Annotated in this window: 50 protein-coding genes, 1 tRNA gene, 1 pseudogene and 1 riboswitch (1 of these 53 running past the window's edge); of the genes and pseudogenes, 33 read left to right on the top strand and 19 right to left on the bottom strand. The window is 75.4% G+C overall.

Annotated features, from left to right (window positions below; genetic code table 11):
• Positions 1–1232 (top strand): serine hydrolase domain-containing protein (locus tag EPD83_RS03895; RefSeq protein ID WP_165566231.1); only part of this gene is annotated, 1232 nt, incomplete at its 5' end.
• Between the two features lie 10 nt (positions 1233–1242).
• Here EPD83_RS03895 and EPD83_RS03900 read toward each other — a convergent pair.
• The gene (locus EPD83_RS03900; protein ID WP_205859400.1) at positions 1243–1917 is read right to left on the bottom strand and encodes a maleylpyruvate isomerase N-terminal domain-containing protein; all 675 of its coding nucleotides are present in this window, start codon (positions 1915–1917) and stop codon (positions 1243–1245) included.
• Between the two features lie 34 nt (positions 1918–1951).
• Positions 1952–2758, bottom strand: a complete 807-nt coding sequence (locus EPD83_RS03905; protein ID WP_128367290.1) for a DinB family protein — start codon at positions 2756–2758, stop codon at positions 1952–1954.
• An 80-nt stretch (positions 2759–2838) separates the two neighbouring features.
• Here EPD83_RS03905 and EPD83_RS03910 point away from each other — a divergent pair, with 80 nt between their 5' ends.
• Positions 2839–4320, top strand: coding sequence for an RsmB/NOP family class I SAM-dependent RNA methyltransferase (locus tag EPD83_RS03910; protein ID WP_165566232.1), 1482 nt, complete (start codon positions 2839–2841; stop codon positions 4318–4320).
• A 6-nt stretch (positions 4321–4326) separates the two neighbouring features.
• Here EPD83_RS03910 and EPD83_RS03915 read toward each other — a convergent pair whose 3' ends face one another.
• Together EPD83_RS03915 and EPD83_RS03920 are read right to left on the bottom strand one after the other, a co-directional pair.
• Complete coding sequence (locus tag EPD83_RS03915) at positions 4327–5475, bottom strand: ligand-binding sensor domain-containing protein (RefSeq protein WP_165566233.1); 1149 nt, start codon at positions 5473–5475, stop codon at positions 4327–4329.
• Positions 5476–5590: 115 nt separating this feature from the next.
• Positions 5591–6016 (bottom strand): NUDIX hydrolase, encoded by a 426-nt coding sequence (locus EPD83_RS03920; RefSeq protein WP_205859401.1) that lies wholly within the window; start codon positions 6014–6016, stop codon positions 5591–5593.
• A gap of 45 nt (positions 6017–6061) precedes the next feature.
• On the opposite strand from EPD83_RS03920, the gene rpe reads away from it, so the two are divergent.
• The 6 genes from rpe (at position 6062) to EPD83_RS03950 (ending at position 10379) form a co-directional block, all read left to right on the top strand.
• Positions 6062–6718, top strand: coding sequence for a ribulose-phosphate 3-epimerase (rpe, locus tag EPD83_RS03925; protein ID WP_128367565.1), 657 nt, complete (start codon positions 6062–6064; stop codon positions 6716–6718).
• A gap of 2 nt (positions 6719–6720) precedes the next feature.
• Positions 6721–7332: a pentapeptide repeat-containing protein gene (locus EPD83_RS03930; RefSeq protein WP_128367566.1), complete on the top strand. Its 612-nt coding sequence runs from the start codon at positions 6721–6723 to the stop codon at positions 7330–7332.
• A 139-nt stretch (positions 7333–7471) separates the two neighbouring features.
• Positions 7472–7602: riboswitch (FMN riboswitch) on the top strand.
• Between the two features lie 98 nt (positions 7603–7700).
• Positions 7701–8459 carry a nicotinamide riboside transporter PnuC gene (pnuC, locus tag EPD83_RS03935; protein ID WP_165566234.1) on the top strand — a complete coding sequence of 253 codons (759 nt, stop codon included), beginning with the start codon at positions 7701–7703 and terminating at the stop codon, positions 8457–8459.
• 350 nt (positions 8460–8809) lie between these two features.
• Entirely contained in the window at positions 8810–9073 is a 264-nt protein-coding gene (locus EPD83_RS03940; RefSeq protein ID WP_165566235.1) for a phosphoribosyl-ATP diphosphatase, read from the top strand.
• Positions 9074–9093: 20 nt separating this feature from the next.
• Positions 9094–9939 (top strand): ATP phosphoribosyltransferase, encoded by an 846-nt coding sequence (gene hisG / locus EPD83_RS03945; RefSeq protein ID WP_128366911.1) that lies wholly within the window; start codon positions 9094–9096, stop codon positions 9937–9939.
• Positions 9936–10379 carry a PH domain-containing protein gene (locus tag EPD83_RS03950; RefSeq protein ID WP_235950329.1) on the top strand — a complete coding sequence of 148 codons (444 nt, stop codon included), beginning with the start codon at positions 9936–9938 and terminating at the stop codon, positions 10377–10379. Before hisG ends, EPD83_RS03950 begins: the two co-directional genes overlap by 4 nt.
• A 31-nt stretch (positions 10380–10410) precedes the next feature.
• Here EPD83_RS03950 and EPD83_RS03955 read toward each other — a convergent pair whose 3' ends face one another.
• The 4 genes from EPD83_RS03955 to EPD83_RS03970 are packed head-to-tail and all read right to left on the bottom strand — an operon-like array spanning position 10411 to position 15019.
• Entirely contained in the window at positions 10411–11637 is a 1227-nt protein-coding gene (locus tag EPD83_RS03955) for an MFS transporter (RefSeq protein ID WP_235950330.1), read from the bottom strand.
• A gap of 44 nt (positions 11638–11681) precedes the next feature.
• Positions 11682–12788, bottom strand: a complete 1107-nt coding sequence (locus tag EPD83_RS03960; RefSeq protein ID WP_128366912.1) for an FUSC family protein — start codon at positions 12786–12788, stop codon at positions 11682–11684.
• Positions 12785–13360 (bottom strand): nucleoside/nucleotide kinase family protein, encoded by a 576-nt coding sequence (locus tag EPD83_RS03965; protein ID WP_128366913.1) that lies wholly within the window; start codon positions 13358–13360, stop codon positions 12785–12787. Before EPD83_RS03965 ends, EPD83_RS03960 begins: the two co-directional genes overlap by 4 nt.
• 51 nt (positions 13361–13411) lie before the next feature.
• Entirely contained in the window at positions 13412–15019 is a 1608-nt protein-coding gene (locus tag EPD83_RS03970) for an HNH endonuclease signature motif containing protein (RefSeq protein WP_165566236.1), read from the bottom strand.
• A 453-nt stretch (positions 15020–15472) separates the two neighbouring features.
• Here EPD83_RS03970 and hisF point away from each other — a divergent pair, with 453 nt between their 5' ends.
• From hisF to EPD83_RS04045, 15 genes are all read left to right on the top strand, one after another.
• Positions 15473–16246 carry an imidazole glycerol phosphate synthase subunit HisF gene (gene hisF / locus EPD83_RS03975; RefSeq protein WP_128368082.1) on the top strand — a complete coding sequence of 258 codons (774 nt, stop codon included), beginning with the start codon at positions 15473–15475 and terminating at the stop codon, positions 16244–16246.
• A 55-nt stretch (positions 16247–16301) separates the two neighbouring features.
• On the top strand, positions 16302–16523 hold the full coding sequence (locus tag EPD83_RS03980) for a hypothetical protein (RefSeq protein WP_128366369.1): 222 nt from the start codon (positions 16302–16304) through the stop codon (positions 16521–16523).
• 61 nt (positions 16524–16584) lie between these two features.
• Positions 16585–16968 carry a phosphoribosyl-AMP cyclohydrolase gene (gene hisI, locus EPD83_RS03985; RefSeq protein WP_128366370.1) on the top strand — a complete coding sequence of 128 codons (384 nt, stop codon included), beginning with the start codon at positions 16585–16587 and terminating at the stop codon, positions 16966–16968.
• A 31-nt stretch (positions 16969–16999) separates the two neighbouring features.
• Positions 17000–17632 carry a Trp biosynthesis-associated membrane protein gene (locus EPD83_RS03990; RefSeq protein ID WP_164896295.1) on the top strand — a complete coding sequence of 211 codons (633 nt, stop codon included), beginning with the start codon at positions 17000–17002 and terminating at the stop codon, positions 17630–17632.
• A gap of 58 nt (positions 17633–17690) precedes the next feature.
• The gene (locus EPD83_RS03995) at positions 17691–17918 is read left to right on the top strand and encodes an HGxxPAAW family protein (RefSeq protein ID WP_128366372.1); all 228 of its coding nucleotides are present in this window, start codon (positions 17691–17693) and stop codon (positions 17916–17918) included.
• A 10-nt stretch (positions 17919–17928) separates the two neighbouring features.
• Entirely contained in the window at positions 17929–18732 is an 804-nt protein-coding gene (gene trpC, locus EPD83_RS04000) for an indole-3-glycerol phosphate synthase TrpC (protein ID WP_128366373.1), read from the top strand.
• Positions 18733–18838: 106 nt separating this feature from the next.
• Positions 18839–19348, top strand: a complete 510-nt coding sequence (locus EPD83_RS04005; RefSeq protein WP_128366374.1) for a DoxX family protein — start codon at positions 18839–18841, stop codon at positions 19346–19348.
• Positions 19349–19366: 18 nt separating this feature from the next.
• Positions 19367–20143, top strand: a complete 777-nt coding sequence (locus EPD83_RS04010; protein ID WP_128366375.1) for a DsbA family protein — start codon at positions 19367–19369, stop codon at positions 20141–20143.
• Positions 20144–20192: 49 nt separating this feature from the next.
• A complete protein-coding gene (gene lgt, locus EPD83_RS04015) occupies positions 20193–21161 on the top strand; it encodes a prolipoprotein diacylglyceryl transferase (RefSeq protein ID WP_128366377.1) in 969 nt (322 codons plus the stop codon).
• 124 nt (positions 21162–21285) lie between these two features.
• Positions 21286–25827: a glutamate synthase large subunit gene (gene gltB, locus EPD83_RS04020; protein WP_165566237.1), complete on the top strand. Its 4542-nt coding sequence runs from the start codon at positions 21286–21288 to the stop codon at positions 25825–25827.
• Complete coding sequence (locus EPD83_RS04025; protein WP_128367945.1) at positions 25820–27280, top strand: glutamate synthase subunit beta; 1461 nt, start codon at positions 25820–25822, stop codon at positions 27278–27280. The genes gltB and EPD83_RS04025 overlap by 8 nt, the downstream gene beginning before the upstream one ends.
• Positions 27281–27520: 240 nt before the next feature.
• Positions 27521–28984 (top strand): pyruvate kinase, encoded by a 1464-nt coding sequence (pyk, locus tag EPD83_RS04030; protein WP_165566238.1) that lies wholly within the window; start codon positions 27521–27523, stop codon positions 28982–28984.
• A gap of 38 nt (positions 28985–29022) precedes the next feature.
• A tRNA-Leu gene (locus EPD83_RS04035) sits at positions 29023–29105 on the top strand.
• A 1-nt stretch (position 29106) separates the two neighbouring features.
• Entirely contained in the window at positions 29107–29700 is a 594-nt protein-coding gene (locus EPD83_RS04040; RefSeq protein WP_165566239.1) for an ANTAR domain-containing response regulator, read from the top strand.
• 134 nt (positions 29701–29834) lie between these two features.
• Positions 29835–30398, top strand: coding sequence for a GNAT family N-acetyltransferase (locus tag EPD83_RS04045; RefSeq protein ID WP_164896899.1), 564 nt, complete (start codon positions 29835–29837; stop codon positions 30396–30398).
• A 12-nt stretch (positions 30399–30410) separates the two neighbouring features.
• Here EPD83_RS04045 and EPD83_RS04050 read toward each other — a convergent pair whose 3' ends face one another.
• The 3 genes from EPD83_RS04050 to EPD83_RS04060 form a co-directional block, all read right to left on the bottom strand.
• Complete coding sequence (locus tag EPD83_RS04050) at positions 30411–31712, bottom strand: DUF1501 domain-containing protein (RefSeq protein WP_128366900.1); 1302 nt, start codon at positions 31710–31712, stop codon at positions 30411–30413.
• A 7-nt stretch (positions 31713–31719) separates the two neighbouring features.
• A complete protein-coding gene (locus tag EPD83_RS04055; RefSeq protein ID WP_235950337.1) occupies positions 31720–33414 on the bottom strand; it encodes a DUF1800 domain-containing protein in 1695 nt (564 codons plus the stop codon).
• Between the two features lie 158 nt (positions 33415–33572).
• Positions 33573–34004, bottom strand: a complete 432-nt coding sequence (locus tag EPD83_RS04060; RefSeq protein WP_128366901.1) for a hotdog fold thioesterase — start codon at positions 34002–34004, stop codon at positions 33573–33575.
• Between EPD83_RS04060 and polA the strand changes: the two genes are divergently transcribed.
• Complete coding sequence (gene polA / locus EPD83_RS04065) at positions 34003–36708, top strand: DNA polymerase I (RefSeq protein WP_205859403.1); 2706 nt, start codon at positions 34003–34005, stop codon at positions 36706–36708. The genes EPD83_RS04060 and polA overlap by 2 nt on opposite strands.
• A 9-nt stretch (positions 36709–36717) precedes the next feature.
• Here the strand turns inward: polA and EPD83_RS04070 are convergent, their stop codons facing one another.
• From EPD83_RS04070 to EPD83_RS04085, 4 genes are read right to left on the bottom strand one after another with little or no spacing between them, the layout of a single operon-like run.
• Positions 36718–37950 (bottom strand): oligosaccharide flippase family protein, encoded by a 1233-nt coding sequence (locus EPD83_RS04070; RefSeq protein WP_165566241.1) that lies wholly within the window; start codon positions 37948–37950, stop codon positions 36718–36720.
• Positions 37947–38705: a decaprenylphospho-beta-D-erythro-pentofuranosid-2-ulose 2-reductase gene (locus tag EPD83_RS04075; RefSeq protein ID WP_128368471.1), complete on the bottom strand. Its 759-nt coding sequence runs from the start codon at positions 38703–38705 to the stop codon at positions 37947–37949. The genes EPD83_RS04070 and EPD83_RS04075 overlap by 4 nt, the downstream gene beginning before the upstream one ends.
• The gene (locus EPD83_RS04080; RefSeq protein ID WP_165566242.1) at positions 38702–40024 is read right to left on the bottom strand and encodes an FAD-binding oxidoreductase; all 1323 of its coding nucleotides are present in this window, start codon (positions 40022–40024) and stop codon (positions 38702–38704) included. The genes EPD83_RS04075 and EPD83_RS04080 overlap by 4 nt, the downstream gene beginning before the upstream one ends.
• The gene (locus tag EPD83_RS04085) at positions 40021–40875 is read right to left on the bottom strand and encodes a decaprenyl-phosphate phosphoribosyltransferase (RefSeq protein ID WP_164896455.1); all 855 of its coding nucleotides are present in this window, start codon (positions 40873–40875) and stop codon (positions 40021–40023) included. Before EPD83_RS04085 ends, EPD83_RS04080 begins: the two co-directional genes overlap by 4 nt.
• A gap of 37 nt (positions 40876–40912) precedes the next feature.
• Here EPD83_RS04085 and EPD83_RS04090 point away from each other — a divergent pair, with 37 nt between their 5' ends.
• Positions 40913–42610 carry a hypothetical protein gene (locus EPD83_RS04090; protein WP_128366977.1) on the top strand — a complete coding sequence of 566 codons (1698 nt, stop codon included), beginning with the start codon at positions 40913–40915 and terminating at the stop codon, positions 42608–42610.
• Between the two features lie 40 nt (positions 42611–42650).
• The gene (locus tag EPD83_RS20845) at positions 42651–42785 is read left to right on the top strand and encodes a hypothetical protein (protein ID WP_268951190.1); all 135 of its coding nucleotides are present in this window, start codon (positions 42651–42653) and stop codon (positions 42783–42785) included.
• Here the strand turns inward: EPD83_RS20845 and EPD83_RS04095 are convergent.
• Positions 42767–43972, bottom strand: a complete 1206-nt coding sequence (locus EPD83_RS04095; protein ID WP_128366976.1) for a glycosyltransferase family 4 protein — start codon at positions 43970–43972, stop codon at positions 42767–42769. The two genes, EPD83_RS20845 and EPD83_RS04095, sit on opposite strands and share 19 nt — an antisense overlap.
• A gap of 107 nt (positions 43973–44079) precedes the next feature.
• Here EPD83_RS04095 and EPD83_RS04100 point away from each other — a divergent pair, with 107 nt between their 5' ends.
• From EPD83_RS04100 to EPD83_RS20540, 3 genes are read left to right on the top strand one after another with little or no spacing between them, the layout of a single operon-like run.
• A complete protein-coding gene (locus EPD83_RS04100; RefSeq protein ID WP_128366975.1) occupies positions 44080–44835 on the top strand; it encodes a class I SAM-dependent methyltransferase in 756 nt (251 codons plus the stop codon).
• Entirely contained in the window at positions 44832–46694 is a 1863-nt protein-coding gene (locus EPD83_RS04105; protein WP_165566243.1) for a hypothetical protein, read from the top strand. The genes EPD83_RS04100 and EPD83_RS04105 overlap by 4 nt, the downstream gene beginning before the upstream one ends.
• A gap of 4 nt (positions 46695–46698) precedes the next feature.
• Entirely contained in the window at positions 46699–47907 is a 1209-nt protein-coding gene (locus EPD83_RS20540; protein WP_235950332.1) for an acyltransferase family protein, read from the top strand.
• A gap of 787 nt (positions 47908–48694) precedes the next feature.
• Here the strand turns inward: EPD83_RS20540 and EPD83_RS21120 are convergent.
• Both EPD83_RS21120 and EPD83_RS04115 read right to left on the bottom strand, forming a co-directional pair.
• Positions 48695–51832 (bottom strand): annotated as a pseudogene (locus EPD83_RS21120) (alpha-(1->3)-arabinofuranosyltransferase domain-containing protein); the annotation flags it as partial.
• The gene (locus tag EPD83_RS04115; protein WP_235950333.1) at positions 51829–52578 is read right to left on the bottom strand and encodes a class I SAM-dependent methyltransferase; all 750 of its coding nucleotides are present in this window, start codon (positions 52576–52578) and stop codon (positions 51829–51831) included. The gene EPD83_RS04115 and the pseudogene EPD83_RS21120, both read right to left, overlap by 4 nt.
• A 142-nt stretch (positions 52579–52720) precedes the next feature.
• Between EPD83_RS04115 and EPD83_RS04120 the strand changes: the two genes are divergently transcribed.
• Positions 52721–53647, top strand: a complete 927-nt coding sequence (locus EPD83_RS04120) for a DUF3068 domain-containing protein (protein ID WP_165566245.1) — start codon at positions 52721–52723, stop codon at positions 53645–53647.
• Between the two features lie 3 nt (positions 53648–53650).
• On the opposite strand, the gene EPD83_RS04125 is transcribed toward EPD83_RS04120, so the two are convergent.
• Positions 53651–54466, bottom strand: coding sequence for a class I SAM-dependent methyltransferase (locus EPD83_RS04125; RefSeq protein WP_165566250.1), 816 nt, complete (start codon positions 54464–54466; stop codon positions 53651–53653).
• Positions 54467–54698: 232 nt separating this feature from the next.
• Between EPD83_RS04125 and rpsA the strand changes: the two genes are divergently transcribed.
• The 3 genes from rpsA to EPD83_RS04140 form a co-directional block, all read left to right on the top strand.
• The gene (rpsA, locus tag EPD83_RS04130) at positions 54699–56183 is read left to right on the top strand and encodes a 30S ribosomal protein S1 (RefSeq protein WP_165566246.1); all 1485 of its coding nucleotides are present in this window, start codon (positions 54699–54701) and stop codon (positions 56181–56183) included.
• Between the two features lie 146 nt (positions 56184–56329).
• The gene (locus tag EPD83_RS04135) at positions 56330–56797 is read left to right on the top strand and encodes a hypothetical protein (RefSeq protein WP_128367356.1); all 468 of its coding nucleotides are present in this window, start codon (positions 56330–56332) and stop codon (positions 56795–56797) included.
• A gap of 266 nt (positions 56798–57063) precedes the next feature.
• Positions 57064–57671, top strand: the 5' portion of a protein-coding gene (locus tag EPD83_RS04140; protein ID WP_235950334.1) for a carbohydrate ABC transporter permease. Its footprint extends 358 nt past the window's final position; the window shows 608 of its 966 coding nt (coding positions 1–608); its start codon is at positions 57064–57066; its stop codon lies beyond the right edge, outside the window.

Consider the following 57671-nt stretch of genomic DNA (forward strand, 5'->3'; position numbering starts at 1 on the left):
TGCTCTGGGAGGCCGGCGTCGGGACGGCCGAGGTCGGCACCGACCGCCCGCCGACCGCCGACGACCAGTTCCTCGTCGCGTCGAACACCAAGACGTTCGTCGCGACGATGGTCCTGCAGCTGCGCGACGAGGGGCGGCTGGACCTCCAGGACCGCATCGCCGACCACCTGCCGGGGCTCGCCCACGACCTCACCGTGCGCGACGGGCTCTCGCACGTCAGCGGTCTCCAGCGCGAGCCGGTGGGCGAGGTCTGGGTCACCCTCGAGCACCCCGACGCCGACGCGCTGCTGGCCGGCGCCGGGGACGCCGAGCGGGTGCTGCGCCCGGGGGAGCAGTGGCACTACTCCAACCTCGTCTTCGCCCTGCTCGGCCAGGTCGTGGCCCGGCTCGACGGCCGGCCGTGGGAGCAGTCGCTGCGCGCCCGGCTGCTGGACCCGCTCGGCCTCACCCGCACGACGGTGGGCTTCGACGGCGGGCCGCAGGCGCACGGCTACTACGTCCCGCCGTGGCACGACGTCCCCGTGCCCGAGCCGGTCCTGGACCTGCGGGCCACCGGCCCGGCCGGCGCCCTCGCCTCGACCGCCACCGACCTCGCCCGCTGGTCCGGCTTCGTCGCCGGGCCGGATCCCGACGTCCTCGACCCCGCGACGATGGCCGAGATGGCCCGGCCCCGGGCGGTCGTCGACGCCGAGGGGTGGCAGCGGACGATGGGCCTGGGCTTCTTCCTCGTCCGCTCGCCCGGCGGCCGCGTCCTCGTCGGCCACACCGGCGGCATGCCCGGGCACGTCACCGGCGTGTTCACCGACCGCGAGTCCGGGGTCGGCGCCGTCGTGCTCATGAACGCCTCGACCCCGCCGGACCCCGCCGCCTTCGCCGCGGAGCTCGTCGACCTCGTCCTCGACCGCGACCCGCCCGAGGACGAGCCGTGGCGGCCGGGCACCGAGGTGCCGGAGGCCCTCGCCCCCCTGCTCGGCCGCTGGTACGCCGAGGGCTCGCCGTGGGACCTCGTCGTCCGCCGCGGCGAGCTGGAGGCGCGCTCGCCGGCCTGGCCGGAGCACCGGCCGTCGTGGACGTTCGAGCGGCTCGACGACGACACCCTGCGCACGACGTCGGGCGGGGAGCGCGGCGAGCTGCTGCGGGTGGTGCGCGGCGACGACGGCGGGGTCGACGGGCTGCGCTGGGCGACCTACCGGATGACCCGGGCGCCGCTGGGCTTCGGCGAGCGGGGCTGAGCCCCGGGCCTCACTCGCCCGCGAGCGGGCGCTCCGGCAGCGGGCCGAGGGCCGCGAACGCGTCGAGGTAGGGGGCGACGTCGCCCCGCACGGTCCAGGCGCGCAGCTGGTCGGCGGTGCGCCGCGAGGTGAGGGCGCGGAAGAGGTCGAACCCGTCCGCCCGCACGACCGTCACCGCCTCGGCGGGGTCGCCGGAGGTCACGTGGGTCCAGGATCCGCCGTCGAGCAGCAGCGGCGGCAGGTCGCCCGCGGCGTCGGCGACCCGGCCGGCCATCCGCTCGCGGACCGCCGCCAGCCCGGCGGTGTCGCGGGCCCCGGGGACGCCGAGCGCGCCGCGCAGGTCCTGCTCGTGGATGACGACGTCGCCGAGCGGCCGGGGTCCGTTCTCGCGCATCCAGCCGACGAGGTCCGGCGCCAGGGCCCGCCACTCGGCGACGAGGTCGGCGGTGGACCTGTCCCGGCGGGCCTCGACCTGGGCCCGGGTCCAGCGCTCGTTGTGGTCGTCCGGCTCGTCGCCGGCGAGGACGTCGGCCCCCAGGCCGACCATGTGCGACAGCAGGTCGCGCGCGGACCAGTCCGGCGTGGCCGGGACGGGCCGGTCCATCGCGGCGTCGTCGGCGGCGAGGACGAGGTCGCAGACGCGCTCGTGCGCCTGCTGCCACTCCGCGAGGGGGTCGGTGCTCATGGCGTTCATCCCAGCACACCGCGCCGGGCGACCGTCACTCCCGCGCGGTGAGGGCGTCGAGGTCGCGCTCGGCGAACCGGCGGTGCGACCACTCCTCGTCGAGGACGACGAGCAGCGGGTGGCGCACCGGCATCGTCCTGCCGGCGGGCGGCCACCCGGGACCGTCCGGGACGACGACCTCGCGGTCGAGGTCGTCGTCGGTAAGCCCGTCCACGACCTCGCGCACCAGGGCCATCCGGTCCTGACGCAGCGCGAGGACGGTGTCGAGGTCCGGACGGGCGGTGCGGTCGCGGGGAACGCCGGGCGTGTCCGGCATGCCGTCCCAGGGGAGGGAGAGGGGGTGCCAGGGCGAGGGGTCCTGCCGCAGCACCCGCCCGACCCAGCTCTCCGTGGCGAAGACGAGGTGGCGCAGCGTCTCGACGAAGGTGTACTCGTCGTCGACGGACTCGTGCAGCCGGTCCGGCTCCAGGCCGCGGGCCCGCTCCACGGTGCCCGCCCACAGCCGCTCGACGACATCCCACGCGTGCCGGAAGCCGTCCGCGTCGGTCGGTCTCATCGCGGGGTAGTCGGGGAAGCGGCGGGCGAGCTCGGCCTCGACGAGCGGCATGACCTCGACCCCGTTGACGACGAGGTCCTCGACGTCGCCGTCGATCTCCATCCGCTGCACTTGCACCCCCCGCAGCCGGACGTCGCGCAGCAGCGCCTCGCGCACCGTGGTGCGCTCGAGGACGACGTCCTCGGCGGCGAAGTCCTCGGCGAGGACGTCGCGCACCCGGCCGCCGTGCAGCCGATGCTCCTCCAGCCGGGTGTCGTCGCGGTGGGTCATCCCGTCCTCGCTCATGGCCGGGGAGCGTAGCGAGGGTTGCGGACGGTCGGCGTCCGCAACCGGGCCGCCACCGGCCGCCGGATAGCCTCCCTGTCGTGCCCGACCGACCCCCCGGCGGCCGCCGCGGCCCGCGGCAGCGCTCCCGGACCGCCCCCGCCCAGCGCACCCGCCGCGCCGAGCCCACCCGCTTCGCCGCCTACACCCTGCTGCGGGCGGTGGACGAGGGCGCCTACGCCAACCTCGAGATGCCGCAGGTGCTCCGCCGGCACCGGCTGGAGGGGCGTGACGCGGCCTTCGCCACCGAGCTCGCGTTCGGGACCGTCCGCCGGCAGGGCCTCTACGACGCCGTGGTCGCCGTCGCGGCCGACCGGCCGACGGACCGCATCGACGGCGCGGTGCTGGACGTGCTGCGGCTCGGGTGCCACCAGCTGCTCGGGATGCGCGTCCCCGCGCACGCGGCCGCCGACCAGACCGTCGGCCTGGCCCGCAGCGTCGTCGGCGCCGGGGCCGCGGGGCTCGTCAACGCCGTGCTGCGGCGGGTGGGGGAGCGCGACCTCGAGGAGTGGACCGCGCTCGTGACGCCCGAGGGCGGCGGCACGCCCGCGCTCGCCGTGCGCCACTCCCACCCGGAGTGGGTCGTCACGGCGCTGCGGGCGGCGCTGCTCGGCCACGGCCGGGCCACCCCGGAGACGGTGGACGCCGAGCTCGAGGCGCTGCTCGTCGCCGACAACGAGCCCCCGCGGGTGCACCTCGTCGCCCGTCCGGGCCTCGCCACCGTCGAGGAGCTCGTCGCGGCCGCCGACGCCGAGCCGAGCCCGACGAGCCCGGTCGGGGCCGTGCTGCGCGGGGGCGACCCCGGGGGCATCGCGGCCCTCCGGGACGGTCGGGCGGCCGTGCAGGACGAGGGGTCCCAGCTGCTGGCCCTGGCGCTGGCCGCGGCCGAGGTCCCGGGCGGGCTGCCGGACCGCTGGCTCGACCTGTGCGCCGGGCCCGGCGGCAAGGCCGGGGTGCTCGGCGGGCTCGCCGTGCAGCAGGGCGCCGACCTCGTCGCCGTCGAGGTCAGCGAGCACCGCGCCGACCTCGTCCGCCGCGGTCTCGCCACGCTCGTGGCCCACGCCGCCGACGCCGGGCGCTCGGTGGAGATCCGCACCGCCGACGGCCGCGAGGTGGGCGCCGAGGAGCCCGCGTCCTACGCCCGCGTGCTCGTCGACGCCCCGTGCACCGGGCTCGGGGCCCTGCGCCGCCGCCCGGAGGCCCGGTGGCGCCGTCGGCCCTCGGACCTCGCGACGCTCGGGCCGCTGCAGCGGGCCCTGCTCACCTCCGCGCTCGACGCCGTGGCGCCGGGCGGGGTCGTGGCCTACGCGACGTGCAGCCCGCACGTCGCCGAGACCCGCTTCGTCGTCTCCGACGTCCTCAAGCGGCGCCGCGACGTCGAGCAGGTCGACGTCCGGCCGCTGCTGCGCGACGCCGCCGGCGAGCCGCTGGCCGACCTCGGCGACGGCCCGGCCGTCCAGCTGTGGCCGCACGTGCACGGCACCGACGCGATGTTCCTCGCGCTGCTGCGGCGCACCGGCTGACGGGCGTCAGCGCGGCAGGTCGGCCGCGAACACGGCGAGGAAGCGGTGCACCTGCCCGGCGACCCGGGTGAAGTTGCCGCCGATGACGACGCCCCGGTCGGTGACGGCGATCGTCCGCACGCCCCAGTCGCTGTTCGTGCTCGGGGCGAAGCCGCGCTCGACGGCGCCCGTGCCCGCGTCCAGGGCCCGCACCCGGGAGTCGGGGTCGTCCGTCGCGCCACCGGCGAAGCCCATCCACAGCGTGCCGTCGTGGTACCGGACGGTGTGCACGTCGCCGGTGACCTCGTGGCGGAAGACGAGCCGGCCGGTCGCCGTCGACCACGCGAGCGCGGAGTCGTAGCCGCCGCCGACGCCGGCGTAGAGCAGGGAGCCGTCCGGGCTGATGTCCAGGGCCCGCACGGTGGCGTCGACCGGGCCGGAGAACCGCAGCGGCTTCACCGTGCCGGTGGCGCCGCTGACCAGAGCGGCCCGGGCCCGGACCTCGCCGTTCACCCCACGGAAGTTGCCGGCGATGTAGACGTCGTTGCCCGTGCCGTTCGGCGGCGCGACGACCGCCCGGACGTTGACGTCGACCGTCGGGGTAAACCCGCCGGGGACCGCGCCGGACGTCGCGTTGACCTTCGCCAGGTGGGCCTGCGCGCGGGTGCCGACCGTCGTGAACAGGCCGCCGACGTAGAGCAGCCCGTGGTCGAGCTCGAGCGCGCGGACGGTGTCGTCGACGCCGACGTCGAAGCGGCGGTCCAGGGCGCCGGTCGTGGCGTCGAGGCGCGCCAGGCGGCCGCGGGGTACGCCGTCGACCGCGGTGAACTCACCGCCGGCCCAGATGCTTCTGCCGTCGGTCTCCAGCGCCCAGACGGTGCCGTCGGCGCGGGGGCTCCACGCGACCGGCTCTCCGGTGGAGACGCGGAAGGCGGCCAGGCCGGAGCGGGGCAGCAGGGCGCCGGTGGGGGAGACGGCGTGCGCGGACCGGCCGCCGAGGTAGACGGTGTCGCCGACGGCGGTCGAGGCGTAGACCGGGCCGTCGACCATCCAGGTCCGCTCGGGACGCGGGTCGGTGTGGACGGCGGCCCCGGCCGGGGGCAGGGCGGGGACGGAGAGGGCGCAGACGGCGGCGGCGACGAGGGCGCGCCGCACGGAGCGGTGGATGCGGGGCATGACCGCAGCGTGGAGGTCGTCGTGGCCCGCGAGCGGCGGCGTCAATTCGTCACGGTCCGAAAGGCGACGCCGACGAGCCGTTCGGACCGCCCGCCCCGCCGACGGGAGGCGGGGCTCAGCCGGCGTCGGTGCCGAGCGCGGGCAGGACGTGCTCGCGCAGCAGCGGGGCGAGGTCGTCCGGCCAGGGGCGCTCGCGCGCGTCGAGCCAGCGCTGCTCCTCGATCTCGGACTCCGGCGGGGCGCCGAGCGGCACCGGCGGGTGGGTGAAGACGACCGACTCCACGAGCCGGCCCTCCTCGTTGGCGGCGGCCGCCGTGAACCGGCCGACCCGCGTCAGCCGCGCCTCGTCGAGGACGGCCCCGACCTCCTCGGCCGCCTCCCGGACGGCGGTGCGCTCGGGCGACTCGCCGGGCTCGTGCTTGCCGCCGACGAGCATGAAGCGCGCGGTGCCCCGCTTGCGGACGGTGAGGACGCGCCCCGCGCCGTCCCGCAGGACGACGGCGCTCACCCGGATGGGCTCGTCGGCGGGGGTGGCGGTCACGGCCTCGACCCTAGCCAGCCGCGCCGCCTCGCTAGGGTGACCGGCGTGCAGATCTCGCCCTCGATCCTCGCCGCCGACTTCGCCAACCTCCAGTCCGAGCTCGAGGCGATCGCGACCGCCGACTGGGCCCACGTCGACGTCATGGACTACCACTTCGTCCCCAACCTCACCCTCGGACTCCCGGTCGTCGAGGCCCTCGCCGCGGTGACGCCGGTGCCCCTCGACTGCCACCTCATGATCGAGGACCCCGACCGCTGGGCCGCGTCGTACGCCGAGGCCGGCGCGCGGTCGGTGACCTTCCACGTCGAGGCCGCGACCGACCCCGTGGGCACCGCCCGGGCGATCCGGGCGGCCGGCGCCCGGGCCGCCGTCGCCCTCAAGCCGGGCACGGAGTTCGCGCCCTACGAGCACCTGCTGGCCGAGGTCGACATGGTGCTCGTCATGACCGTCGAGCCCGGGTTCGGCGGGCAGTCCTTCATGGCCGACCAGATGGCCAAGGTGGCGCAGGTCCGCGAGGCCGTCCGGCGGCACGGCGGTGAGATCTGGGTGCAGGTCGACGGCGGGGTCGCCGCCGACACCATCGAGCAGTGCGCGCAGGCCGGCGCCGACGTCTTCGTCGCCGGCTCCGCGGTCTACGGCGCCGAGTCGGCCGCCGACGCCGTCGGGCACCTGCGCGACCTTGCCCGCCGGCACGCGCACTGACGATGGCCTCGCTCGCGGACCGGCTCGCCGGCAGCGGCGGCTACGCGGCCGACCTCGACCTCACCGAGGGCCTGGAGCCCGGCGAGGTGCTCGCCGGCGTCGAGCTCGAGGGCTGCCGGCTCGACCAGTGCGTCCTGGAGAAGGCGGTGCTGCGCGACTGCCGCTTCGTCGACTGCCTCTTCACCGGGTGCAACCTCACGATGGCCGACCTCACCGGGTCACAGCTCACCGACTGCCGGTTCGTCGACTGCAAGGCGCTGGCCGTCGCCTGGGGCCGGGCCGACGAGGCGCCGCTGGCCACGCGGCCGTGGGACTTCGAGCGCTGCCGCCTCGACCTCGGCTCCTTCCGCGACGCCGTCGCCGTCTCGGCCCGCTTCGTCGACTGCTCGCTGCGCGAGGTCGACCTCGGCGGCGCCGACCTGCGCCGCGCCGTCCTCACGGGCTGTGACCTCGACGGCGCGACCTTCGCCGCCACCGACCTGCGCGAGGCCTCGCTCGTCGGGTCCTCCGGCTACCTACTCGACCCGCACGAGAACCGGGTCCGCGGGCTGCGGGTCGACACCCACGGCGCCAGCGGGGTGCTGCGCGCCCTGGGCCTCGTCGTCGAGGACTGACCGGCGCGCCGCGCGGCGGATCCTCCGGCGGCTCCGTCCAGTCGCCCGTTCGATCGCGCCTCCGGGGGCCGGCGGGGTCGTGGCGGCGCCCACACCGCGGGGACGGTGACGGGGCAGACGTCCGCGTTGCATAATGAGCCCACGTGCTCCGGGGTCGGTGAAACTCCGAGCCGGCGGTGACAGTCCGCGACCCGACCGCAGCCAGCGGCCGGTTGACGAGGTGGAATCCCTCGACCGACGGTGAAAGTCCGGATGGTAGGAAGCACGTACGGCCGGTGGGCCGCGCCTTCGGGCGCCGTCGCACCGGTGCGGTGCAGTCCCCGGAGTTCGTCCGAGAAGCACTACGAACCGAAGGACGAACACCTCACATGACCTCCCTCGTCGCGGCCACCGGCGCATCGCCGAACGTCTTCCAGGCCCTCATCGACGCGAGCATCCCGATCGGGCAGTACCAGCTGCACTACCTCGAGGTCCTCGGCGTCCTCATCGGCATCGTGTCCGCCTTCTACGGCATGCGCCGCAAGGTGTGGGCCTGGCCGGTCGGCATCCTCGCCAACATCATCCTGTTCTTCGTCTACATCGGCGCCACCCTCGGCGCCGACCAGCGCATCCCCCTGTTCGGCCAGGCCGGCCGGCAGGTCTTCTTCATCATCGTCAGCATCTACGGCTGGGTCACCTGGGCCGCGCTGCGCAAGCGCAGCGGTGCCAACGCCCCGGCGGTGCACCCGCGGTGGATGACGATGACCGAGCGGGTCGCCATCGGCGTCGCGTGGGTCGTCGGCACGGTCGCGGCGCACGCCGTCTTCCAGGCCATCCTCGACGCCAACCCCAACCCGTACTGGACCCCGCAGTGGTGGTTCGCCTGGTGCGACGCCTGGATCTTCGTCGGCTCCATCGTCGCCACCTACGCGATGGCCCGCGGCTGGAACGAGTTCTGGCTGGCCTGGATCGGCGTCGACCTGGTCGGTGTCCCGCTGGGCTTCGCCACCGGGTACGTCCCGACCTCGGTGATGTACATCTTCTACGGCATCTTCGTCATCTACGGCTTCTCGCAGTGGGTCAAGGTGACCCGCGAGGAGTCCGCGGAGCGGGCCGGCGAGCCCGCCCAGACGGCCCCCGTCGGCTGACGTCCGGGCGCCCGCCCGCGCCGGAGGTGCCGGCCGCGCGACGGGCGGACGACACGCTCGCCCGGCCGGGCCACGCCCAAGGCTGGACACGCCGGCCCCGCGCCGAGCGTGTCGTCGGCCCGCGCCGTCCCGCCCGCTCCCGAACCACGGGCGGGACGGCGCGCGCCCGGGCGGGTCGCGCCGGAGGTGCCGGCGGCGCGACGGGCGGACGACACGCTCGCCCGGCCGGTCCACCCACCGGGCGGGACACGCCGGCCCCACGCCGAGCGTGTCGTCGGCCCGCGGGCGTCGGGTCCGGATGCCGGTGCCCCGGCGGGAGCGCCGGGGCCCGCGCCGTACTCTTGTCGCTCGTGAAGACGTTCGACGCGCTGTTCGCCGAGCTCGAGGCCAAGGCCAGGACCCGACCGAAGGGCTCCGGCACCGTCGCCGCCCTCGACGCCGGGGTCCACGCCATCGGCAAGAAGGTCGTCGAGGAGGCCGCCGAGGTGTGGATGGCCGCGGAGCACGAGGGTCGCGAGCGCACCGCCGAGGAGATCAGCCAGCTGCTGTACCACCTCCAGGTGCTCATGCTCGCGAGCGACCTCACCCTCGACGACGTCTACTCCCACCTCTGAGACCCCAGGACCCTCCCGCCATGCTGCGCATCGCCGTCCCCAACAAGGGGTCGCTGTCCGAGCCCGCCGCCGCCATGCTCCGCGAGGCCGGCTACCGCACCCGCCGCGACGCCAAGGAGCTCGTCGTCCGCGACGAGGCCGGCGACGTCGAGCTCTTCTACCTGCGGCCGCGTGACATCGCCGTGTACGTCGGCTCCGGCACCGTCGACTGCGGCATCACCGGCCGCGACCTGCTGCTGGACTCCGGCTCGGCCGCCATCGAGGTGATGACGCTGGGCTTCGGCGCGTCCACCTTCCGGTACGCCGCCCGCGCGGGCACGGCCACGCGGCTCGAGGACGTCGCCGGCCGCCGGGTCGCCACGAGCTACCAGGGCCTCGTCGAGAAGGCCCTTGCCGACCACGGCGTCCAGGCCGAGGTCGTCCGGCTCGACGGCGCCGTCGAGACCGCCATCACCCTCGGGGTCGCCGACGTCATCGCCGACGTCGTCGAGACCGGCGCCACCCTGCGCAGCCAGGGCCTCGAGGTGTTCGGCGACCCCATCCTGCGCAGCGAGGCCGTGCTCGTCCGGGACGAGACCGCCGCCGACCAGGCCGGCATCGAGGTCCTGCGCCGCCGGCTCCTCGGCGTCGTCACCGCGCGGCACTACGTGATGCTCGACTACGACGTCCCGGCCTCGCTCGTCGACGACGCGTGCGCGCTGACCCCCGGCCTGGAGAGCCCCACCGTGTCGTCGCTGCAGAACCGGGACTGGTGCGCGGTGCGGGCCATGGTGCCGCGGGTGGTGACGAACACCGTGATGGACGAGCTGTACGAGCTCGGGGCGCGGGCCATCCTCGTCACCGACATCACCGCCTGCCGCCTGTGACCCCCGACCCGGCGGCCGACGCGCCGTTCCGGCCCCGCCGTGGGCGGGTCGTGCCGCAGGTCGTCGCCGTGACGTTCGTCGCCGTGTTCACCGCGGTCGCCGTCGGCATGGGGGTGCTCGGCGGCTGGTCGCCGTCGGACCAGGTGGTGCTCGTCGTCTTCGCGCTCGTCGTCGGCGGCTTCGTATGGCGCTACTCGCAGATCCGCGCCGTCCCCGGGCCGGACGGGCTCACCGTGCGCAACCTCGTCGTCACCCGCACCGTCGGCTGGGACGAGGTCGAGGCGGTCCGCTTCGTCGACGGCGACCCGTGGCCGACGCTCATGCTCGAGGACGGCGACGACGTCGCGGTGATGGCGGTGCAGCGGGTCGACGGGCCGCACGGGCGGGCCGAGGCCGAGCGCCTGGTGCGGCTCGTCGAGGGCCGCCGGACGGCGTCCTGACCGACGCGGCTCAAGCGCGGACCGGCGCGGCTCAGGCGCGGACCGTCGCGGGTCGCGGCTCCTCGCCGACGCGCGGCGCGTCCGCCCGCAGCCGCAGCGCCGAGAGCGTCTGGGGGACGGCGACGACGAGCAGCAGGGTCCAGACGGCGGTGGCCGAGCCGGTGAGGTCGCGCAGCGCCCCGGTGGCGGCCGGGCCGACGGACGCCAGGGTGTAGCTGACGAGGAAGGCCATGGCCGTGAGCCGGGCGCTGTCGCGGGAGGTCACCGCGAAGCGGACGAGCAGCCCCAGGCCCAGGGCGAAGCACGCGCCCTGGCCCGCGCCGAGCAGCAGCGCCCAGAGCCACGGGGCCAGGTCGGGGGCGATCGCCACACCCAGCTCGCCGAGCGCGCTGAGCCCCGTCGCGGTGAGCAGCAGCACCCGCGGGTCGCGGACGCGGTCCAGCAGGGTCGGGGCGAGCAGCCCGGACAGCAGCTGGACGGCGGTGAAGACCGCCATGAGCACGCCGGCCGCCCCGGCGCTCCAGCCGCGCGCCTCGTAGGTCGGGGCCAGCCAGGCCAGCGAGGAGTAGAACTGCCAGGACTGTCCGGCGAGGAAGCCCGCGAGCGCCCAGGCGGTGGTGCTGCGCCACGGCAGGGCGTGCGACCCGTCGGGCACGTCGGCGGCCGGACGGTCACGGCGTTCGGCGCGCACCACCGGGAGCCAGGCCAGGAGTCCGGCGAGGGCCAGCAGGCCCCAGAACAGCAGCGACGACGGCCAGCCGCCGAGCAGCCGTGCCAGCGGCACCGCGGTCGCCGAGGCCACGCCGGCGAGCCCCATCATCGCGACCATGGTCAGCCCGGTGCCGAACCCCGACCGGTGTGCGGGGAAGACCGACTTGACGACGCCGGGCAGCAGCGTGCCGGCCACGGCGATGCCGGCGCCTGCGACGAGCGTGCCGAGGTAGAGGGTCGGCACGGTGCCGGGGCCGAGCCCGCGCAGCACCACCCCGGCGGTCACGAGCGCGGCGCCGACGCCGACCGCCGTGCGCGGACCGAGCCGCCGCGACACCTGGTTGGCCGCCGGCGCGAGCAGGCCCATGCACAGCACGGGCAGGGTGGTGAGGACGCCCATCGCCGTGTTCGAGAGACCGAGGTCGGCGCGCACCGTCTCGGCGAGGGGCGGCAGGCTCGTCATGAGGGTGCGCAGGTTGGCGGCGACGAGGACCAGCCCGCCGAGGACGACCCACCGCGGCAGGGCGGCGGACGACGGCGTGCTCACCGCCGCATCGTGCCACCCGGGAGGGCTCGTGACGGGCGCGGGGATCAGGGCAGGTGGGACTCGGGGAACAGCCGCAGCGCCTCGTCGTCGTCCATGCCGGCGACGACGAGCAGGTCGACGACCATCGAGCGCACCTGGCCGCGGATCATCTCCGCCGACAGCCCGGTGGCGGCCTCGCTGCGGGCGGAGAGCCCGGCGACCCGTTCGAGGACGCGGCGGCCGGCCTCGGGGCGGGTGTGCTCGTCGAGGACCCGGGCGAGGTCGTCGGCGGCGCGGGCGAGCTCGGCGACGAGGTCGACGTAGCGGTCGGGCACGGGCTCGCCGCCGCGGACGGCGACGTCGGCACGGCGCGCGAGGACGCGCAGGTTGCGGACGCAGCGGTCCAGCGGGAGGACGAGCGCGGACGCCGCGACCGCGAGCGGGCGCTGGGAGCGCAGCAGCGGGGACTGGCGGACGACGGCGACGCCCTCGGCGGCGGCGGTGCGCAGGTCGGCGAGCAGCGGCTCCAGGGCGCGGGCCTGCTCCAGGGCGGCGGCGGTGCGGAGCGGGTCGCGCGTGCGCAGGGCGTCGGCGACGTCGGCGAGGACCTCGGCCACGGCCCGCACGGTACGCGCGGCCTCGGCCCGCGGGCGCCGCACCGGGGTCGTCGGCGCCACGGCACCGATGACGAGGGCGACGACTCCGCCGACGACGGCGTCGAGCCAGCGCGAGACCCCCTCCCCGGTGGAGGCGACGAAGGCGACGATGAAGACGGACTGGACGCCGGCCTGGATGACGACGAGCTGGCCGGAGGACACGACGACGGCGGTGGCCATGGCGGCGACGACGACGAACGCCATCTGCCAGCCGCCGCTGCCCAGGAGGATGACGATGACGTCGCCGACGAGCACGCCGATGGCGACGCCGAGGGTCACCTCGACGATGCGCCGCAGCCGCTGGCCGTAGGTCAGCCCGAGGCAGAGGATCGCCGTCACCGGTGCGAAGAACGGCTGGGTGTGGCCGAGGCCGTGGCGGGCGACCGTCCAGGCGAGGAGGACGGCGACGCCGATCTGGGCCAGGAAGACGGTGCGGTCCCGCAGCCGGCGCAGCCCCCGCTCCAGGCCCGCGCGCAGGTCGCTCGCGGCGCCGCGGACCCGCGCGCCGGCGCTCATCGTCCCTCCGTCGAGACGACGACGTCGGCGTGCTCCCGCGTCCGGTCGGCCGCGAACAGCGCCCGCTCCTGCTCGGCCCACCGCTCCCAGTGCGGTCGGAAGGTCTCGCCGTCGCGGGCGATGCCGCGGCGCATCCGTTCCGCCCGCGGGGCCTCGACCCAGACCCGGACGGCGGCGAAGGTCCCGGCCGGCCCGACGCTGGACGCGCAGCCCTCGACGACGAGCAGGGGACCGGCGGCGACGGTCCGTTCCTCGCCCCACGTGCCGGCGTCCCAGTCCCAGACCCGGTAGCGCGCGTCGTCGCCCCGGGAGAGGGGGGTCAGCACCTGGTCGACGAGCAGGGGCACGGCGGCGGCCAGGCCGTCCCAGCCGGGGAAGATCTCGTCCATGTGGACGACGGGCGCGTCCAGGGCGTCGACGAGGCCCTTTGCCAGGGTGGTCTTGCCCGAGCCGCTCGGCCCGTCGACGGCGACGACGGCCGTCGCGCCGCACCGGGGCGACGCCGACCTCAGGGCCGTGAGCACGGCCTCGACGTGGGCCGGGTCCGCGGGCTCGGTCACCTGGAACCACACGGGGAGGACTCTAGGGCGTGCCGACGTCACGACCGGTCGGTCACCGCCCGGTCAGAACGGGGGGAGGTCCGGGGGAGGGGGGCGCTGGGCCCGCGTCCGGCAGCCGCCGTCGTACCGGAGCGGGCGCGCGACCGGCTGCACCTGGACGCCGTGGCGGCGCAGGTCGGCCAGGACCGCCGTCCGGCACCCGGGCAGGTGCTCGAGGGCGTGCTCGAGCCGGGAGTGCGGGCCGTCCGGGAGGACGAGGCGCGGGTTGCCGGGCGGGGGTGGTGGCGGTTCGTCGTCGCGGTGCGGCAGCACGGTGAGCGCTCCGAGGTCGACGGGCAGCGTGCTGCGCACCAGCCCGGTGGGGTCGGTCCAGGTCGCGGTGCCGTCGGGGTCGAGGCGTACCCGCCAGCCGGGTCGCTGCTTCACGCGGTGGTGGCGGCGGCAGAGGCACACGAGGTTGGCGGCGGAGGTGGGACCGGCGGGCCAGGGCCGGGCGTGGTCGAGGTCGCAGAACCGGGCCGCGACGTGGCATCCGGGGAAGCGGCACCGACCGTCGCGGGCGCGGACCAGGGCGGCGAGCCGTCTCCCGGGCCGGTAGGCGTCGGTGGCGAGCTCGTCGTCGGGGTCGAGCAGCGCGCCGGTGCCGGGGTGGACGACGGCCGGGGTGGGGTCCGTCGAACGGTTGCCCGTCCGGCTCGCCTCCGCCGCGGCGGTCAGCCAGGACCGCGCCACGAGGGACGGCTCGCCGGGACGCAGCCCGTGCACCTCGACGAGGTCGTCGGGGTGGGCCGGCGTCCGGAAGGGCGGCGAGGACGGGACGCCCGGCTCGGACAGCGGGGTGACGGTGATGACCTGAATGTCGACGCGGGCGTTCCTGGTGACAAGGTCGGTGAGGGCCTTGGCGCGGGCCCGGCCGAGGTCGTCGCGCACGCCGTCGGCCACGTACTGCCGGGCGAGGTCGTCGACGAGCGACCAGGCGGCGGCCGCGTCCTCCGAGGGGAAGGTGCCGTGCCAGGTGTCGACGCCGGGCTCGCCCACCCACCGCTCGAGGCGGCACCCGGCGCGGGTGCGGACGGCTCGCTGTCGCACGAGGTCCGGCGAGATGGCGCCGAGCAGGCGGCGGACCCGTCGTCGCAGCCGGGACGCGTCCTCGCGCGGGAACCGGTCGGCGAGCCCCGCGACGACGGTGGCGGCGACCTCGGCCGGGACCTCCTCGAGCTCGTACGCCACGACCCCGGCGCGGTACCCGTCGAGCCGGCCGGCGGCCATGGCGTCGTGCAGTCCGCCGAGGCCGGTGGCGGTGGCGGTCCCCGGGGGGCCGTCGGCGGCGAGCCGTGCCGCCGCGCGGACGCGACGCTCCGCGGTCACCGCGGTGAGGCAGAGGACGCCGGAGACGATCGCGGGGGCGTCGAGGGCGACGTGCCCCGGCGCGCGATGGGTCTCGACGACCTCGCCGGTCTCGAGGACCTCGGGCTCGACGGCGGCCAGCCGGACCATCGCCGCGTCCTGGGCGGCGGAGGCGGTGTCGACGAGGGACTGGAGCTCTCGGAGGGCGTCTGCCCACTCGTCCCGGGACCCGGACGACTCGCCCAGCCGCCCCACGGAATGGAGCCGTTCACGGGCCGCACGGGCAGCGACGACGACGTCCTGCGGACCAGCCGTTCGGTGCATCGGACCCCCCTCCCCTCGTCCTCGAATTCTACTCCCCGGCATCCGATCAGACAAGCCCTAGAACACCTGAGAAGCATTGTGCATCAACGATATACACGCAAAATCGAGAGCCATCGACAAGTGGTGACGAGACCCGCCGACGGACGGTGCGCCGACCCCGAGACCTGCGGCCAGCGAGAGCCCGTACCCGGTTGCCCGTCCCCGAACGACTCACAGAGGTGCGCCGGCCACGTGACCCGACCCCCAGCGGGAGCCCGTCCCAGGCTGCCTTTCAGAACCACCGGCGAAGGGGCGCCGGGCACGAGACCCGCGCGCCGAACACATCCGTCCAGGCTGCCTCACCGGAACGACCCACAGAGGTCCGCCGACCCCGAAACGCGGCCACGAGACCCACCCTTGACGCCCCTAGTCCCACCCCGCACCCACCCCGACGACCCCCACTACGCTGGCCGCGTGTCGCTCGCCGTCCGTGTCATCCCGTGCCTCGACGTCGACGCCGGGCGGGTCGTCAAGGGCGTGAACTTCCAGGGGCTCCGGGACGCCGGCGACCCCGTCGAGCTCGCCCGCCGCTACGGCGAGCAGGGCGCCGACGAGCTCACCTTCCTCGACGTCACCGCGAGCAGCGGCGACCGGGCCACGATGTACGACGTCGTCGCCCGCACCGCCGAGGAGGTGTTCATCCCCCTCACCGTGGGCGGCGGGGTGCGCACGGTCGCCGACGTCGACCGCCTCCTGCGGGCGGGCGCGGACAAGGTCGGCGTCAACACCGCCGCCATCGCCCGGCCCGAGCTCATCGCCGAGACCGCCGACCGGTTCGGCGCCCAGGTGCTCGTCCTCTCCGCGGACGTGCGCCGGCGCCGCGGCGACGACGGCCGCCTCGCCGGCGGGTTCGAGGTGACGACCCACGGCGGCCGCACCGGCACCGGCACCGACGCCGTCGAGTGGTGCGCCCGCGCCGAGGCCCTCGGCGCCGGCGAGATCCTCCTCAACTCGATGGACGCCGACGGCACCAAGGACGGCTTCGACCTCGAGCTCATCCGGCTCGTCCGGGCCGCGGTGCGGGTCCCGGTGGTCGCCAGCGGGGGAGCGGGCGCGGCCGACCACTTCGCCCCGGCCGTGCGGGCGGGCGCCGACGCGGTCCTCGCAGCGAGCGTCTTCCACTTCGGTGACCTGACGATCTCGCAGGTGAAGGACGCGCTGCGGGCCGAAGACCTACCCGTCCGCTGACCCCGCGGCCGGCGCTCGCTGTCCACCGGACCGGCGAGGGCGCATACTCGAGGTGATGACACCGCGCCAGAGGTCCGAGCCGACGTACTCCGCCGGCAGTCCGTTCCGGGCCCGCCCGGCCCCCGTCGTCGAGCAGTTCGCGGTCGACGACCGGGTCACCCACGACCGCTTCGGACTCGGGCGGGTGGTCTCCGGGAACGAGGCGGCGGTCGTCGTCGAGTTCGGGGATCAGCGGGTGCGGCTCGTCAGCCCGTTCGCCAAGCTCCACAAGCTCTGACCGGCCGCATCGGGCGCCGGCGGACGCCCGCCCGGCCGGCCCTCCGGTCCGACCCGGCAGAATGACGCGGGTGCAGACCTCCGCCGACCCCGTCCTGGACCCCGCCGTCGCCGCGCGCCTCACCCGCGACGCCGCCGGCCTCGTCGCCGCGGTCGTCCAGCAGCACGACACCGGCGAGGTGCTCATGCTCGGGTGGATGGACGACGAGGCGGTGCGCCGCACGCTCTCCGAGGGCCGGGTGACCTTCTGGTCGCGCAGCCGTCGGGAGTACTGGCGCAAGGGCGACACCTCCGGACACGTCCAGTACGTGCGCTCGGTGGCGCTGGACTGCGACGGCGACGCCCTGCTCGTCCGGGTCGACCAGGTCGGCGCCGCCTGCCACACCGGTGACCGCACGTGCTTCGAGGCCGGCGACCTCGGCGCCGTCGTCGGGGGACCGGAGTGACCCCGGCGTCCGGTCCGGCCCCCGCCCGGTCGTGACCGACCCCCGCCGCACGAGCCGCACCACCCGCCTGACCCGCAAGGCCCCGGTGGCGCTCCTCGCGCTCGCCGGCGCCGGCACGGTCCTCCTCGCCGGCCTGCGGCCCTGGGTGTCCGGAACCGTCGGCGACGCCGTCCTCGGCGGCAGCCGGGTCACGGCCGGCGGCTCCGAGGTCGCTCCCGGGCTGTCCGCCGTCGCGCTCGCCGTGGCGGCCGCCGCCGTGGCCGTCGTCGCCACCGGGCGGGTGGGCCGGCTCGTCGGCCTCGTCCTGTGGGCCGGGTGCGTCGCCGGAGCAGGCGTCCTCGTCGTCCGGGTCCTCGCCGACCCCTCCGCCGTCCTCGGGCCGGTGGCCGCGAGCCGCGTCGGCCGCACCGGCACGGTGCCGGCGACCGCCGGCCCCACCGCCTGGCCCTGGGTGGCCCTGGCCGGGGTGGTGCTCGCCGCCGTCGCGCTCGTCCTCGCCGTCGTCGGCCGGCGCTCCTGGCCGGCCCCGGCCCGCCGCTACGAGGCGCCGGGCGCCGCGGACGGGCACACCGCGGGCTCGCGCGGCGAGCGGGTCGGCACCGCGTGGGACGACCTCTCGGCCGGGCGCGACCCGACCGACGTGGGCGAGGACGGGCGGACCTGACAGAATCTGCGCTCGGAAGGCGCGGCCGTGGGTCGCGGCACGACATCCAGGAGGAGCCATGGACGAGCACGAGGACCACGGCCACAGCGTCGCGGCGTGGACGGCGGTCATCGTCATCATCGTCGCGTCGGCGATCATGTCGCTGGCCGTCATCTTCCCCAACGTCTGGCTCTTCGTCGGCGGCGCCGTGCTCGCCGTCGTCGGGGGCGTCGCGGGCAAGGTCCTGTCGATGGCGGGCTACGGCACCGCCGGTCGCGACACCGACCACGAGCCCTCGATCCGCTGACCGCCCACCGGTGAGCACCGTCCTGGAGGAGATCGTCGCGGGCGTCCGCGAGGACCTCGCCGACCGCGAGCGCTCCGTCCCCCTGGACGCGCTGCGCCGGGTCGTCGCGGACTCGACCCCGCCGGCCCTGGACGCCGAGGCGGTGCTGCGCCGACCCGGGCTCTCGCTCGTCGCCGAGGTGAAGCGGTCGAGCCCGAGCAAGGGCGCCCTCTCCGACATCCCCGACCCCGCCGCCCTGGCGCTCGCCTACGCCGACGGGGGCGCGAGCGCCATCTCCGTCCTCACCGAGCGGCGCCGCTTCGGCGGCAGCCTCGCCGACCTCGACCAGGTCCGCGCGGCGGTCGACGTGCCGGTGCTGCGCAAGGACTTCGTCGTCACCGAGTACCAGGTCTGGGAGGCCCGGGCCCACGGCGCCGACATCGTCCTGCTCATCGTCGCCGCCCTGGAGGACCCCCTCCTGCGCGACCTGCTCGCCACGGTGCGCGGCCTCGGGATGACCGCCCTGGTCGAGGTGCACGACGAGGACGAGACCCAGCGCGCCCTGGACGCCGGCGCCTCCGTCGTCGGCGTCAACGCCCGCGACCTCAAGACCCTCCAGGTCCACCCCGACACGTTCTCGCGGCTGCGCCCGCTCGTGCCGTCCGGGGTCGTCACGGTCGCCGAGTCCGGGATCACCGGCCCGCAGGACGCCGCGTCCTACGCGGCCCAGGGGGCGGACGTCGTCCTCGTCGGCGAGGCCCTCGTGCGCACCGGCGACCCGCGGGGCGCCGCGGCCGCCATCGTCGCGGCCGGGGCGGCCCCGGGGGTCTCGTGACGTCCGGGCCCCCGAGGCCCGACGCCGCCGGGGAACCCCGCGCCGGGGCCCGGTCGTTCTCCGTCCTGGCCCCCGCACCGCTCTCCACCCCCGAAAGGTCGCCGCGATGACCGCAGACGTCGACGAGGTCGGCACGGAGGCCCCCGACCGGCGGCGCGAGCGCGTCCTCGACGTCGTCGGCCTCCTGGCCCGGCTGTTCCTCGGCGTCGTCCTCGTCGTCGCGGGCGCCGCGAAGGTCGGTCACCCGCTCACCTCGCAGCGGGCCGTGCAGGCCTACGAGCTGCTGCCGAACGGCGTCGCCGGCTGGGTGGGCCTGGCCCTGCCCTTCCTCGAGATCGTGCTCGGCGCCATGCTCGTGCTCGGCTTGTTCACCCGCCCGGTGGCGGTCGTCTCCACGCTGCTCATGGTCGCGTTCGTCATCGGCATCTCGCAGGCCTGGGCCCGGGGCCTCACCATCGACTGCGGCTGCTTCGGCGGCGGCGGCCAGATCGGCGCCAACGAGACGAAGTACCCTCAGGAGATCGCCCGCGACGCGTCGTTCGCCGCCGCGGGCGCCTGGCTGTGGTGGCGCCCACGGACGCTCGCCGCGCTGGACCGCTACCTCTTCGGACACTGAAAGGCACCACCTCCGACCATGGCCAAGAAGACGACGAAGGGCACGGGCCCCGCCAACGCCCGCCAGGCGAAGATCCAGGCGGCGCAGAAGAGCGGCGGTGGGGGCGCCAACAAGATCGTCGTCGCCACGGTGGTCCTCGTCGTCGCGATCGTCGCCGTCGTCGCCGGGGTCGTGTGGTCGGAGAACCAGCGCCAGTCCGCCATCGGCACGAGCACCGCGACGCCGGCCGGCGCGACGATGGGGGAGGGCTACCGGTCCTTCGCCGACGTCACCCTCAAGCCGGGCGCCCCCACCGTCGACCTGTACGAGGACTTCCAGTGCCCCGTCTGCGGGCAGTTCGAGGCCGCGGTGGGCCCGACCGTCGACGAGCTGGCGAAGGAGGGGAAGATCAAGCTCGTCTACCACGTGCTGAACTTCCTCGACGACAAGACCGGGGCCAAGAACTCCACCCCCGCCGGCAACGGCGCGTTCTGCGCCGCCGCGGACGGCAAGTTCCAGGCGTTCCACGACGCCGTGTACGGCGCGCAGGCCGACGAGGGCACCGACGTCACCGACACCGAGCTCGACGCCTGGGCCCAGCAGGCCGGCATCACGGGGGACGCCCTCACGACATGGAAGTCCTGTGTCGCCGACGGCACGTACACGAAGTACATCGCCTCGGTGAACGACGCCGCCTTCAAGATCTCCGGCTTCTCCGGCACGCCCACCGTGATGATCGACGGGAAGATGCAGGACCTCGGCACCGTCGCCACCCCCCAGGGCTTCACCAAGGCCGTCGAGGACGCGACGACGTGACCTCCTGGTCGCCGTCCCGCTCGCTCGCGACCCGGGCCGGGTGGCCGACGTGACGACGTACCTGCCGAGCCCCACCGTCGCCGCCTTCGACCTCGGGTCGCTGACCATCCGGGCCTACGCCCTGTGCATCCTCGTCGGCATCGTCCTCGCCGTCTGGATGGCCGGTCGCCGGCTCGAGGACCGGGGCTACGACAGCGCCGTCTCGCTGGACGTCGCCGCCTACGCCGTCATCGCCGGCATCGTCGGCGGCCGGCTCTACCACGTCATCACGACGCCCGGCCCGTACTTCGGCGAGGGCGGCCACCTCGTCGACGCCCTGAAGATCTGGAACGGCGGCCTCGGCATCTGGGGCGCCATCTCGCTCGGCGCGCTCGGGGCGTGGATCGGCTGCCGGCGCTCGGGCGTCCCGTTCCTCGCGTTCGGCGACGCCGCCGCGCCGGGGATCGTCTTCGCCCAGGCGGTCGGCCGCTGGGGCAACTGGTTCAACAACGAGCTCCACGGCGGGCCGACGACGCAGCCGTGGGGCCTGGAGATCCACGAGTGGGACCAGGCCGCGGGCCGGGCGGTCACCGACGCCTCGGGGCAGCCGGTGCTCCTCGGCGTCTTCCAGCCGACCTTCCTCTACGAGTCGCTGTTCCTCCTCGTCCTCGGGGTCGCGCTCCTCGTCCTGGACCACCGCCGGCGGCTCTGGGCGGGGGCGGTGCTCGGGCTGTACGTCGCGGGCTACCCGATGGGCCGGATCGTCGTCGAGAAGCTGCGCACCGACGAGGCCGAGCTCGTCCTCGGCCAGCGGCTCAACGTCTGGACCTCGGTCCTGGTCTTCCTCCTCGGCCTGTGGATCCTCTGGTACACCCGACGGCGCGCACGCCGCCGGGAGGCCGCGGGGGAGCCGCCCGAGGACCGTGGGCCGGACTCGCCCGAGGGGCGTGCCGCCGCCCGGCAGGCGGAGCGGGCGGACGACGCCGAGGCCCCCGCGCCGGACGGCGCGGACGACCGTACGTCCCAGAATCTGGGATAGTCCGGCTCGCATCGCAAGACGTCGGTGGCCCGGACTACGATGCCGGGACGTGGCCATCGTCGCCCGCGTCTGACCCTGCCGTGCCGGCCCCCGCGCCGACGACTCCCGAGGACGGTGATCCGACGTGTCCGTCGCCAGCTTCTCCGCCCAGCCCGCCGACGTCGGCCTCTACCGTCGTGCGCACGAGCACGACGCGTGCGGTGTGGCCATGGTCGCGACGATGCGCGGGTCCGCCGGCCACGACATCGTCGTCCACGCGCTCGACGCCCTGCGCAACCTCGACCACCGCGGTGCCACCGGCGCCGACCCGCTCGTCGGTGACGGCGCCGGCATCCTCACCCAGGTCCCCGACGCCTTCTTCCGGGCCGTGCTCGACGTCGACCTCCCGCCTGCCGGGCAGTACGCCGCCGGCATGGCCTACCTGCCCGTCGACGAGGCCGAGCGGGACGCTGCCCAGGCCAAGGTCGAGGCCATCGCCGAGTCCGAGGGCCTCACCGTCCTCGCCTGGCGCGACGTGCCCGTCGTCCCCGACCTCGTCGGCGAGGCCGCCCGCTCGACGATGCCCTGCTTCCGGCAGGTGTTCGTCGGCTGCGACTCCGGCCTCGCCGGCATCGAGCTGGACCGGGTCGCGTTCGCCCTGCGCAAGCGCGCCGAGCGCGAGGCCGACGTCTACTTCCCGTCGCTGTCGGCGCGCACGGTCGTCTACAAGGGCATGCTCACCACCGGCCAGCTGGAGCCGTTCTTCCCCGACCTGTCCGACGAGCGCTTCGCCACCGAGCTCGCGCTCGTGCACTCCCGCTTCTCGACCAACACCTTCCCGAGCTGGCCGCTGGCCCACCCCTACCGGCTCATCGCCCACAACGGCGAGATCAACACGATGAAGGGCAACCGGAACTGGATGCACGCCCGCGAGAGCCAGCTGGCCTCCGACGTGCTCACCGGCGACCTCTCCCGCCTGTCCCCGATCTGCACGCCCGAGGCCTCCGACTCCGCGTCGTTCGACGAGGTCCTCGAGCTCATCCACCTCGGCGGTCGCTCGCTGCCCCACGCGGTGCTCATGATGATCCCGGAGGCCTGGGAGAACCACGCCTCGATGGACCCGGCCCGCCGGGCGTTCTACGAGTTCCACTCGACGTTCATGGAGCCCTGGGACGGGCCCGCCGCGGTGTGCTTCACCGACGGCACCCTCGTCGGCGCGGTCCTGGACCGCAACGGCCTGCGCCCGGGGCGGTACTGGGTGACCGACGACGGGCTCGTCGTCCTCGCCTCCGAGTCCGGCGTCCTCGACCTCGAGCCCGAGAACGTCGTCCGGCGCGGTCGTTTGCAGCCGGGCCGGATGTTCCTCGTCGACACCGCCGCCGGGCGGATCGTCAGCGACGAGGAGGTCAAGTCCGGACTCGCCGGCGAGCACCCCTACGAGGAGTGGCTGCACGCGGGCCTCATCTCGCTCAAGGACCTGCCCGAGCGCGAGCACATCATCCACACCGCCGCCTCGGTGGCCCGGCGCCAGCGCACCTTCGGCTACACCGAGGAGGAGCTCAAGGTCATCCTCGCGCCGATGGCCCGCACCGGCGCCGAGGCGCTGGGGTCGATGGGCACCGACACGCCCATCGCCGTGCTCTCGGACCGGCCCCGGCTCGTCTTCGACTACTTCACCCAGCTCTTCGCCCAGGTGACGAACCCGCCGCTGGACGCCATCCGCGAGGAGCTCGTCACCTCGCTGGGATCGGCCATGGGCCCGGAGGGGAACCTCCTGGACGCCAACCCGGCGCACGCCCGCCAGGTCGTCCTGCCCTTCCCGGTCATCGACAACGACGAGCTCGCGAAGATCGTCCACATCAACGCCGACGGCGACCTGCCCGGGTTCGAGACCGTCGTCGTGCGCGGCACCTACGACGTCGACGGCGGCGAGGAGGCCCTGCGGGCCCGGCTGCTCGAGATCTTCGACGAGGTCTCGCGGGCCATCGAGGGCGGGGCGCGCTTCGTCGTCCTCTCCGACCGCGACTCCGACCGGGACACCGCGCCCATCCCGTCGCTGCTGCTCACCTCCGCCGTGCACCACCACCTCATCCGGCAGAAGACCCGCACCCAGGTCGGCCTGCTCGTCGAGGCCGGCGACGTCCGCGAGGTCCACCACGTCGCCCTGCTGGTCGGCTACGGCGCCGCCGCCATCAACCCCTACCTCGCGATGGAGAGCGTCGAGGACATGGTCCGGCGCGGCGACATCACCGACGTCAGCGAGGAGCAGGCGGTCCGCAACCTCATCAAGGCGCTCGGCAAGGGCGTCCTCAAGGTGATGTCGAAGATGGGCATCTCCACCGTCGCGTCCTACCGCGGCGCCCAGGTCTTCGAGGCGATCGGGCTCTCCCAGGAGCTCGTCGACGAGTTCTTCACCGGCACCGTGAGCCAGCTCGGCGGCGTCGGCCTCTCGGTGCTCGCCGAGGAGACCGCGGCCCGCCACGGCCAGGCCTACCCGCCGGACGGCATCCGCCTGGCCCACCGCAAGCTCGTCACCGGGGGCGAGTACCAGTGGCGCCGCGAGGGCGAGCCGCACCTGTTCGACCCCGACACCGTCTTCCGGCTGCAGCACGCCACGCGCCAGCGCCGCTACGACGTCTTCAAGCAGTACACGAGCCGCATCGACGAGCAGTCCGGCCGGCTCATGACGCTGCGCGGGCTCTTCGGCCTCGGCGGCCTCGAGCCGCGCGAGCCGGTGCCGATCGAGGAGGTCGAGCCCGTCTCGGCCATCGTGCAGCGCTTCTCGACCGGCGCGATGAGCTACGGCTCGATCAGCAAGGAGGCGCACGAGACCCTCGCCGTCGCGATGAACCGCCTCGGCGGGCGCTCCAACACCGGTGAGGGCGGGGAGGACCCCGACCGCCTCGTCGACCCCGAGCGCCGCTCGGCCGTCAAGCAGGTCGCCTCCGGGCGGTTCGGTGTCACCTCGCTCTACCTCACCCACAGCGACGACATCCAGATCAAGATGGCCCAGGGCGCCAAGCCCGGCGAGGGCGGCCAGCTGCCCGGCCCGAAGGTGTACCCGTGGGTGGCCAAGACCCGGCACTCCACGCCCGGGGTCGGGCTCATCAGCCCGCCGCCGCACCACGACATCTACTCGATCGAGGACCTGGCCCAGCTCATCCACGACCTCAAGAACGCCAATCCCGACGCGCGGGTGCACGTCAAGCTCGTGTCCGAGGTCGGGGTCGGCACGGTCGCCGCCGGGGTGAGCAAGGCGCACGCCGACGTCGTCCTCATCTCCGGGCACGACGGCGGCACCGGCGCCTCGCCGCTCACCTCGCTCAAGCACGCCGGCGGCCCGTGGGAGCTCGGCCTGGCCGAGACCCAGCAGACCCTCGTCCTCAACGGGCTGCGCGACCGGATCGTCGTCCAGGTCGACGGGCAGATCAAGACCGGCCGGGACGTCGTCATCGCCGCCCTGCTCGGCGCCGAGGAGTACGGCTTCGCCACCGCGCCGCTCGTGGTGTCCGGCTGCATCCTCATGCGGGTCTGCCACCTCGACACCTGCCCGGTGGGCATCGCGACCCAGAACCCCGAGCTGCGCAAGCGGTTCTCCGGGGCGCCGGAGTTCGTCGAGACCTTCTTCGAGTACATCGCCGAGGAGGTCCGCGAGCACCTGGCGGCCCTCGGCTTCCGCAGCCTCGAGGAGGCGATCGGGCAGGTCCAGCACCTCGACACCCGCAAGGCCATCGAGCACTGGAAGGCCTCCGGGCTCGACCTGGCCCCGGTGCTCACCCGCGTCGAGACGCCCGACGGCTCCGGGATCCGGCACCGCGTCGGCCAGGACCACGGCCTGGAGAAGGCGCTGGACCACCAGCTGATCTCCGCCGCGCGGGACGCCATCGACCACGGCGAGCCCGTCGCCGCGAGCTTCCGGATCCGCAACGTCAACCGCACCGTCGGGACGATGCTCGGCCACGAGGTCACCAAGCGCCACCCCGACGGCCTGGCCGACGGGACGATCGACATCGCGCTCACCGGGTCCGCGGGTCAGAGCCTCGGCGCGTTCCTGCCCGCGGGCATCACGCTGCGGCTCGAGGGCGACGCCAACGACTACGTCGGCAAGGGCCTGTCCGGCGGACGGGTCGTCGTCCGCCCGGCGCCGGGCTCCGCGCTCGTCGCCGAGGACAACGTCATCGCCGGCAACGTCATCGGCTACGGCGCCACGGCGGGCGAGCTGTTCCTCCGCGGCCGGGTCGGCGAGCGGTTCTGCGTGCGCAACTCCGGCGCCACCGCCGTCGTCGAGGGGGTCGGCGACCACGGCCTGGAGTACATGACGGGCGGCGTCGCGCTCGTCCTCGGCCCGACCGGGCGCAACGTCGCGGCCGGCATGTCCGGCGGTGTGGCGTACGTCCTCGACCTCGACCCCGCGCGGGTCAACCCCGAGCTCGTCGACCTGCGGCCGCTGCGGCCGGACGACGAGCTCGCCGTCCACGACCTGCTCGAGCGCCACCAGCGGTGGACCGACTCGGCGGTCGCGGCGCGGCTGCTCGCCGACTGGGGCAGTGCCCGGTCGGCCTTCACCCTGGTCCTCCCACGCCAGTACCAGCGCGTCCTCGACGTGCGGGCCGCGGCGGAGACGGAGGGCCTCGACCCCGACGGCCCCCAGGTGTGGGAGCGGATCATGGAGGCCTCCCGTGGCTGACCCCCAGGGCTTTCTCAAGACGCGTGAGCGCGAGCTGCCGCGGCGGCGCCCGGTCCCGGTGCGGATCCGGGACTGGAAGGAGGTCTACGAGGACCAGCCGGTCCCCGAGCTCCAGCGCCAGGCCGGCCGCTGCATGGACTGCGGCATCCCCTTCTGCCACAGCGGCTGCCCGCTCGGGAACCTCATCCCCGAGTGGAACGACCTCGCCCGGCGGGGGGAGTGGCGCGAGGCCATCGAGCGCCTCCACGCGACGAACAACTTCCCCGAGTTCACCGGCCGGCTCTGCCCGGCGCCGTGCGAGTCCGCGTGCGTCCTCGGCATCAACCAGCCGCCGGTGACGATCAAGCAGGTCGAGGTCTCGATCATCGACCGCGCCTTCGAGAACGGCCTCGTCCTGCCCGTCTCCCCCGAGCGGTTGTCCGGCAAGACCGTCGCGGTCGTCGGGTCGGGCCCGTCCGGGCTCGCCGCCGCCCAGCAGCTGACCCGCGCCGGCCACACCGTCGCCGTCTACGAGCGGGCCGACCAGCCCGGCGGGCTGCTGCGCTACGGCATCCCCGAGTTCAAGATGGAGAAGTCCGTCCTGGACCGGCGCATCGCGCAGATGAAGTCCGAGGGCACCCGCTTCCGCACGAACGTCCACGTCGGGCACGACCTCACCGGGGCCGACCTGAGGAAGCGGTTCGACGCGGTCGTCGTCGCCGTCGGGGCCACGGTCCCGCGGGACCTACCGGTGCCGGGGCGCGAGCTCGACGGCGTCATGCAGGCCATGGACTTCCTGCCGCCGGCCAACCGGGTCGCGCTGGGCCAGACCGTCGAGGGCCAGGTCACGGCGGCCGGCAAGGACGTCGTCGTCATCGGCGGCGGCGACACCGGCGCCGACTGCATCGGCACCGCGCACCGCCAGGGCGCCCGGTCGGTGACGAGCCTCGAGATCATGCCGCAGCCGCCGCGCGACCGCGCCGACGCCCACCCGTGGCCGACCTTCCCCATGCTCTTCCGCGTCGCCTCGGCGCACGAGGAGGGCGGCGACCGGGTCTACGCGACGTCGACGAGCGAGGTCGTCGGCGACGAGGACGGCCGGGTGCGGGCGCTGCGTCTGCACGAGGTCAAGCGCGGCGAGAACGGCTTCGAGAAGGTCGAGGGCTCGGACCGGGAGGTCCCGGCGCAGCTCGTGCTCCTCGCCATGGGCTTCCTCGGCCCGCAGCCCGAGGGGCTGCTGGAGCAGCTGGGCGTCGAGAAGGACGAGCGCAGCAACGTCGCGCGGGACGGTCAGTTCATGTCCAGCGTCCCGGGCGTCTTCGTCGCCGGCGACGCCGGGCGCGGCCAGTCCCTCATCGTCTGGGCCATCGCCGAGGGCCGCTCGGTCGCCCATGAGGTAGACGCCTGGCTCATGCACAAGTCCTCCCGCCTGCCCCGCCCCGTCAACCCCCACGACCGCCCCCTCATGGCCTGACCCGAGACACCCCCACCACAACCCCACCACCCCGACGGGACGCGGACATTTCGGGGTCACCCCGAAATGTCACCGAGACCCCGGTTACGAAGCGGTGCACCGCGGACATTTCGGGGTCACCCCGAAATGTCACCGACCGTCGGGTGGGGCGGATGGGGTGGGTGAGGGGTGACCGGGGGGAGGTCTCCGGGCTGTGACCCAGGTCATGGTGGAACCGCTTGCACCGCTAGGCTCGCCACCATGCGCCGCGCCAAGATCGTCTGCACCCTCGGGCCCGCCACGTCGTCCGCGGAGAACCTCCGCGAGCTCGTCAAGGCCGGGATGGACGTCGCCCGCCTCAACCTCAGCCACGGCACCCACGCCGACCACGAGCAGGTCTACCGCGACGTCCGCGCGGCGGGCGACGCCGTCGGCCGGGCGGTCGGGGTGCTCGTCGACCTCCAGGGCCCGAAGATCCGCACCGCGCGGTTCGCCGACGGCCCCGTCGAGCTCGTCCGCGGCGCGAACTTCACCATCACCACCCGCGACGTGCCCGGCGACGTCGACGCCGTCGGGACGACCTACGACGGCCTCCCGGGCGACGTCCACGCCGGCGACCGCATCCTCATCGACGACGGCAAGATCGCCCTCATCGCCACCGACGTCACCGACACCGACGTCGTCTGCCAGGTGCTCGAGGGCGGCCCGCTGTCGAACAACAAGGGCATCAACCTCCCCGGCGTCGCCGTGTCCGTGCCGGCCCTGTCCGAGAAGGACGAGGACGACCTGCGCTGGGCGCTGCGGACCAAGGCCGACATGATCGCGCTGTCCTTCGTCCGCAGCCCCGACGACATTGTCCGGGTGCACGAGATCATGGACGAGGAGGGCCTGCGCCTGCCCGTCGTCGCGAAGATCGAGAAGCCGCAGGCGGTCGAGAACCTCGACGAGATCATCCGCGCCTTCGACGGCGTCATGGTGGCCCGCGGCGACCTCGGCGTCGAGATGCCGCTCGAGCAGGTGCCGCTGGTCCAGAAGCGCGCCTGCGAGATCGCCCGCCGCCGGGCCAAGCCGGTCATCGTCGCCACCCAGGTGCTGGAGTCGATGATCGAGAACAGCCGGCCGACCCGCGCCGAGGCCTCCGACGCCGCGAACGCCGTCCTGGACGGCGCCGACGCGCTCATGCTTTCCGGCGAGACGAGCGTCGGGAAGAACCCGTTCGCGACGGTGCGGACGATGGCCCGGATCATCGAGAACACCGAGACCCACGGCCTGCACCGGATCCGCCCGCTCGGCACCCGCCCGAACTCCAAGGGCGGCGCGGTGACCGCCGCCGCCGCCGAGATCGGCGAGCTGCTCGGGGTGAAGTACCTCATCACCTTCACCGAGAGCGGCGAGAGCGCCCGCCGGCTGGCCCGGGTCCGCCCGCGGATCCCCATGCTCGCCTTCACCCCGAACCAGGCGGTGCGCAGCCAGCTGGCCCTCACCTGGGGGGTCGAGACCTTCCTCGTCGACAAGGTCCGCCACACCGACGAGATGGCCATGCAGGTCGACGAGATGCTCCTCGCCCTCGGCCGGGTCAAGGAGGGCGACCACGTCATCATCGTCGCCGGCTCCCCGCCCGGGATCCCGGGCTCGACGAACGCCCTGCGCGTCCACAAGATCGGCGACGCGAAGAACCGCGTCGCGCCCGCCTACGTCGACGCCGCCCGCGAGGGACGAGTCTGATCGGGGGGCGCCGGCCTGGATATGCTGGCGCTCCCACCGCCGGGGTGGTGGAACGGCAGACACGGAGCACTCAAAATGCTCTGCCCGCGAGGGCGTGCGGGTTCGAGTCCCGCTCCCGGCACATGACCCAGAGTGCAGCCACCCCCAAGCGCGTCCTCGTCGCCGAGGACGAGGCGATCATCCGCCTGGACCTCGCGGAGATGCTCCGTGAGGCCGGCTACGACGTCGTCGGCCAGGCCGGCGACGGCGAGCAGGCCGTCGAGATGGCCCGGTCCCTCGCGCCGGACATCGTCATCATGGACGTGAAGATGCCCGTCATGGACGGCATCACCGCGGCCGAGACCATCGGCGGGGAGCGCATCTGCCCCGTCGTCATGCTCACCGCCTTCAGCCAGACCGAGCTCGTCGAGCGGGCCCGGGACGCCGGGGTCATGGCCTACGTCGTCAAGCCGTTCACCGCGAGCGACGTCACGCCGGCGCTGGACATCGCCCTCTCGCGCTGGGCGGAGCTGAAGACCCTCGAGCACGAGGTCGCGGACCTCGGCGAGCGGCTCGAGACCCGCAAGGCAGTCGACCGGGCCAAGGGGATCCTCATGCAGCGGCTCAAGATCAGCGAGGCCGACGCCTTCCGGTGGATCCAGAAGACGGCGATGGACCGCCGGATGGGGATGCGCGAGGTCGCCGAGGCCGTCGTCGCGGGCATGGACAAGGCCTGAGCCGCACCACCGTCGGCACCGCGACCGTCGACACCTGAGGGATTCCTCACCCGGAGACTTCCGTCGCGGGTCGCGGAGGGACATAGTGTGCGGTGGTGCCGTTCAGGACGAGCGTGCTGACCCGAGGAGGCTGCGTGGGACGACGACCCGTCGAGGTCTCACCGGTCCGTGACGACCTCACGCCGCTCACCGCGCTGTGGCTGGAGGCGAAGGTCGATGCCGGCACCAGCCGCGAGGTCTGTGCCCGGGCGCTGTCCGACGGCCGGTTCGCCGCGGCGTTGCGCCGCCCCGGGGTCCAGGCCTACGTCGCGACCCTCGACGGCACCCCGGTCGGCTACACCATCACGACCGACAACCCGTTCGGGCTGAGCCCGACCCCCGAGATCGCCGTCGAGCAGCTCTTCGTCGTCCCCGACGCGCGCCGGCACGGGGTGGCCAAGTCGCTGCTCGCCGCCGTCCTCTCCGCCGCCGAGCGCGCGGGGTGCGAGCAGGTGGTCTCCAACGTCCCCACGACGAGCCGTGAGGCGAACCGCTTCTTCGCCCGGCTCGGCTTCGGATCGGTCGTGACCCGCCGGGTCGTCGCGACGGGGGTGCTGCGGCGCCGGCTGGCCCCGGAGACCGCCGAGACCGGACTGGAGCTCACACGGCGGCGGCGCAGCCTGCGCCAGCGGGCGTTCTCGCCCTCCCGGTCGGCCTGAGGCCGGTCGGGCTCAGGCCCGCACCACCCCGAGCCGTGCGGACGGCAGTCCCGGCAGCACGGTGGCGGCGGACAGGCCGCAGCGCCGTTCGAGGATCTCGCCGAGGACCGAGCGGTAGTCCGTCGTCGCCTTGAGGTCGCCGGCCTGGAGCTGGTCGGGCCCGAGCCCCGGCCACGTCCCGTGGACCGTCCCGCCGTTGACGTTGCCGCCGAGGACGAAGGAGACGTTGCCGTAGCCGTGGTCGAGGCCGCCGGAGCCGTTCTCGGCGACGCGGCGGCCGAACTCGGACAGGGTGACGAGCGTGACCCGGTTCGCGGTCGTCCCGAGGTCGGTCATGAACGCGGCCAGGGCCTTGGCCACGCCGCTCAGCTGGTCGCGCATCCAGCCGTTGTCGCTGCGCCCGAGGTCGGCGTGCATGTCCCAGTTGCCCGAGTCGACGGTGACGGCCCGCAGCCCGACCCCGGCCTTGACGAGGCGGGCGACGTCGCGCAGGGCGTCACCGAGTGCGCCGGAGGGGTAGGACGCGCCGTTCGCCGGGGCGTAGCCGCTCGCCTTGAGCGCCGCGGTCGTGGCCAGGGCGCCGAGCGCGGACGTGGCCGGCACGGCGTACTGGTCCGGCGCGCCGGCGTGCAGCGCCCGCAGCGCCGTCGTCCAGCGTGTCGTCTCCGCGGCGTCCCACGGGCCCGAGAGCTGGAAGGAGTCGACCGAGCGCAGCGCGAGCTCGGGCGTCGGGCCGATGAAGGAGCGCGGCGCGCTCGTGGCGCCGATCGAGGTCCCCGCGAAGGTCCCGGGGGTGGTGCTCGCCCCGACCATCCGGTCCAGCCAGCCGGTGCGGATCGAGGAGCCGGGGGCGGCCCGCTCCATCTCCTCCATGTCCTGGAAGTGCGAGCGGGTGGGGTTCGGCTGCCCGACGGCGTTGACGACGGCCAGCTTCCCCGCCTGGTAGAGCGCGTGCAGCGGCGCCAGGGCCGGGTGGAGGCCGAAACGGCTGTCCAGCGGCAGCGTGGCCGCCTTCGGGACGGCGATGTTCGGGCGGGCGGTGTAGTAGGCCTGCTCGGTGACCGGGACGACGGCCGACAGCCCGTCGAACCCGCCGCGGAAGGACAGCACGACGAGGGTGTCGCCGGTGTAGCCGGGGTCGCCGAAGGTGAGGGCCGTCGTCGCCTCCGCGCTCGGGGCGAGCGCGGCACCGGCGGCGAGGACCCCGAGGCCGGTGCTCGCGCCGAGCACGCCGCGGCGGGTGAGCCGCAGGCCGGCGTCGGCGTACTCGGGGCAGCCGCACTCCCGGGTGGGCGTCGTCGTGGGGTCGGTCATCGGGTCCTCATCGGGTCGCGAACTCGGGGCTGTCCAGGACGAGCGCAACGACGTACGGCAGGCGCCAGCCGAGGACGGCGTCGGTGGAGCGCACGGCGGCCTCGGGGGTCTTGTCGAGGAAGGCGCACACGGCGTCGCGCTTGGCCGTCGGCAGTGGCGCGAGCAGCAGCCGCGTCGCGAGGGCGTCGACGAGCGCACCGTAGGTCGAGGGCACGACCGCCGGCAGCAGCCCGCGCAGGGCCGGGTAGGCCACCCGGGGGGTCGAGGACGTCGCCTCCCAGCCCTGTCCCATGTGCCAGTTCCAGGCGGCGAGGGTCGTCCCGGCGCCGGCCCAGGCGCCCGCGACGTCGGGGAAGCCGTTCGGGGCCGGCCAGCCCATCGGCTGCTGCCCGGCGACCTTGGCGTTCCACACGAGGTCACCGAGCCAGGAGGTCGTCGCCGGGCCCGGACGGACCCCGAGGACGCGGGCCGTCGACACCATGTTCTCCAGCGGGCGCTTGACCTTCTGCCCCACGCTGCCCCCGAACTCGCTCGAGAGCAGGAGGGTGCGCACCACCGGGGCGATCCGGGTGTCGTTGGCCAGGTAGACCTGCGCCAGCCGGTCGACGAGGGCGCTCGGCGGGTCGTCGGAGACGAAGCGGACCGCGAGCTTGCGGGCGATCGTCGCCGCGGTCCGCGGGTGCCGGGCCAAGTGGACGAGGTAGGAGTCGGCGACCTTCTCGCCGAAGGCCGAGGCGTTGGGGTCCGACCAGTCCATGACCGACAGCGGCCCGGTGTGGTGGCGGATGTGCCGGTAGTAGTACTCGCCGCTCTCGCGGTCGGTCGACAGGCCGGTGAGCACGAGCGCGGAGCGGCGGACGTCGGACTCGGGGTAGGCGCCCGGCCCGACGGTGTGCAGCTCGAGCAGCTCGCGGCCGAAGTTCTCGTTGGGGGAGCGCTTGGTCGAGCTGCCGTTGTCCAGCTGGTTGAGCATCGCCGGGTGCTTGGCCGCCGCCACGAGCATGTCGGCGTAGCGGCCGAGGGCGTGGGCGCGGACCACGTCGACGTGGAAGCGGTGGACGGCGTCCCAGGCGTCGCCCCACGGCGCCGTGACGACGAGGTGGTTGGTCCAGAAGTCGACGAGCACCTCGAGCAGCTGCCGCTTGGACCACAGCGCCCGGGCGAGGTAGGCCTGGATGACGTCGGTGCCGAGGTCGCCGGTCGAGCTCGGGTAGTAGGTGTCGTGGACCTCCCACGTCGCGAGCCGCAGGCGCGGCCACGTCGACGCCACGAGGTCGGTCGTCGCGGCGTCCGGCACCGAGGCGGGGTTCAGCTGGGCGTCCACCCACGCGACCCGGCCGACGGCCGAGATCTCGGCGACGAGCTCGGGGGTCGCCCCCCAGCTGGCCCGCCGGGCCAGGTGCACGACGGCGTCCTCGCTGCCGAGGGCGGGCGCCTCCCTCGTCAGCCACCACGGCCGGATCGTCGACCGGCGCCGCGGGTAGGCGGTGTCGACGGTGCGGCTCGGGGGCGCGACCGTCGGCACCGGGTCGGCGGTGGGTGCCGTGAGGCGCGGCGGCAGCGGCTCGGGGACGCCGGCCCGGGCCGCCCGGGCCGCACGCGCCGCCCGACGGGCCTTCGCGGGGGAGGCGTCCGCCTCGGCCGGGGCGGACACGGCGGCCGAGAGGGTCGCGAGGAGCGACGCGCGCCGCGGGAGGTCCATGGGTGCCACGGCCACGATGCTCCCGGCGGCCGGCGGCGCGGACCTCGCCCGTTCGGCCCGCCCGTCCTCCACCGAAGGGGCGCGGACCGGCGTTCTTGACCTGCGCTTGACCCGCGCCCGACCGGGACCTGACGCTCAGGAGGCCGCGGCTTGACCCGTCACCCGCCGGGCGGGGCGTCGCGCACGAGACAGGTGATCCGCGCGGTGCACACCCGCCGGCCCTCCTCGTCGGTGACGACGACCTCGTGGGCGACCACCGTGCGCCCGACGCTGATGGGGACGGCGGTCCCGGTGACGACGCCGGAGCGGGCGGCGCGGTGGTGGGTGGCGTTGATGTCCAGCCCGACGACGATCCGGCCCTCGCCGGCGTGCAGGGCCGAGCCGATCGAGCCCAGCGTCTCGGCGAGGACGACCGAGGCCCCGCCGTGCAGCAGGCCGTAGGGCTGGGTGTTGCCGGCCACCGGCATCGTGCCGACGACGCGCTCGAGCCCCGCCTCGACCACCTCGATGCCCATCCGGTGCATGAGCGAGTCGGGGTTCATCGCCATCATCCGCTCGAGCGCCGTCGTGGGGTCCGGGGTGTCGGTCATGGTCGTTAGGCTGCCACGCGTGAAGCTCCTCCTCCTCGACGGACACTCGCTGGCCTACCGGGCGTTCTTCGCCCTGCCGGTCGAGAACTTCTCCACGAGCACCGGCCAGAACACCAACGCCGTCTACGGCTTCACCTCGATGCTCATCAATGTCCTGCGCGACGAGGCGCCGACGCACGTCGCCGTCGCCTTCGACGTCTCGCGCCAGACCTTCCGGCTGCAGGAGTACAGCGAGTACAAGGCCGGCCGCTCCAAGACCCCGAGCGAGTTCTCCAGCCAGCTGCCGCTCATGCGCGAGGTCCTCGACGCCCTGCGCATCCGGCACGTCGGGGTCGAGGGCTACGAGGCCGACGACGTCATCGCCACCCTCACCCGCCAGGCCACCGCCGCCGGCGGCGAGGTCGTCGTGTGCACCGGCGACCGCGACGCCTTCCAGCTCGTCACCGACAAGGTCAGCCTCATCTACCCCGTGCGCGGCGTGTCCGAGGTGTGGCGGATGGACCCCGCCGCCGTCGAGGAGAAGTACCTCGTCCCCCCGGAGCGCTACAGCGACCTCGCCGCCCTCGTCGGCGAGTCCAGCGACAACCTGCCCGGCGTGCCCGGCGTCGGCCCGAAGACCGCCGCGAAGTGGCTCGGCCAGTACGGCGACCTGCAGGGCGTCGTCGCCCACGTCGACGAGATCAAGGGCAAGGCCGGCGAGAACCTGCGCGCCCACCTCGAGGACGTCCTGCGCAACCGTCGCCTCAACCGGCTCGTCGACGACCTCGCGCTGCCGCTCGGCGTCGAGGACCTCGAGCGCGCCTCGTGGGACCGCGAGGAGGTCCACCGGGTCTTCGACGGCCTGGAGTTCCGGGTGCTGCGCGACCGCCTCTTCCAGACCTTCGAGGTGGAGGCCGACGAGGTCGAGGGCGGCTTCGACCTCGAGGGGCACGTCCTGGACACCCCGGCGCTGCTCGCCCGCCTCGCCGACCCCGCCCGGGCGGCCACCGTGCACTCGCTCGTCGTCGGCGGGCACTTCCGCGGCGGGGTCGGCGACGCCTCCTCGCTGGCGGTCGCGGGCGACGGCGGCGTCGCGGCGCACGTCGACCTCACCGCGCTGACCCCGGACGACGAGGCGGCCCTCGCGGCGTGGCTCGCCGACCCCGCGGCCCCGAAGGTGCTCCACGACGTCAAGCCCCAGCTGCAGGCCCTCTCGACCCGCGGCCTGGCCCTGCGCGGCGTCACGAGCGACACCGCGCTGGCCGCCTACCTCGTCCGGCCCGACCAGCGCTCCTACGACCTCGAGGACCTCGTCGTCCGCCACCTGTCCCGCGAGCTGCGCACCGAGTCCGCCGGCGCGTCCGACCAGGGGCAGCAGGGCATGCTCGACCTCGAGACCGACGACGACTCCTCGGTCCGGGACGCGATGGTGCGGGCCCGCGCGGTCCTCGAGCTCGCCGACGTGCTGGCCGAGAAGGTCGAGGAGACCGGCGGCACCGGCCTGCTCCACGACCTCGAGCTCCCGCTCGTCGACATCCTCGCCGTCATGGAGCGCACCGGCGTCGGGGTCGACGAGGACGCGCTGACGGCGCTGGAGGCCGACTTCGCGGCGAAGATGCGCCAGGCCCAGCAGGACGCCTACGACGCCATCGGCCGCGAGGACGTCAACCTCGGCAGCCCCAAGCAGCTCCAGGAGGTGCTCTTCGGCCAGCTCGACATGCCGAAGACGAAGCGGACCAAGACCGGGTACACGACCGACGCCGACGCGCTGGCCGACCTCTTCGTCAAGACCGAGCACCCGTTCCTCGAGGCCCTGCTCCGGCACCGGGACACGAGCCGCCTGCGGGTGACGGTCGAGGGGCTCATCAAGTCCGTCGCCCCCGACACCCGCATCCACACGACCTACCTGCAGACCATCGCCGCCACCGGCCGGCTGTCCTCCACCGACCCGAACCTCCAGAACGTCCCGATCCGCACCGAGGAGGGCCGACGCATCCGCGACGTCTTCGTCGTCGGCGACGGGTTCGAGTCGCTGATGTCGGCCGACTACAGCCAGATCGAGATGCGGATCATGGCCCACCTCTCCGGTGACGACGGCCTCATCGAGGCCTTCCGCTCCGGCGAGGACCTCCACCGCTTCGTCGGCGCCCGGGTGTTCTCCGTCGCGCCCGAGGACGTCACCCTCGAGATGCGCAGCAAGGTCAAGGCGATGAGCTACGGCCTGGCCTACGGGCTGTCCGCCTTCGGCCTGTCCAAGCAGCTGACCATCACGACCTCCGAGGCGCAGGGCCTCATGGACGAGTACTTCGCCCGGTTCGGCGGGGTCCGCGACTACCTGCGCGAGATCGTCGTCGAGGCCCGGGCGACGGGCTACACCGCGACGATGCTCGGCCGGCGCCGCTACCTGCCGGACCTGCTGTCGGACAACCGCCAGCGCCGCGAGGGCGCCGAGCGGATGGCACTCAACGCGCCCATCCAGGGCTCGGCGGCCGACATCATCAAGCTCGCGATGAAGGGCGTCGACTCCGCCTTGCGCGAGTCCGGCGCGCGGAGCCGGATGCTGCTCCAGGTGCACGACGAGCTCGTCCTCGAGGTCGCCCCGGGGGAGCGCGAGGACGTCGAGGCGCTGGTCCGGCGCGAGATGGGCTCGGCCATCGACCTCGGCGACGTGCCCCTCGACGTCAGCGTCGGGGTCGGCCGCTCCTGGCACGACGCCGCGCACTGACCGCCCGCGTCAGGCCCCGCCGGCCGGGGTCGCGGGCGGCTCGTCGTGCCGGGTGAGGACGACGAGCACGGCGAGCGTCGTCGCACCCACCCCGACCGCCCAGGCGAGCAGCCCGGACGAGGTGTCCGCCACCGCGCCGCCGGCGACGAGCGCGGCCACCCCGGCCCAGAGGACGAGCGGGGCCCGCCGGTGCCCCCGGGCCAGGGCGGTGAAGACGAGCAGCTGGGTGCCCGACATCAGCGTCCCGAGCAGGGCGAACCCCCAGAGGGACGGCGCGACGGCGCGGTAGGCGTCGCCGCCGACGAAGACCAGGGCCAGGTCGGGGAGCGCCGCGGCGACGAGGACGACGACGGCGCCGATGGCCGACACGACCCCGAGCCCGAGCAGGTGCAGGTGCCGCCGGCCCCCGCGGGCCAGGGCCGGGAAGATCACCGCGGTGACGAAGTAGGGGAGGAACAGCACGGACTTGGCGAGGATCGCCCCGGCGGAGTAGGTGCCGGCCTCGGCCTCGGGCAGCACCGCCCGGGCGATGACGACGTCACTGCTGGAGAGGACGAAGAAGGCGAAGAGGGTGTGCGAGCTGCGCAGCGCCTCGGCGGCCAGGCCCGGGGCGGCGGGGGGCGTCGCCGCGGTGGCCGGCACCTCTCGGCGGACGAGCGCGGTCCCGAGGGCGAGCGGCACGAGCGCGCCGAGCGCGACCCCGGTCATCGCGCCGAGCGGGGTGGGGCTCACGAGGACGGCCACGGTGCCCACACCGAGCCGGGCGAGCCCCAGGCCGAGGAAGACGGCCGAGAACGGGCCCCAGCGCTCGAGGCCCTGGAGGATGCCGACGTCGCCGCCGATGACGGCCAGCGCGGACGCCGGCACCGCGAGCAGCAGCGCGGTGAGGACCGTGTCGAGCCGCAGCAGGGACGCCGCGACCGGCGCCCCGACGAGGCAGACGGCAGCGACCACCAGGGCCGCGCGCCGGGCGAGCCCGCGGATCCGCGCCGCCGGGACCGCGGAGCCCGCGGCCACCCGGCGGGCCGCGGCGGTCTGGATGCCGAGGGAGACGACGTTGGCGATGACGAGCAGCGACATCATCGCGGCCAGCGCGCTGTAGTCCGCCGGACCGAGCCGCCGGGCGGCGAGCACGGCGAAGACGTAGCTCGCGACGTTCATGACGACGAGCGAGACCGCCAGCCCCGCCCCGCCGCGCACCGTCGCGCCGCGGGTCGTCGCGTCGCGGGCCCGGTCGGTCACAGGGGCAGCCGCCGGAAGACCGGGGTGGGCACGTGCCGCAGCACGCTCATCACGGCGCGCAGGGTGCCGGGGACCCAGACCACCCCGCCGGGGCCGGGCGTGCGGCGGACGACGACCCGGGCGACGTCGTCGGGGTCGACGGCCAGCGGGGCGGGCTCGAGGCCGTCGGTCATCGAGGAGCGGACGAACCCCGGCCGGACGATAAGGACCTCGACGCCGGAGCCGCGCAGGTCCTCGCCGAGCCCGGTGGCGAACCCGTCGAGCCCGGCCTTGCTCGCGCCGTAGAGGTAGTTCGAGCGACGCACCCGCTCCCCGGCGACGGAGGACAGTACGACGACCCGGCCGTGCCCGGCCGCGCGCAGGTGTCCGGCGACGACGGTGAGCGCCGACACCGCGCCGGTGAAGTTCGTCGTGACGACCGCGGCGGCGGCGACCGGGTCGGGCAGGGTGGGGCCGTCCGGCAGCACGCCGAAGGCGAGGAGCACGACGTCGACGGGTCCGGCGAACACCGGGTCGAGGGCCGCGGCGTGGGTGTCGGGGCGGGCGGCGTCGAAGTCGACGACCTCGACCGCCGCGTCCGGCGCCCAGCCGCGCACCCGGTCCGCGGCGGCGTCCCGCCGGGGACCGGGGCGTCCGGCGAGGACGACGCGTTCCAGCCGGCCCGCCCCGGCCCAGCGGCGGAGCGTGGCGAGGGCGATGTCGGACCCGCCGCCGAGGACGAGGACGGACTGGGGGGCGCCGAGGGCGTCGATCACAGGTGCAGCCTCCTGGCCAGGTCGGACGTGAACACCCCGCGCGGGTCCAGCGTGGCCCGCAGCGCGCGCCAGCGCTCCAGCCCGGGGTAGGTGGCCTGCAGGACGTCGGGCCGCACCCGGGCGTCCTTGGCGAGGTAGGTGCGCCCGCCCGCGGCGGCGACGAGGGCGTCGGCGCGGTCCAGGGCGGGGCCGAGCGCGGCGTCGGCCGCGAGGTCGGCGGCCAGGGTCCATCCGGGGGAGGGGAAGGAGAGCGGGTGCCCGCTGCCCGGACCGAACCGCTTGAGCACGGCGAGGGTCACCGCGACGCCGTCGGCGCGCAGGCCCGCGACGAGCCGGCGCAGGCTCTCGTCGTCGGGCACCACGACCTGGTACTGGACGAAGCCGCGGGGGCCGTAGAGGCCGTTCCAGCCCGGGAGGACGTCGAGCGGGTGGAAGAACGCGGCCGTCGACTGCAGCCCGCGCGACGGCCGGCGGGGGGCGCGGTGCCAGTACGCCGTGTTGAACGCGGTGGCGGGCCCGCGCCGGACCGCCCCGAGCGGCAGCGCCGGGACGGCCGGCAGGCGCGGCGGGGGGTCGTGCCGCTCGGGCGCCAGCGCCCCCGGGGTGTCCGCGCCCGCGTGGTCACCGGACGTCACGACACCGCGACCGGTGCGCCGGCCGCCGGCGAGCAGGTCCAGCCAGGCGACGGTGTACCGGTGCTCGGCGTCGTCGGCGGCCAGCACCGCCATCGTCTCCTCGAGGTCCGCGGTCCGGCGGGTGCGGACGAGCATCGACGCACTGGCCACCGGGAGCAGCCGGACCCGGGCGGAGACGACGACCCCGCCGAGCCCCATGCCGCCGAGGACCCCGCCGAGCAGCGGGTCTCCGGCCGCGAGCTCGCGGACGGTACCGGTCCCGTCGACGACGGTCACCGACTCCAGGTGGCGCGCGATGCTGCCGTCGCGATGGTGGTTCTTGCCGTGCACGTCGGCGGCGAGCGCCCCGCCCACGGTCACGTGCCGGGTCCCGGGGCTCACCGGGACGAAGAGGCCGTGCGGCAGCGCGGCGTCGAGCAGCTCGCCGATGCTCGTCCCGGCCGCGACGTCGGCGACGCCGTCCGCGTCCAGCACCGGCGGCCCGGCGAGGGGGCGCACGTCGAGCACCGTCCCGCCCGCGCAGAGGGCGGCGTCGCCGTAGGCCCGGCCGAGCCCGCGGGCCAGGAGCGGACGGTCCGGACCGGCCGCCCGGACGGCCGCGACGACGTCGTCGACGCTGCGCACCGGGACCCGGTCGGCCCGGGTCGCGGTGGTGCGGCCCCAGCCGGTGACGAGCCCGCTCACGGCAGCATGCCCAGCCCGTAGGTCGCGAGCCACAGCACGCCGAGCCCGAGCAGCACCCGGTCGCGCACGACGGTGCGCTCGGGTTCCTCGGCGTCGGCGTTCTCGGCGTCGAGGACGAAGCGCAGCACCCCGACGGTGAAGGGGACGACGCTGACCGCGATCCACGGCTCGCGGCCGGTGGGCGAGACGTCCGCGGCCCACAGCGAGTACCCGGCCACCGTCATGGCCGCCGAGGTCGCGGTGACGACGCGCAGGAACGGCAGCGAGTACCGCGTGGTCGCCTGCCGGGGCGTGCGGCCGTCGCGGCCGGCGAGGACGAGCTCGGACTCGCGCTTGCCGGCGACGACGAGGAGGGAGGCGAACCCGGTGACGATGAGGAACCACTGCGACAACGGGGTGTCGGTGGCGACGCCGCCGCCGACGGCCCGCAGGACGAAGCCGAGGGCGACGACCGCGAGCTCGACGACCGGCTCGTGCTTGAGCCCGGCCGAGTAGGCGGCGGTGAGCAGGAGGTAGGTGGCGACCACGACGCCGAGGCCGACGGCCAGGGCCACCGCCATGGCGGCCACGGCCAGGACCGCGGCGACGACGGCCGCCGTCCGGCGCGAGAGCGCCCCGGAGGCGACCGGGCGGGTCCGCTTCACCGGGTGCAGCGCGTCGGCGGGGGCGTCGAGCAGGTCGTTGAGGGCGTAGGTGGCCCCGCTGGCCAGGACGAACGCGAGCAGCGCGAGGAGCGTGCGACCGGCGACGGCGGGGGTGAGGAGGGTGCCGGCGGCGAGGGGGGCGGCGGCGACGAGGGCGTTCTTCGCCCACTGGCCGGGGCGCACGAGTCGCACCAGCTCGCGAGTCACGCGGGGAACTGTACGGGATGGTCTACCGTGCCGACCCATGAGCGCGGACCGGTGGCGGACCGGTCCCCGGAGCGAGGCGCCGGCCCTGCTGGCGAGCCTCCTCGCGGCGCTCGCCCTCCTCGGACCGGGCCTCGCGGGGACCACCCTCGTGCGCGACCTCGTGCTCGTCCCGGACCCGGCCTTCACCCCCCGCCTGCTCGGGCTCGGCCAGGAGACCCCGCGCGGGGTCCCGAGCGACCTCGTGGCGGCGCTGCTGGCGACGGCCCTCGGTGCCCGGGCGGCGTCGGTCGTCCTCCTCCTCGGGGCGCTGCTCCTCGCCGGATGGGGCGCCTCGCGCCTCGTCGGGCCGCGACAGCCGGCCCGGTGCGCCGCCGCCGTCGCCGCCCTGTGGAACCCGTACGTCGCCGAGCGGCTCGCCCTGGGGCACTGGGCGCTGCTGCTCGGGTACGCCGCGCTGCCGTGGGTGCTCGCCGCCGCCGTCGCGCACCTGCGCGGGGAGGGGCCGGCCCGGCCCGTCGTCGTCGCCGTCCTCGCCGGCTCGCTCGGCGGTGCGGTGGCCTGGCTCCTCGTCGTCCTCGGGCTGGTTGCCGCCCTCGTCGCGGTCCCGCCGCACCGGGGGCGTCCGCTGCCCGCCGGCTGGTGGGCGCCGGTCGCCGCCGCCGTCGCCGGGGCGCTGCCGTGGCTGGTCCCGAGCCTGGTCCGGCCGGTGCCGCCGCGCTCGGACGCCCTCGGCTTCGAGGTCTTCGGCCCGCGGGCGGACCTGCCCGCCGGCCCGCTGCTGTCCGTCCTCACCGGGGGAGGGGTCTGGAACGCCGCGGTCGTGCCGGCGGGGCGCGACACGGCGCTCGGTGCGGCGCTGGCCCTCGTCGTCCTCGCGGTCGCCGCCGCGGGCTGGCTGCTCGGGGGCCGGCCCGGTCCGGCGGAGCGGGTGGTGCTCGTCGCCGGGGCCGGTGCCCTGGCGCTCGTCGCCGTCGGCACTTTCCTGGGGCCGGCGCTCGCCACCCTCCCCGGGGCCGGGCTGCTCCGCGACGGCACCCGCTCGCTGGGGCCCTGGGTGCTCGTCCTCGCCGTCGGGCTCGGCCGCGCGGTCCGCGGCGGGCTGCGGCACGGCCTGCCGGTGGCGGCCGCCACCCTCGTGGCCCTGCTGCCGGTCGCGGCCCTGCCCGGAGCCGCCTGGGGCGTGGGGGGCCGGCTGGGCCCCACCGACCTGCCGGCGGCGGCCGCCGACGTCGCGGCCCGCGTCGCGGCGTCCCCGTCGCCCCGCACGGTGCTCGTCCTGCCCTTCACCCCGGTCCGTGCGTACCCCTGGAACGACGGGCGGGTGAGCCTCACGCCGTGGTCGCGGCTGCTCGACGCCCGGGTCGTCGGCGGCTCGGACCTGCGGGTGGCGCGGCCCGACGGCACGGTGGTCGTCCCGGGCGAGGACCCCCTCGCCGCGGCGCTGGGACGGGCCCTGGCCGCCCCGGACCCCCGGGCCGCCCTCGAGGCGGCCGGCGTGGGCTGGGTGCTCGTCGACGACGGACCGCCGCCCGCCTGGCTGCCGGCACCCGTGGACCTCGGCGACGGCGTCGTCCTGGCCCGGCTGGACCCGGCCCCCGGCGCCGGGCCGGGGCGGGACGACCCGCCGGCCGGTCCGGTCCTCGCCGCCGACGCCGTGGCCCTCGTCCTCGCGGTGTTCGCGCTGGCCGGAGCGGGCTCCGCCGGCCTGCGCCGACGCCGACCTACCATGCAGTAGCATCATCCCGTCCGGAGCCCCGTGTCAGGAGGACCACCCCATGAAGGAGTCGGTCATCACCGCCGTCGTCGGTGGTGTGCTCGCCGTCCTGGCGAGCCTCGGCATCGTCTCCGCGGCGACTCCGGACCCGGTCAGCGACCCGGCTCCGATGTACGTCTACGGCGACCAGCGCTGAGCCGGCTCCGGCCGCCCCGGCCCGAGCCGCGGCCGTCGCGCCGGGTGCCGCTGCGCGACCGTCGCCCGTAGCACCTCGTCCCACGCGATGATCGCCGCGTCCCAGGTGAACCCCGCGGCGAACCGCTCCGCCGCCGCCCCGAGGGCGTCCCGCCGCTGCGGGTCCTCGACGAGGCCGCGCACCGCCTCGGTGAAGTCCTCGACGTCGTCGGCGCGGGCCAGCAGCCCCGTGACGCCGTCGACGATCGAGTCCTCCGTGCCGCCGGAGCCGTGGAACGCGACGCTGGGCGTCCCGTGCATCCCGGCCTCGACGACGACGAGCCCCCAGCCCTCCTTGACCGACGGCACGAGGGAGGCCCAGGCCCGGGCGTAGAGCCGGTGCCGTTCGGCGTCGGTGACGAACCCGGCGAGCTCGACCCGCTCCTCGAGCCCGAGCTCGGCGACCCGCGCGGCCACGTGGTCGGCCCACCAGCCGCGGCCGGCGACGACGAGGCGCAGGTCGGGGTGGTCCGGGGCCAGCCGGGCGAGGACCTCGAGGGCGATCTCGACGCGCTTGTGCGGCACGAGCCGTCCGAGGACGAGCAGCAGCGGGGTGGGGGAGCGCTCGACGTCGTGCGGCGGGGGCGGGATGGCGCCGTTGTGGACCACCCGCACCCGCTCCGGGGCCACCCCGAGCGCCACGAGCTCGTCGCGGGTCACGTCGGACACGGCGACGTACGGGCGGCGCCGGTTGACGCGGGGCGCGAGCACCGACTCCACGAACCACCCGACCCGTGCGAGCACCGGCCCGAAGACGACGCCCCACTGCTCGCGGTGGACGTGGTGGACGAGGACGACGTGGGTGGCCCGCCGCCGCCACAGGGCCGCGAGGTACGGCACGCCGTTCTGGGTCTCGACGACGAGGTCCGGCGGCTCGACCCGGCGCCGCAGCACCGCCCAGGCCGCGGCCGGGTACACGGAGAACCGCCCGCCGGCGCGGTGGTGGCGGACGCCGCTCGGCCGGACGAGGGACGTCGGCCGGCCGGGGACCCGGGCGGTGAGCAGCGTCACCGAGTACCCGCGCGCGGCCAGGCCGTCGCAGACCTGCTCCGCGTACACCTCCGAGCCGCCGCCCTCGGGGTGCTCGCTGTCGCGCCAGTTGAGGAAGAGGACGCGCAGGGGGCGGTCCTGGGGCGGGGCGGAGGGCATCGGCGACCTGGGCGTGGAGGGGCACGGGCCGCGCTATGGTACCGCCGAGTAGGGTCCGGTGAGCGCCGCGGCGGGATGCCGGCGGCCGGGACGTGGAGGCAGGACGCATGCGCGCTGGTGGGCACCGCGACGCCGCCGCCGAGGCCCGGGCGGACTGGGCGCTGCTCGGCGAGCGCGACCCGCTGTGGGCCGTCCTCATGCGCCCGGGCACCAAGGACGGCGGCTGGGACGCCGAGGAGTTCCTCGCCACGGGCCGGGCCGAGGTCGCCGCCGCCCTGGACCACCTGCGCTCCCTGGGCCACGAGCCCGCCGGGGACGTCGCCCTGGACTTCGGCTGCGGGGCCGGACGGACCGCGGTGGCGCTGGCCGGCACCTTCGGGCGGGTCGTCGGGCTCGACGTCTCGCCCGGCATGCTCGCGCGGGCGCGGGCCCTGGACCCCACCGGCCGCTGCGAGTTCGTCCTCTCCGACCGCGAGGACCTCTCGCGCTTCCCCGACGGCTCCTTCGACCTCGTGTACTCCAGCCTCGTCCTCCAGCACCTGCCGCCGGCGCTGGCCTGGCCGATGCTCGCCGAGCTGGCCCGGGTCGTCCGGCCCGGCGGCGCCCTCGTCGTGCAGACGACGACCCGGGTCCTGCCCTCCTTCAAGGGCCTGGTCTTCCGGTACGCCCCGTGGCCGCTCATCCGCTTCGGCCAGCGGGTGCTGCTGCGCTACCCGGCGCCCATGCGGATGCACGCCTTCCCGCCCGCCCGCGTCGAGGCGGTCCTGGCCGGCGCCGGCCTCGCCGTGCGCGACCGGGTCCCGGACCCGACCTACGGCGGGCACTGGGTGTACGACCGGTGGTTCGCGGTGCGTCCGGCGTGAGCGGCACCGACGTCGCCGAGCGACCCGCGGCGCCTCCCACGGACGACGCGCCACGCCGTGAGCGCCGGGTGCTGCTGGCCGCGGTGGGCCTCGTCGCGGCCGGCGTCGCCCTGCGCGCCTGGGTCGGCTACGCCGGCTGGTTCAGCCTCGACGACTACGTCTTCTACACCCGGGCGGCGTCGATGTCCCCGGGGGACCCCGACCTGCTGTTCACGCCCTACAACGGCCACCTCATGCCGGGGGCGATGCTCTGGGTGTGGCTGGCCACCGCCCTCGACCCCCTGGGCCACGGGCTCGTCGTCACCTCGATGCTCGCCGTCCTGGCCCTCACCGGGGTCGCCGTCGTCGCCCTGTTCCGCTCGCTGTTCGGTCGCTCCGAGGCGGTCCTCCTGCCGGTCGCCGTCTACGCCCTGTCGACCCTGAGCCTGCCCGGCAGCACGTGGTGGGCGGCGGCGCTCAACCAGCTGCCGCAGGTGCTGTTCACGGCCCTCGCCCTGCTCGCCCAGGTGCGGTGCGTCCGGACCGGCCACCACCGCTGGGGGCTGGCCTCGGCCGCGGCCGTCGCCGCCGGGCTGGCCTTCTCCGAGAAGACCGCCCTCGCCATGCCGCTCGTGGCCGCGGTCACCTGGCTGTTCCTCACCGACGGCCCACCGCTGCGCGCGCTCGTGACCGCGCTGCGCCGCTCGTGGGTCACCTGGGCCGCCTACCTCGTCCTCGGCGCGGCCTACGTCGCCGTGTACGTCTCGCGCGTCCCGGACCAGGTCGGGGAGGGGGCCTCGCTCGGGCAGGTGGTCGGCGGCGTCGGCCTCGCCCTGCGCCGCACGGTCCTGCCCGGCCTCCTCGGCGGACCGTGGCGCTGGCAGCCGCTGGGCGTCGCGGACTCCCTCGCCGACCCCACCGGGCTCATGGAGCTCGTCGCGGCGGTGGCGGTCGGTCTCGTCGTCGTGCTGTCGCTGCGGGTCGGGGCCCGGCCGGTCCGCGCCTGGGGACTCGCGGTCGTGGTGGTCGTCGTCGACGTCGCCCTCGTCGTCCTCACCCGGGTCCCCCGGGTCGGTGCGGACCCGGTGCTGCTGGAGTACCGCTACTTCACCGACCTCTCGCTCGTCCTCGCGCTGTGCGTGGGCCTGGCCTTCCTGCCCGTCCGGGGGAGGACCCCACCCGCCCACCGGGACCGGGGCCCCACGGTCCTCGGCGTGTGGACGCTCACCCCCGACGTCCTGCGGACCGTCGCGGGGACGGCCGTCGTCCTCCTCGGCCTCGGGGCGCTCGTGTCGGCCTCGGGCTTCCGCGACCGGTGGGCCGCCAACCCCGGCCGCGCGTACTTCGCCGCGGCGGTGCCGTCGGCGCGGGACATCCCGGAGACGGCCCGGGTCTACGACGGGCCGGTGCCCGACCGGGTCATCTGGAGGCTGCTGTGGCCGGCGACGCTGCCCTCCCGGCTGCTGCCGCCCACCGGCGCCACCGTCACCCCGCTGACCACCGGCGGCAGCACGGCGGACCTGCGCGACTTCGCCGCCGACGGGCGGCTTCGCCGCTCGGAGGTGTCCGGCATCTCGCTGGCCGTCGACGGCGGCCGGGTGTGCCCGGACGGACCGCGGCCGGTCCGGGTCGAGGCGGTCTCCACCGCCTTCTCCTGGGCCTGGGTCGTCCAGCTGGACCTCTCCGCCGACCGCGACGGGACACTCACCCTCGGCACGCCGAACGGCGGCCGGGTCGAGGTGCCCGTCGCGGCCGACCAGAGCCGGGTGTGGGTGATGGTCGAGGACGAGATCCGCTGGGTCGACCTCTCGGCGAGCCCCGGCAGCGGCCTGTGCGTCACCGGCGGCGTGGTCGGCCTGCCCCAGCCGGTGACCTGGTGAGCCGATGACCCTCCGTCCCGGCACCGGCCGTTACCCGGAGCTGACCGCGGTGCGCGGGCTCGCGGCCCTGGCCGTCGTGGGGACCCACGCGGCCTACTGGACCGGGCGGTACCAGGAGACGACGGCGGGGCTGGTGCTCGCCCGGCTCGACATCGGCGTCTCGGTCTTCTTCGCCCTCTCGGGCTTCCTCCTGGTCCGGCCGTGGCTCGCGTCCGCCGCCGGGGCGGGGGAGCCCCCACGGCTCTCCCGGTACGCCCGCGACCGCGTGCTGCGCATCGTCCCCGGCTACGTGGTCACCGTCCTGGCCGCCTACCTCCTCGTCGACTCGCCCACCGGCACCGGGGCGGGCCAGCTGCTGCGCTCGCTCACCCTGACCCAGGTCTACCCGGGGGCCGAGCAGCACCTCGGCCTCACCCAGATGTGGAGCCTCGCGGTCGAGGTGTCCTTCTACGTCCTCCTGCCGGGGGTGGCCGTGCTGCTGGTCCGCCTGGCGGGCCCGCGACGGCGGCTGGCCCTCCTCGCCGTCCTCGGGGCGGTCACCCCGCTGTGGTGGTGGCTCGTGCGGTCCGCCTGGTCGGCGGCGCCACCGGACACGCAGTACTGGCTGCCCGGCCACCTGCTGTGGTTCGTCGTCGGGATGGCGCTGGCCGTGCTCGCGGTCGGGCGGGAGAGCGGTCGTACCCGCCGGGGCGACGGCGTGGCGGCCACCCCCGGGTCGCTCTGGGTCCTCGCCCTCGCCGTCTTCGCGGTGGCCTCGACCCCGCTCGCCGGCCCGGCCACCCTCGTGCCGTCGACGGCGGGCGCGGCCGTCGCGAAGTCGCTGCTCTACGCGGCCTTCGGGGCCGCGCTGCTCGCACCGCTCGTCGTGGGGTCGGGCTCGGCGCTCCTCGGCTGGCTGCGGTGGCCGCCGCTGCTGTGGCTCGGCCGGGTGTCCTACGAGCTCTTCCTCGTGCACCTGGTCGTCATCGAGTTCGTCATGGACGGCCTCGGGAACCCGACCTTCACGGGCGACACCGTCACGGTGTTCCTCGTGACCCTCGGCGTCAGCCTGCTTCTCGCGGCGGGGCTGCACGGGCTCCTGTCACGGCTGACCGGGCGGGGCGGCCCGCCGGGCGCGGGACGACGAGGGCGGCCAGCCCGGCCAGGGTCAGCAGCTGCACCACCGGCGCCAGCGTCGCGTGCGTCGACGTCCCCCACACCCCGGCGGCCATGAGCACGCCCGCCACCGTCCAGCTCCCGGCGACGACGAGCGGGCGCACGACGGCGGCGCGGCGCTCGCGCGTCCGGCCCAGCGCCGCCGCGGCCACGACCCCGAGCACGACGCCGGCGAGACCACCCGTGACCGCCAGCAGCAGACCGGCGCCCGCCAGGCGGAGGGCCACCGGCGGCCGGGGCGTCCGCACCGCCGCGGCGTCCCGCTGCGGGCGTCGGGCCGCGAGCACGAGTGCGGCGAGGACGACGAGGGCGGCCGGCACGAGCCCGGCGACCAGGGCGCTGCGGTAGGTCCGGTCCGCGGGGAAGGTCGTCCGCACGGAGGTCGTGCCCTCCGGGACGGCGTAGGCCTGACGCCAGCCGTCGACGACGACCGCGGGGACGTCCGGGTCACGGGCCCGCCACCCCGGGTTGACGTTGACCGTGCGGGCCAGGACGCCCGCGGTGCCGGGCAGCCCGCTGAAGTCCGCCTCCGCTCGGCCCGGGGCCAGGGTCACGGCGGTGCCGGCCGCCGGGCCCGACCAGCGCGAGCCGGTGAGCACGACCCGGTCGGGCGCCACGGCGTCCGTCGCCGGCACCGCGACGACGTGGTCGCCGTCGGCGAGCGTGACGGGGCCGGCGTCGCACACCCGCAGGTCGAACGGCGCGGAGGTGGCGAGGTCGGCGAGACGCACCGTCGCGCCGGTCCGCAGGGTCCGCGCGCCGACCTGGAGCCGGGGCCCGGCTCCGCACGGCAGGTCGACGCGGGTGGCGAGGTCGGCCACCGACACCGGGACCCCGGCGACCTCGACGTCCGCGACTCCCACCGGTAGCCGCTGCTGGAGGCCGGTGACGGGGTCGAACGCACCGCGGACCGGCTCGTCGAGCAGCCCGACCTCGAGCGAGCGGGCCGGCGTCGCGGGCACGGTGACGGTGCCGTCGGGGTCCACGGCCCGCACGAGGTCCGTCCCGTCGATCGTCACCCGGATCGTGCGGGGCGTCGCGGCACGGTCCTCGGCGGGTGGGACCAGAAGGAGGGTCCGCACCCGGACCGGCTCGTCCCACGACAGGCGCAGCGCCGGCGCGGGGTCGTCCGCCGCGGGGCTCCACACCGTGTCCGGGTTCCCGTCGACGGCCGCGAAGGCCGACCCCCCGAGGGCGGAGACGGCGGAGCTCGTGGCCCGGGCGCGCAGGGCGAGGCCGGCGGCTCGCTGGGCCAGCCCGTCCAGGGCCGGTCCACCGACCGACCGTGCGGTGGCGGCGACCTCGAAGTCGTCACGACCCTCGACGGGGAGGACCCGGACGATCCCGGCGTCCTCCTCCCCGTGGCCGACGAGCAGGGACGAGCAGAACGGCGCCGCCGCCCGGCCGACGCACCCGTCGGTGCGCCCGGGGTCGGTCTGCAGGACGACCGCGGCCTCCCGGTTCACGAGGTCCAGCGCCGGGGTCCGGCGGGCGGCCCGCACGGGTGCCCCGCCGACCTCGACCTCGGCGACGCCGACGCGGGGTCCGGAGCCGCCGGGCGCCGTCTCCACGCCCAGCGTCGTCACGGGCCCGGCGAGGCGCACCCGGGCCACGCGGCCGGTCACCGGTGCGTCGGCGACGGCGTCGTCGGTGACGACCCGCACCCGGGCGGGGAGGTCACCCGCGTCCCCGGGGTCCAGCCGGACGACGACCTCTCCCGGTGTCACGGGCGCGACCCACCGGATCGTGAGGCCCGGGTCGTCGTCGCCGGGTGCGGGCCACCACGCGGTCGCGTCGTCCCCGTCGAACGCCTGGGCCGGGCTCTCCCAGGGCCGCGCCCCACCGGGGTTGCCGACCGAGGCGGCGCTGGAGGTGGCCGTGACCGCGCGGGCGCCGAGCCAGGTGGCCGTCGTCTCCTGCGCGGGGTCGTCGGTGAGCGCGTACTCGCGGCCGGGGCGCTCCTGGACGCCGTCGTCCCCGGCCTCCAGGACGTCGGAGGTCTCGGCGTCGGACCGTCCGACGTCGACCTCCCGCCGGGTCAGTGAGTCGGTGAGGACGAGCCGGCGGGGCGCCGGGCCCGTGCGGTCGACGGCGAGGACGGCGGCCGTCGTCGCGGGCAGCAGCCCCGCCGCGGACACCGCGATGAGGCCCTCCGGCCCGCCCGCCACCTCGACGACGTCGGCGGTGTCGGTCAGGTCCGCCGCCACCGGTGCGGGGGTCACGGCCCAGACCTGGAGGACCGGGGCGTCCTGGACGTCGGGGCCGCGGAGCGACGCCCCGAGTGCGGGGTCGGTCCCCCCGATCCGCGGGCCGAACCCCGCCACCGGCGTGAGGCCGCCGGACGCCGCGAGCGTCGCCCGGACGAGCTCGAGCCGCGGCGCCCCGGCGCGGGCGACGTCGAGGTCGCCCCGGACGAGGACGTAGCCGATCCCCGCGCGGGAGAGCGTGGTGGCCAGGCCGGGGACCGCGCGGCCCGACGCGAGGGCCCGGTCGACGCCGTCGAGGAGGCGGATGTGTCCCGGCGGGGTCAGCGGGACCGCGTTGTGGACCTCCCAGGGCGCGGTGGTCAGGGCCTGCAGCGGCTCGTCCGCGGGGAGTCCCCAGCCGTAGGACGCGAAGCGCGACTCCGGCGCGAGCAGCGTGCGACCCCGGGGGTGCTGCTCCAGCCAGGTGGCGGCCTCCTGCCAGTACCCGGGCAGCGCGGTGAACGAGCCGACCGGCGCCACCCGGCCGGACAGCGCGGGCAGGGCGCTGCCGCCGACGGCGATGACGGCGGTGCCGACGACGCCCGCCACGAGGGCTCGCCGGGCCGGCAGCCCCCGCACGAGGTCCGGGACGGACGCGAGCAGGTGCGCGAGCCCGAGCACCACGGGGATGCGCACGCCGACGTCGAACTTGTGGACGTTGCGCAGCGGGGCGAGCGCGCCGTCGAGCAGCGACCGGACCGTCCCGTCGACCGGTGAGCCGAAGGTCGCGGCGTGCCCACCGACGAGGACGGCGAGGGAGACGGCGAGGCAGGCGAGGAGCCAGCCCCGCTCCCGGAGCCCGCGCACGGCCAGCCCGGCCCCGCCGGCGGCGGCGACGAGCATCGAGTAGAGGACGAGCGGGGGGGAGAGCACGAGGTCGCGGCCGAGACGCCAGGTCCCGCCGATGCCGGGGGAGAGGTAGGCGACCCAGTGGCTCGCCCCGCGCAGCGAGTCGGCGAGCGAGGTGACGAGGGTCGTCGTCGATGCCGACTCGATGTAGTCGAGGAACGGGGGGCTGTACCGGCCGAGCACGAGCAGCGGGACGACCCACCACAGCGTGCCCAGGGCGGTCGCCCCGACCCAGGCGAGCCAGGTGCGCCGCACCCGCGGCGACAGTCCCTGGGCGGCGAGGAACACCGCGGCCGGGACCACGGCCGCGAGGTCGAGCGCCGCGTTGACCCCGCCCATGAGGACGACGGGGGCGGCCGCCGTCACCCCGCCCGCCCACGGCCCCCGCCGGCCGCGGGCGACCGCGACCAGCGGCACGACCACCCACGGGGCGAGGGCCGTCGGCCACGCCTCGGCCGAGACGGGTCCGAGCACGGAGAGCACGTGCGGGGTGAGGGCGAAGGCGAGACCGGCGACGACGCGGGTGGCCGGGGTGCCGACCCCGAGCTCGGCGGCGAGCCGGCGGGCGCCGAGGAAGGCGACGACGAGGACGAGTCCCCACCAGAGCCGTTGGACCAGCCAGGGCTGCGCCACCGCGTGGCCGATGACGAAGAACGCCCCCATCGGCTCGAGGTAGCCGTAGGCCTGGTTCTGCAGCTGCCCCGCGAAGCCGGTCTCGTCCCACACCGAGGTCGCCCGGCCGAGGAAGGCCGCGGGGTCGACCGACAGGTCGAGCTTGGTGTCGGGGACGACCCGGCCCGGGTCCTGGACGACGGCCAGCGCCACGAGGGCGGCGCAGACGGCCAGGTGCCGCCATCGCCAGACCGCCGCCTCGGGGGCGTCGCTCATCGGGGCCGCAGGATGACCGCGAGGTTCCACGTCGCGACCTCGCCGAGCACGGGCACGGCGCTCACCCAGCGGGCCCAGGCGGGGTGGTAGCGGGGGAGCACCGCGACGACGTCGGCGGTGTCCTGGGCGGCGGCCCAGCGCCGGGCGGCCGCCACCGTCACCGGGAAGAGGGACTCGCCGTAGCGGTTCTTCGGCTCGTGCCCGGTGCGGCGCACGTAGCGGCGCCGGGCCCGGGCCCCGCCGAGGTAGTGCCAGGGGGCCGTCTCGTGTCCGCCCCACGGACCGAACCACACGGTGTAGGACACGAAGACGAGGCCGCCGGGGCGGGTGACCCGCACCATCTCGGCGCACATCCGCCACGGGTCGGGGACGTGCTCGAGGACGTTGGAGGAGTAGGCGACGTCCAGGGCGCCGTCGGCGAACGGCAGGTCCAGGCCGCTGCCGAGGACGGTGTTGCGGCCGGGGGAGCGGCCCTTGCCGGACAACTCGCCGACGTCGGCGTCCACCGCGCAGTACCGGGCACCGGCCGCGGCGAACGCGTCGGCGAAGTAGCCCGGGCCGGCCCCGACGTCGAGCACCGTCGCCCCGTCGAGGTCGGTGTACGTGCCGACCTGGCCGACGCTGTCCTCGGCCAGCGCCCGGTAGAACCGGTCGGGGTCCGGCTGCTCGTACCGGAAGTCCCGCAGGAGCCGCACGGAGCGACCCAGCGTCGGCGCCCACGCGGCGCCGCGGGAGGTCGTCGGCACGCGAGGACGGTACCCGATGGGCCCGGACGCCCGGGCCCCGACGGGGACCCGCCGCGCGCCGGACGCCATCCGCTCACGGACGGGGCCTACTCGCTGGTAGCCTGCACCCGACTTTCACCGTCGAGAGGGAGCGGAGACCCCGATGCGCAAGGCGACAGGTCTGGTCCTGCTGGGCCTCTTCGGCTTCCTGCTCGTGACCGCGGCACTCACGTGGCTGTACGTCCCCGGCCAGCTGAAGAAGACGCCGCTCGACGTCGACTCCACGACCCGGCTGGCCGGCCAGGGCACCTACCTCGACGAGCCCGAGGGGCCGGTGGCCGCGACGAGCCACAGCGTCGCCGACCCGGCGAACTCGGACGGCAGCACCGTCGTCTTCGACACCTTCACCTGCGTGCTGCGCAACCCCGCGGGCGACGTCCCGGACTGCCTGAGCGGCAAGGACGAGCGCACGATCATCCTCAGCTCGGACCGCTTCGCCACCGACCGGGTCACCGGCCTCGCCGTCGACGCCCCGAAGGCGGACCTGGCCCGGCCGCACGAGGGCCTGGTCAACAAGTGGCCGTTCGACCCCGAGAAGCGCACCTACGCCTACTGGGACGGCCTGCTCGGCCGGGCGGTCGAGGCCACGTTCGAGGACGAGGAGTCCGTCGACGGCGTCGCCACCTACCGCTACCACGTCGCGGTCGACGACCAGCCCGCCGAGATCACCAAGGGCATCCAGGGCAACTACTCCACGGACAAGACCCTCTGGGTGGACCGGACCACCGGCGCCATCATCGACCAGCAGGAGCACCAGGTCCGCAGCCTCCCCGACGGCGGCACCGCCCTGGACATGCGGCTGGGCTTCACCCAGGACACGGTGGCCGCCAACGTCGCGTCGGCCAAGGAGACGAACACCCAGCTCGGTCTCCTGCGGATCGCCCCACTCGTGCTGCTCGTCCTCGCGCTCCTCGCGCTCGCCGGCGGCGTGGCCCTCGTGCGCTCGACCGCGGGCGCACCGGCCCGTCGCCGCCGTCCGCAGCCGAAGACCGTCAGCCTCGACGAGATGCGCCAGGGCCGCTCGGCCTGAGCCTCAGGCGCCCCGGGGTGCCCCGGGACGCTCCGCGACGACGACGAGGGTGCCCGGCAGCAGCCGGCCCCGCAGCGGGGACCAGCCGCCCCAGGTCTGCGGGTTGCGGTCCGGCCACTCGGGCTCGACGAGGTCGAGGAGCACGAGCCCGGCGCCGACGACCTGACGGACGAGGTCGCCGACGGTGCGGTGGTGCTCGACGTAGGTGACGACCCCGCCGGAGGACTCGACGTAGGGCGTCCGGTCGAAGTACGAGGTGGTCGCCGTGAGGCCCTCGGGCCCCGGGACGTCGGGGAAGGCCCAGCGCACCGGGTGCGAAGTCGAGAACACGAGCCGGCCGCCGGGACGCAGCACGCGGGCGGCCTCGCGCAGGACCGCGGCGCTGTCGGCGACGAAGGGCACGACGCCGTAGGCGGTGAACACCCGGTCGACGGCGGCGTCGGCGACGGGGAGCCGGCCGCCGTCGCACTGGAGCAGCGGCACCGGCCGCCCGGCCCCGGCGTCGAGGCGCTGGGCCGTCCGCAGCATCCCGCGGGAGAGGTCGCTGGCGACGACCCGCACGTCGTCACGGTCGCGGACGAGCCGGCGGGAGCACTGGGCGGCGCCGGCGCCGATCTCGAGCACGGTCATCCCGGGCGCGAGGTCGAGCAGCCCGAGCTCGTCCTCGGTCCAGCCCTCGGGGCCCCACACGAAGCCGGCGTCGCCGAGGAAGTCGCCGTGCTCGCGGTGGTAGTCCTCGGCCTCGGCGTCCCACCAGGCCCGGTTCGCGTCACGGGTCTCGGTGGTCGAGGCCGGTCGACGTCCGGCGTCGAGGGTCATCCGGCGGCCGACCGGTGCCGACACCCCGGTTCGTCACCGAGACCCCGCTTCCGAACCCCTGCGCCGCGGACATTTCGGGGTGACCCCGAAATGTCCACCGGGGTCCGGAGGGCGGTTTTGCCGGAAACACGCGGGCGCGAGTAGGCTGCGGGCGTGCCCGTGTGCCGTCTGTGACGGCCGGGTGCGCCCGACACGTCCACTCGATCCCTGTCCACACCGGAGTTCCTACTACATGACTGCCAGCACGGTCGACACGACCGCCCCTCAGATCGCCATCAACGACATCGGCTCTGAGGAAGACCTCCTCGCCGCGATCGACGCGACGATCAAGCACTTCAGCGACGGCGACATCGTCGAAGGTCGCATCGTCAAGGTCGACCGGGACGAGGTCCTGCTCGACATCGGCTACAAGACCGAGGGCGTCATCCCCTCGCGCGAGCTGTCCATCAAGCACGACGTCGACCCCAGCGAGGTCGTCGCCGTCGGTGACGAGGTCGAGGCCCTGGTCCTCCAGAAGGAGGACAAGGAGGGTCGGCTGATCCTGAGCAAGAAGCGCGCGCAGTACGAGCGGGCGTGGGGCACGATCGAGAAGATCAAGGAGGAGGACGGCGTCGTCACCGGCACCGTCATCGAGGTCGTCAAGGGCGGCCTCATCCTCGACATCGGCCTGCGGGGCTTCCTCCCGGCCTCGCTCGTCGAGATGCGCCGGGTCCGCGACCTCCAGCCGTACGTCGGCCGCGAGATCGAGGCGAAGATCATCGAGCTCGACAAGAACCGCAACAACGTCGTCCTCTCGCGCCGCGCCTGGCTGGAGCAGACCCAGTCCGAGGTCCGCACGACCTTCCTCAAGGAGCTCGGCAAGGGCCAGGTCCGTACGGGTGTCGTGTCCTCCATCGTCAACTTCGGCGCGTTCGTCGACCTCGGCGGGGTCGACGGTCTCGTCCACGTCTCGGAGCTGTCCTGGAAGCACATCGACCACCCGTCCGAGGTCGTCGAGGTCGGCGACGAGGTCACGGTCGAGGTCCTGGACGTCGACATGGACCGCGAGCGCGTCTCCCTGTCGCTCAAGGCCACGCAGGAGGACCCCTGGCAGCACTTCGCCCGGACCCACGCGATCGGCCAGGTCGTCCCGGGCAAGGTCACCAAGCTCGTCCCGTTCGGTGCGTTCGTGCGCGTCGACGACGGCATCGAGGGCCTCGTCCACATCTCCGAGCTCGCCGAGCGCCACGTCGAGCTGCCCGAGCAGGTCGTCCAGGTCGGCCAGGAGATCTTCGTCAAGGTCATCGACATCGACCTCGAGCGTCGCCGCATCTCGCTGAGCCTCAAGCAGGCCAACGAGGACGGCGCCAACCAGGTCGAGTTCGACCCGACCCTCTACGGCATGGCCGCCGAGTACGACGAGCAGGGGAACTACAAGTACCCCGAGGGCTTCGACCCGGAGACCAACGAGTGGCTCGATGGCTTCGAGACGCAGCGGGAGGCCTGGGAGAAGCAGTACGCCGAGGCGCACTCGCGCTGGGAGGCCCACCGCGCCCAGGTCGAGGCGGCCGTCAAGGCCGACGCCGAGGCCGCCGGCGAGGCCGCCACGACGTCCTACTCCTCGGACTCGACCGACGACTCCACGCCGGCCGTCCGGCCGGCGGCGCCGAGCAACGAGGGCACCCTCGCCTCGGACGAGGCGCTCGCCGCGCTGCGGGAGAAGCTCACCGGCAACTGACGACCACCGCGTCGCCGCGACGACGGGCCCGGGACCTTCGGTGGTCCCGGGCCCGTCGTCGTGTCCGGGGGCAGGGCTCGGTGTCGGGACGGTCACGGTCCGTCCGGGACCGCCCGCCTCGGGCGGGGGCGCCCTACCGTTCCGGCATGGGACCGGGACCGGCGGCTGCGGCGGCGCTTTTTGTACTCACCGCGTGCGGTGACGGCGCGGTGCAGTGCGGGCCCTGCCCCGCCCCGGAGCAGGTGCACCAGCGGGTGACCGTCGACCTCGCCCGGGTGGCCGTCGACGGCTCGCGCTACGAGGTGTGCGCCGGGGACGTCGGCTGCTGGACGGTGACCCTGCTCGTGGGCCCCTCGGGCGACCTCGGCTGCACGCCGGGCCCGTCCGGCGCGGGGGCGACGTGCACCGCGCAGCGGCAGGGCGACGAGCCGGACGGCGCGGTCGTCCTCGCCGTCGGCGTGCCCGGCCCCGCGGAGCCCCTCGAGGACGCGACGGTGACCGCCCGCGGCCTGGACGCCGACGGCCGCTCGGCGTCGTCGTCGGTCGACTACGAGAAGGCCTCCGGCCCCTGCTCTTGCGGCGACGACGCGTCCGCCGAGCTCACCCTCCGCTGACCCCTCCCGCCCCCGGCGGACATTTCGGGGTGACCCCGAAATGTCCTCGGGACCCCGGTTCGCAAGCCGTGTCTCGGTGACATTTCGGGGTCACCCCGAAATGTCCACGGGGGTGGGGCGGGGGTGGGGGTCGTGGAGGGGGTGCCCCGGCGGCGTGCGGCGGACGTCCAGCCGCCGGTCGGGGGTCGTCCAGTGCTCACCGACACGACGAAAGTCGTTCACCGACAAACCCACCGATGCGTCATCCGCGGGGCCACGTTGTCCCGGTGCAGTCGACGACGACCCCGGACACCGCCGCTGCCGGGGGCGCCCGCACCGGCCCACCGGCGCCGGTCGGACCCGCACCCCGGCGCTCCAGCGGACGGGCCTGGGAGTGGAGCCTCGCGGCGCTGCTGCTGGCCCCGAACCTCGTCCTCCTCGTCGTCTTCACCTACCGGCCGCTCGTCGACAACATCCGGCTGAGCTTCACGGACTGGAACATCTCGGCCCCGATCGCCAACCCCATCGGTGTCGCCAACTACGTCGAGTGGTTCACCCGGCCCGACACCCGCACGGTGCTCTTCAACACTCTCGTCTTCACCGTCGCCACGGTCGGCATCTCGATGGCCCTCGGCCTGGCCCTGGCGCTGCTGCTGGACCAGCGCCTGCGCGGCCGGAACCTCGTCCGCTCGGTGGTCTTCGCGCCGTTCGTCATCTCCGGGGCCGCCGTCGGTGTCGCGTTCCAGTTCGTCTTCGACCCCAGCTTCGGCCTCGTCCGCGACCTCCTGGCCCGCGTCGGGCTCAGCTCGCCGGACTTCTACCAGCGGCCCGGCTGGGCGCTGTTCATGGTGACCTTCACCTACATCTGGCGCACCCTCGGCTACAGCTTCGTCAT

It is taken from the genome of Phycicoccus flavus (genome assembly GCF_004025965.2).
In the GTDB taxonomy this organism is placed as follows: Bacteria; Actinomycetota; Actinomycetes; order Actinomycetales; family Dermatophilaceae; genus Phycicoccus; species Phycicoccus flavus.

Excerpts from the sequence above, each read along its gene's own strand:
- EPD83_RS03900 (WP_205859400.1), bottom strand. The coding sequence starts at position 1,917 with ATGAGCACCGACCCCCTCGCGGAGTGGCAGCAGGCGCACGAGCGCGTC.
- EPD83_RS03905 (WP_128367290.1), bottom strand. The coding sequence starts at position 2,758 with ATGAGCGAGGACGGGATGACCCACCGCGACGACACCCGGCTGGAGGAG.
- EPD83_RS03915 (WP_165566233.1), bottom strand. The coding sequence starts at position 5,475 with ATGCCCCGCATCCACCGCTCCGTGCGGCGCGCCCTCGTCGCCGCCGCC.
- EPD83_RS03930 (WP_128367566.1), top strand. The coding sequence starts at position 6,721 with ATGGCCTCGCTCGCGGACCGGCTCGCCGGCAGCGGCGGCTACGCGGCC.
- pnuC (WP_165566234.1), top strand. The coding sequence starts at position 7,701 with ATGACCTCCCTCGTCGCGGCCACCGGCGCATCGCCGAACGTCTTCCAG.
- hisG (WP_128366911.1), top strand. The coding sequence starts at position 9,094 with ATGCTGCGCATCGCCGTCCCCAACAAGGGGTCGCTGTCCGAGCCCGCC.
- EPD83_RS03960 (WP_128366912.1), bottom strand. The coding sequence starts at position 12,788 with ATGAGCGCCGGCGCGCGGGTCCGCGGCGCCGCGAGCGACCTGCGCGCG.
- EPD83_RS03970 (WP_165566236.1), bottom strand. The coding sequence starts at position 15,019 with ATGCACCGAACGGCTGGTCCGCAGGACGTCGTCGTCGCTGCCCGTGCG.
- EPD83_RS03980 (WP_128366369.1), top strand. The coding sequence starts at position 16,302 with ATGACACCGCGCCAGAGGTCCGAGCCGACGTACTCCGCCGGCAGTCCG.
- hisI (WP_128366370.1), top strand. The coding sequence starts at position 16,585 with ATGACGCGGGTGCAGACCTCCGCCGACCCCGTCCTGGACCCCGCCGTC.
- EPD83_RS03995 (WP_128366372.1), top strand. The coding sequence starts at position 17,691 with ATGGACGAGCACGAGGACCACGGCCACAGCGTCGCGGCGTGGACGGCG.
- EPD83_RS04005 (WP_128366374.1), top strand. The coding sequence starts at position 18,839 with ATGACCGCAGACGTCGACGAGGTCGGCACGGAGGCCCCCGACCGGCGG.
- EPD83_RS04010 (WP_128366375.1), top strand. The coding sequence starts at position 19,367 with ATGGCCAAGAAGACGACGAAGGGCACGGGCCCCGCCAACGCCCGCCAG.
- pyk (WP_165566238.1), top strand. The coding sequence starts at position 27,521 with ATGCGCCGCGCCAAGATCGTCTGCACCCTCGGGCCCGCCACGTCGTCC.
- EPD83_RS04040 (WP_165566239.1), top strand. The coding sequence starts at position 29,107 with ATGACCCAGAGTGCAGCCACCCCCAAGCGCGTCCTCGTCGCCGAGGAC.
- EPD83_RS04050 (WP_128366900.1), bottom strand. The coding sequence starts at position 31,712 with ATGACCGACCCCACGACGACGCCCACCCGGGAGTGCGGCTGCCCCGAG.
- EPD83_RS04055 (WP_235950337.1), bottom strand. The coding sequence starts at position 33,414 with ATGGACCTCCCGCGGCGCGCGTCGCTCCTCGCGACCCTCTCGGCCGCC.
- polA (WP_205859403.1), top strand. The coding sequence starts at position 34,003 with ATGGTCGTTAGGCTGCCACGCGTGAAGCTCCTCCTCCTCGACGGACAC.
- EPD83_RS04060 (WP_128366901.1), bottom strand. The coding sequence starts at position 34,004 with ATGACCGACACCCCGGACCCCACGACGGCGCTCGAGCGGATGATGGCG.
- EPD83_RS04090 (WP_128366977.1), top strand. The coding sequence starts at position 40,913 with ATGAGCGCGGACCGGTGGCGGACCGGTCCCCGGAGCGAGGCGCCGGCC.
- EPD83_RS20845 (WP_268951190.1), top strand. The coding sequence starts at position 42,651 with ATGAAGGAGTCGGTCATCACCGCCGTCGTCGGTGGTGTGCTCGCCGTC.
- EPD83_RS04095 (WP_128366976.1), bottom strand. The coding sequence starts at position 43,972 with ATGCCCTCCGCCCCGCCCCAGGACCGCCCCCTGCGCGTCCTCTTCCTC.
- EPD83_RS04100 (WP_128366975.1), top strand. The coding sequence starts at position 44,080 with ATGCGCGCTGGTGGGCACCGCGACGCCGCCGCCGAGGCCCGGGCGGAC.
- EPD83_RS20540 (WP_235950332.1), top strand. The coding sequence starts at position 46,699 with ATGACCCTCCGTCCCGGCACCGGCCGTTACCCGGAGCTGACCGCGGTG.
- EPD83_RS04120 (WP_165566245.1), top strand. The coding sequence starts at position 52,721 with ATGCGCAAGGCGACAGGTCTGGTCCTGCTGGGCCTCTTCGGCTTCCTG.
- EPD83_RS04125 (WP_165566250.1), bottom strand. The coding sequence starts at position 54,466 with ATGACCCTCGACGCCGGACGTCGACCGGCCTCGACCACCGAGACCCGT.
- rpsA (WP_165566246.1), top strand. The coding sequence starts at position 54,699 with ATGACTGCCAGCACGGTCGACACGACCGCCCCTCAGATCGCCATCAAC.
- EPD83_RS04135 (WP_128367356.1), top strand. The coding sequence starts at position 56,330 with ATGGGACCGGGACCGGCGGCTGCGGCGGCGCTTTTTGTACTCACCGCG.